Source organism: Mesorhizobium sp. M0140 (genome assembly GCF_040322475.1).
Lineage (GTDB): Bacteria > Pseudomonadota > Alphaproteobacteria > Rhizobiales > Rhizobiaceae > Mesorhizobium.
Window position 1 is genome coordinate 1 of sequence record NZ_JAMYTM010000008.1, and the last position, 54,680, is coordinate 54,680.

The window sequence follows — 54,680 nt, forward strand, 5'->3', positions numbered from 1 at the left end:
CTCGTCGAAACCATCGAGGCAGCCGAATGCAAGAACTACTTCGAAAACGCAGGCTACGCTTCCGTCAAAATATGAAACGCTCTAGTGGCACGGCCGGAGGGCAAGGATACACCGGCGCCAATGGAAGCGACAGTACAGGTACGGGCGGCGGTGGCGGCGGCGCCGCCGGCGGGGGTGACGGCGGAAAAGGTGGGGACGGTGCCCAAGGCGGAGCCGGAGGCGCCGGTGACCTCGGCAGCGGCACCATCACCGGCGATGGTGGCGCCGGCAGCAGCGTCGCAAGGGGCGGCTTTGGCAGTGGAGGGGGGGCGGAGCCGCGGGTGCCAATGGTGGAGGAGGTGGTGCAAGCGGCGTTGCCGGGAGCTTTTTCGACACATTTAACGGCAGCGACGGACAAGGTGTTGCGGGCGGAAATCCGGGAGGCTCGGGGGGGACGGCGGGAGGTGGCGGGGGTGGCGGAGGCAACGGCAATGGGGCTGGCACTTCAACGATCTCGATCGGTTCAACCGAACTGCTCCTGGGTGGGGGCGGGGGTGGCGGCGCTCTCGGCTATGGGGGGGGCAATGGCGGTGCGGTGACGTTTGGCGGCGGCGGCGGCGGTGGCTATGGGGCCATCGTGACGGGCGGCGGCTTGCAAAACACCAACAGCGGGACGATCAGCGGCGGCGGCGGCGGTGGCGGCCCTGGCAGCAAGGCCGGCGCAGGAAATGGTGGTGATGGAGGCGTTGGCATCATCTTCGCCAATGGCGGAGAAACCTTCACCAACAGCGGCACCGTTGCGGCCGGCGGCGGCGGTGGCGGCGGCGCCAGCTACAGCTTCAGCGACAGTATTCGAACCGCGGGGCCCGGAGGCAATGGCGGCGTTGGCGTGATCTTTACCGGCGACGGCGCCACCTTGATCAACAACGGCCTGATTCAAGGTGGCAATGGCGGCGGCGGTGGCGCTTCCTCGGCAGGAAATGGCAGCGGCGGCGCCGGTGGCGCTGGAATCGTCGGCTCCGGCCTCGCCATCACCAATACCGGCACGATCAGTGGCGGGGTCGCCGATGGCGGAGCCGGCGCCAGGGCAAACGCGGTCACCTTCACCGGCGGCGTGAACAGCTTCACCATCACCCAGTCCTCTGTCGTCAACGGTGTCGTGAAGGCGTTCAGCACGGCCGACACGTTCGGTCTTGGCGGTTCGGCCGGCGGTTCCTTCGACCTTTCACAATTGGGCGCGGCGGGCTCTTCCGCCCAGTACCAGGGCTTCGGCATCCTGGAAAAGTCCGGCACCGGCACCTGGACGGTTTCCGGCGCACCGGGTACGGTCATGGCCTGGTCCGTCACGCAAGGCATCCTCGATCTCGGCGCCACGACGCAGACCGCCAGCGGCTTCACGCTGACGGGCGGGGAATTGCGCAACGGCACTCTGAGCACCGCCGGCAGCTTCACCTTGAGCAACGGCATCGTGTCGGCGGTCGTCGGCGGGACCGGCTCCCTGGTCAAATCCGGCACCGGCACGGTCATCCTCACCGGCCTCAACACCTATTCGGGCGGCACCGTCGTCAACGGCGGCACGCTGAGGATCGGCGGCGACTGGGCGCTGGGCGATGTCTCGGGCGCCTGACCTTGAACGGCGGCGCGCTGCAGGTGACGGGCAGTCCCCTCAATTTCACGCTGGAGCGCCAGGTAATCCTCGGCGCCAATGGCGGTACCTTCGATGTCGGCGCCGGCAAGAACCTGATCCTCGACGGCGTGGTTTCGGGCGACGGGCAACTCGCCAAGACCAGTTCCGGCACGCTGACGCTGAACAGCGCCAACAGCTATTCGGGCGGCACGGCGGTGCGCGGCGGCGGCCTTGTCGTGGCGGCGACAGGTGCGCTCGGCGACGGGCCGGTCACGATAAACTCGAACGGAAGCGGGGGATGGGCCAAGCTCTATTTCTCGGGCAACGACGCCGCCAATCCGGTCAGCGCCCAGGATCTCTCGATCACCGTCGGGTCAGGCGACCTCAACTTCCAGCGCAATGCGACGGCGGGCGCGGCCACCATCGTCCTGGCGAAGGACGGCTACGGCGGGCTCAATTTCAGCACTGGAACCGATGCCGGCACGGCCAGCATCACCAATCAGGGCGGCGGCTTCGTCGCCTTCACGGGGGCAAGCGCCGCCAACGCGACCATCGTCAATGACGGCTTGGGCATACCGTATTATTTCAGCCGGACAACCTTCGACGGCGATTATTCGAGCAATGTGTCTTCCTCCGCCGGAGAGGCCACGATAACCAACCGGAATGGCGGCTCGACCGTTTTTTACGGACATTCGGACGGCGGAACCGCGACGCTGGTCAACGAGGCCGGCGGCACGCTCGATTTCCAGGGATCGTCGCAGGCGCAGGACGCTACCGTCGTCAACGGCGCCGGCGGCAGCGTGCTGGTGCGCTTCCGGGACCAGGACTCGGTGCTCGATGTCGGCTCGCTGTCGGGCGAGGGAGCCATACAAATCGACGATTCACAGCTTTCGCTCGGCGCGCTCGGTCATGACGACGTCATCGGCGGCGTGATTTCCGGAAACGGCTCCCTGACCAAGACCGGCACGGGCAAGCTGACGCTCAACGGACAGAACAGCTATGCGGGCCCGACCACCGTCGGCACGGGAACGCTGGTGGTGGGCGACGCCAGCCATGGCGACGCGAGCCTCGCCGGCGATGTCACGGTGGATTCCGGCGCGCGCCTTGGCGGCATCGGCACCATAGGCGGCAATGTCACCATCCTCGGCACGCATGGCGTCGGCAATTCCATCGGCGTCCAGACGGTCGGCGGCAACTATGTCAATCACGGCATATTCGAAGTCGAGGCGACCCCATCCGGCGCCGACAAGCTGATCGTCGGCGGCACGGTCGACATATCAGGCGCGACGCTCAACCTGGTCCTGACGCCGGCGACAGCCGAGAGCTGGAACCTGCGCAACGGGCCGTACACGATCATCCAGAACAATGGCGCGGCCGATGTCGCCGGCACCTTCGCCTCCGTCGGCAACCTCAACGACCTTCTCTTCCTCGACCATCTCATCAACTACAAGGGCGGCGACGGCAACGACATCACCCTCACCTTGGCGCAACGACGTTGCGGTCGCCAACGTCGCCACCACCGGCAACCAAATCGCGACCGCCGGAGCCCTCGACCGGCTGGGCGAAGGCAGTGCGCTTGCATGGGCCATGCTGCTGATGACCGACAAGGATGCCGCGCGCCTGGCGCTCGATGCCGCGTCGGGCGAGGTTCATGCCTCGGCCAAGGGGATGCTTATCGAGGACAGCCGCTTCGTCGCCGATGCCGCAACCGCCCGCGTCCGGGCGGCCATGGGCGACGTCACCGCTCCCGCCATGCCAGTGATGGCTTATGGCGAGGGCGGCCCGGAGCTGGTCGAGGCCGACACCAGCCGTTTCGTCGTGTGGGGGCAGGCTTTCGGCTCCTGGGGCACGGCGAGCGGCGACGGCAATGCCGCCGGCCTCGACCGCTCCACCGGCGGCTTCCTCGCCGGCGGCGACACCGCGATCGGCGAAGCCTGGCGGGTCGGCCTGCTGACCGGCTACAGCCACGCCAGTTTCGACGTCGACGATCGTGCCTCTTCCGGCTCCAGCGACACCTATCACATCGGCCTTTATGGCGGTGGACAGTGGGATGGCCTGGGCCTGCGCGGCGGCGTCGCCTACAGCTGGAATCGGATCGACACCAGCCGCAACGTCGTCGTTCCAGGCTTCGCCGATGCGCTGACGGCGAAGTACGATGCCGGCACCGCGCAGGTCTTCGGCGAGGCCGGCTATCGCGTCGAGACGCGCATGGCTGCCTTCGAGCCCTTCGCCAGTCTCGCCTATATCAACCTGCACACCGACGGCTTCACGGAAAAGGGTGGCGCCGCGGCGCTCACATCCGCGGCCTCGACCACCGAGACCACCTTCACCACGCTCGGCTTGCGTGCCTCGGCGGGCTTCGACCTCGGCGGGGTGCAGGCAACCGCGCAGGGTACGCTAGGCTGGCGTCATGCCTTCGGCGACACCACGCCGACTACGGACATGGCCTTCGCCGGTGGCGACCTCTTCACCATTGCCGGCGTGCCGATCGCCAAGGATACAGCCATTGTCGGGGCCGGGCTCGATTTCCGGATCGCCGACAGAACCACGCTGGGGATCAGCTACTCCGGCCAGTTCGGGACGAAAGCGGCCGATCAGGGCGTTCGCGCCACGATGGAAGTGCGGTTCTGATTTTACGGCTTGCGCGTCAGCCTTCGGCAGGAACCGCTTTCGGCTTGCCCTCGCCATCCAGCGCCACCATGACGAAATCGGCATGGGTGACCTTTTCCATCAGGTCGGAGAGGTAGCGCTGCGCCCAGGCCTCGACCTTGAGCGTCATCGAGGTGCGGCCGACGCGTTCGACATGGGTGTAGATGCACAGCGTGTCGCCGATCTTCATCGGCTTGGCGAAGGACATCTCTTTCACCGCAGCCGTCACCACGCGGCCCTTGGCGCGCTCGGCGGCACGGATGCCGCAGGCGAGGTCCATCTGCGCCATCACCCAGCCGCCGAAAATGTCGCCGGCCGCATTGGCATCCGAAGGCATGGCCAGGGTGCGCAGCGTCAGATCGCCAAGCGGCCGTCCTTCAGCGTAGTGCACCATAGGAGAATTCCTTCGAGACCGGCCGCCCTCGATCCCGTATCGTCACGGCGCCCGAAGGTCAACGCGCCACGACATGGCCACAGGCTCCGAACTGACAAAAGACCTGCGACTGCCGGGTCGCGGTGTCGGCAGCTTTTTTGCCGGCAGCTTTTCACGATAGGAATTTTTTCTTGACTCAGTGACCGCAGCTATGGTACATTTTTGCCTATGGTGCTGATTTGCGCCAGTGACCCGCCGTACAGGCGGGTTTTTCGTTTGATGCACCGTCAGCCAACACCCGGCAAGGCTCCGTTAACCCGAGTTGGTGGGCTCTGGCATGGCGATGGGTGGAAGACGGCAGTTCGCATCACCCGGCGAAGGTCGATCAGAAATAGCGCCTGAGGTTCGTGCGAATACGATCGAGCACGCTGTCCCCGGAAAGGTCTGGAGAAAATTCCTTGCCGGTGATCGCCTCATAGGCCTGCGCATAGACCCGCGAAGCCTGTTCGACGATCTCGTCGGGTATCTCAGGGATAGGGTCGCTGTAAGGATCGCACCGCGCCGAGACCCACGAGCGGATGAAATCCTTGTCGAAGCTCTCCGGCCGGCTGCCGCTGGCGAGCGCCTGTTCGTAGCTCGCCGCAATCCAGTACCGGCTGCTGTCCGGCGTGTGGATTTCGTCGGCGAGAATGATGGTCCCGTTCTTGTCGGTGCCGAATTCGTATTTGGTATCGGCGAGGATGAGGCCGCGCTCGGCGGCGCGCTGCTGGCCGCGGGCGAACAGCCGCAAGGCGTAGTCCGATACGGTATCCCACTGCGCCTGCGTGAGAAGACCCTGCTCGAGGATCTCCGCTTTGGACAGCGGTTCGTCATGGCCGCCATGCGCGGCCTTGCTGGTCGGCGTGATGATCGGCTCCGCCAGCTTTTCATTGTCGCGCAGGCCGTCCGGCAGGTGGATGCCATACATGTCGCGGTCACCGCGCTTGTAGCGCGTCAGGATCGAGGTGCTGGTGGTGCCCGCCAGATAGCCGCGCACGACGATCTCGACCGGCAGGATGTCGAGCCTCGTGCCGACGACGACGTTCGGGTCGGGGTATTCGAGAACATGGTTCGGGCAGATGTCGGCGGTTTCCTCGAACCAGTAGCGCGCCGTCTGCGTCAGGATCTCTCCTTTGTACGGGATCGAAGTCAGGATGGTGTCGAAGGCACTGAGGCGGTCGGTGGCGATGATGATGCGCCGGCCATCCGCAAGGTCGTAGTTCTCGCGGACCTTGCCGCTGTAGTGGCCCGGCAGTTCGGGGATGAACGCGTCAGGGAGGGTTCGCATATGATTTCCTGCCTTCCGCAGAGTGGCCAGAGCATGATTCCGAAAAGTTGCAGACTTTCGGAGAAAATCATGCGCCAAAATAATGCCATCGCATAGGCTGTCGAGAAGGTAGATATCAAGCGCGATTGTCGGGCATCCCCGCAAACCCGGCCAGTTCGACGGTCGCTTTTTTCACAACTGATGCCGGATGGCGCGGCGACTTCGGAATGCCGTCGCGTCTAGGCTGCAGCCAATCTTTCGGAGCCTCCCATTTCCATCATGCAGACCTATGATTTCATCATCGTCGGCTCCGGCTCGGCCGGCTCGGTCCTGGCCGAAAAACTCTCGGCCTCGGGGCGCTTCTCGGTGTTAATGCTGGAAGCCGGCGGCAGCGACCGCCGCTTCTACGTGCAGATGCCGCTCGGCTACGGCAAGACCTTCTTCGATCCTGCCGTCAACTGGAACTACAAGGCCGAGCCGGATCCGGGCCTCGCCGGCAATACCGACCACTGGCCGCGCGGCATGCTGCTCGGCGGTTCAAGCTCGATCAACGCCATGGTCTGGATCAGGGGCGCCCGCGAGGATTTCGATGCCTGGGCCGCCGCCGGCAATCCCGGCTGGGGCTATGACGATCTGCTTCCCGCCTTCAAGGCGCTCGAGGACAACCAGGCCGGTGCCGACCGATGGCGCGGCACGGGCGGCCCGCTGCATGTCACCGACTGTTCGGACGCAGTCCATCCGCTGACCAAACGCTATCTCGCCGCCGGCCAGCAGGCCGGCCTGCCGCTCAACCCGGATTTCAACGGCGCCGCCCAGGAAGGCGTCGGCATCTACCAGATCTCGACCCGCAACGGCCGCCGCATGTCGGCGGCGCGCGCTTTCCTGCGCCCGGCGATGAAGCGCGGGAATGTCCGCGTCGAGATGAAGGCGCTGGCGACAAAAATCCTGTTCGAGGGCAAGCGTGCCGTCGGCGTCGAATACCAGCAGAACGGCGGGATGAAGACGGCGCGTGCCGGCCGCGAAATCATCCTGTCGGGCGGTTCGATCAACTCGCCGCAATTGCTGCAACTGTCCGGCGTCGGCCCTTCCGCCCTGCTTGGGAGCCTGGGCATTCCCGTCGTCCATGCCAACGAAAATGTCGGTGCGCATCTGCAGGACCATGTCGGCATCAACTACACCTTCAAGGGCCGGCTGCCGACGCTCAACCAGACGCTGCGTCCCTGGTGGGGCAAGCTGCTGGTCGGTATGCAATACATCCTGACCCGCTCCGGCCCACTGTCGCTGTCGATGAACAATGCCGGTGGCTTCTTCCGCACCGACCCGGCGGCGACGCGGCCAAACATGCAGCTCTATTTCCAGGCCTTCTCGACCGTCATTCCCAAGAGCGGCGAGCGCCCCATCCTGACGCCCGACCCATGGCCGGGCTTTTCCATCGGCCTATCCAACTGCCGCCCGTCGAGCCGTGGAGAGATCATGATCCGCTCGGCCAACCCACGCGACTACCCCAGGATAACGGCCAATGCCTACTCCACCAATGCCGATGTCGAGGAGATGCTGTCAGCGGTGAAATTCGTGCGCAAGATCGCCTCGATGCCCGCCATGGCCGAGATCATCGAGGAAGAGGTGTTGCCCGGCCCGTCGATCACCTCGGACGCCGATCTGGTCCAGGATTTCAGGAAGCGCTCGGGCACCGTCTATCACCCGGTCTCGACCTGCCGCATGGGGCCGGATCCCGCGCGCGCCGTCGTCGACCCCCGCCTCAAGGTGCATGGTCTGGAAGGTTTGCGCGTCATCGATGCCTCGATCTTTCCCGACAACATCACTGGCAACACCAACGCCGCCTCGATCATGACCGGTTGGAAAGGCGCCGAATTGGTTCTGGAGGACCAAGAATGAGGATCACCGACGTCAAGACCTGGGTTGTCGGCAATCCGCCGCCCGGCATCGGCGGCAAGTATTTCATCTTCGTCAAGCTGACCACCGATGGTGGCGTGGTCGGCTATGGCGAGGCCTACAACGCCACCTTCTCGGCCCATGTTACCGCCCGGATGGTCGAGGACATGGCCGAGCGCTATCTCGTCGGCCGCGATCCGCACGACATCGAGAACTTCTTCCGCCGCGCCTATTCCTCCGGCTTCACCCAGCGCCCCGATGTGTCCGGCATGGGCTGCTTCTCGGCGCTGGAAATAGCCTGCTGGGACATTATCGGCAAGGAAGCCGACAAGCCGGTCTACAAACTGCTCGGCGGACAGGTGCACGAGACGCTGCGCTCCTACACCTATCTCTATCCGCACAGCGGCAGCGTCCACTCCGAGGACGCGCACGGCAAGAACGTCTACAACGATCCAGATCTCGCCGCTGCCTGTGCGCTCGAATATGTCGAGCAGGGTTTCAATGCCGTCAAGCTCGACCCGGCCGGCCCCTACACCGCCTTCGACGGCCACCAGCCGCGCCTCGTCGATATCGACCTGTCCACCCGCATGATCAAGGCGATCCGCGAGGCGGTAGGCACCCGCGCCGACATCCTGTTCGGCACGCACGGCCAGTTCACGGCGTCCGGCGCGCTGCGCATGGCGCGCGCCATCGAGCCCTACGATCCCTTGTGGTTCGAGGAGCCGGTGCCGCCTGATATGCCTGAGGTCATGGCCCAAGTGGCCCGCGCGACCTCGATCCCGATCGCCACCGGCGAGCGGCTGACGACCAAATTCGAGTTCGCCCGCGTCATCGAGAACCGCGCCGCGACCATCCTTCAGCCGGACCTCGGCCGCTCCGGCGGCATTCTCGAAACCAAGAAGATCGCCGCCATGGCCGAGGCCTACCACATCCAGATCGCGCCGCATTGCTATTGCGGACCGATCGTCGGTGCCGCCAACATCCAGCTGGCGGTAACGCTGCCCAACTTCCTCATCCTCGAATCGCTGAAGCAGTGGGACGGTTTCCACGCCACGCTGCTGAAGAAGAAGATCGAGTGGCAGGACGGCAAAATCATCCCGTCGAAGGAGCCCGGCCTCGGCGTCGAGCTCAACGAAGCGGTCTGCGACGCACATCCCTATACGGGCAAGGAATTGCATCTGCAGATGATGCAGACGCCGTTGATGCCGTGAGCGAAAGCTACGCCTTCATCGGTCTTGGCCATCTCGGCGGCAACCTTGCCGCCAGCCTGATCCGCAACGGCTTTGCCGTCACCGTCTTCGACCGTGACCCCCCCGCCGTCGCGCGCCGGGGGGCGCGCGGGGCCACAGCGGCAAGCAGCCCCGCCGAGGCCGCCGCACGGGCCGGCAACGCCATCTCCTGCCTGCCCTCTCCGAAGGTCAGCGAAGCCGTGCTGGCGGGCGCCGATGGTCTGCTGGAGGGCCTGCCCACAGGCGGCACCTGGATCGAGATGTCGACCAACGGCCGCGACGAGATTCTCCGCCTCGCGGCCCTCGCCTCGGCCAAAGGCATCGAGACGCTGGAATGCCCGGTCACCGGCGGCGTGCATCTGGCGGCGGCCGGAAAGATCACCGCGCTGGTCGGCGGCGATCCAGCGCTCTATGCGCGCCATCGCCCGGCAATCGAAGCGATGTGCGCGAAATCGTTCTTGATGGGGCCGGTCGGCTCGGCGGCGGTGATCAAGGTGATCACCAACATGCTCGCCTTCGTTCACCTCGTCGCCGCCGGCGAGGCGCTGATGCTGGCCAAGCGAGGCGGGCTCGACCTCGCCCAAGCTTATCACGCCATCGTCGCCTCCTCCGGCAACAGCTTCGTCCACGATACCGAAAGCCAGCTCATTCTCAACGGCTCCTACGATATCGGCTTCACCATGGATCTGGCGCTGAAGGACCTCAGCTTCGCGCTCGCCATGGGCGAACAGTCAGGCGTGCCGCTTGAGCTGGCGTCGCGCGTCAACGCGATTTTTCAGCAAGGCAAGGCCGCCTATGGCGGCGGCGCCTGGTCGACCCAGATCGTCAAACTGTTGGAAGATGCCGTCGGCACCGACCTGCGCGCACCTGGTTTCCCGGCCAAGCTCGAACTCTAACGCCGGCTGGATATTAAGCGATTTCAGCGAGTTGGCTGGATCGGCGGATTCATCTGAATCAATCCGTCAACGGCTTGATTCAGTATCTGAGCGTCAACGCACCCGGCAGGATCTCGAAGGTCGCGGGTATGCGTCCCGGCGACTCGCCGTCTATGTCGACCAGCGCGCCGTTCTTCTCGACATCGCCGAGCGGTTCGACCACCACTTTCCTGCCGCGCAAGATGGTGATCGCTGGATGGTTGCGGTGCCGGCCGCCATAGAGCAGCCGGATGTCCCAGATCAGCTTCAGCTTGCCGGCGGCGCGCAGGATGACGATGTCGAACTGCCCGTCGGTCAGTTCCGCATCCGGCGCGATCATCATGCCGCCGCCGAAGAATTTTCCGTTGGCGACCGCCACCAGCGCCATGCGCGCTTCGACGGGCGCGCCGTCGTCGACCGTGATCCTGACGTCCTGGAAGCGGTAGCGGATGAACTCGACCACGGTGCGCCACAGGAAAAGCGCCTTGGCCGACATCCTGCCCTTGCGCTTGTCGGCATTGACGGCGCGGTCAGTGGCGCCGGAAAGCCCCAGGCTGGCGATGTTGATGAAATGCCGGCTGGCCAGCGCGCCATGATCATCGATGTAGCAGATGCGCCCGGCATCGACCTTGCGACCCTTGGCTTCGGCCAACCGCTTCAGCACGGCATCCACCTCTTTCGGCAGGCCGAGCCCGCGCGCGAAGTCAATGCCGGTGCCGCACGGCAAGAGGCCGAGCTCGGTGGTCCGGCCGCTTTCCTGGAACGCCTGCAGCAGTCCATCGGCCACTTCGCTGGCGGTGCCGTCGCCACCGGCCGCGATCACCAGGTCGAAGCCAATCATCGCGAGATCGATTGCCAGCCTTTCGGCGTCACCTTCCGCCTGCGTTTCGCGCAGCTCGAATTCGCCGAAGTGCTTTTTCAGCGACGCGGCGACCTCAGGCCAGTGCCGTTTCAGCCGGCCCCCACCGGCAATCGGGTTGAGAACCACTCCGACTTTCAAGCAACCCTCCCGCAAGGACATCGAGCCGCTCGGCACCTCGAATCCTTTGCCGGCATTGAAGCCCGCACCGGCCGGCAGGGCAAGGGCCGAATGTCCACCGCTGCCGCCCATCATGGCGGATCGGAAAATCGCATTCCCTGGTTGATCCCCGATAATCCCGCTATCCACAGGCCTCAGGCCATTCCCCAGGCCCCTTACCCGGCGTAGGTTAAACCCATCTCAGGCGGCTACCGATCATCCAGCCGAAAGGCGAAGTGAAAGGCGGATTTCCTGAGGCCCGGACGGCCCGAAGCGAGAGCAGGCTTGCCTGTTTCGAGGGACGGAGCCGAGACCTACGGGGCCGCGGAAAGCGTGCCAACGCCGACGGCGGACCGATGCTGCCATGAAGGACGGCAAAAACCTTCGATGGTGCGCAGGGCAAAGCCCGCAAGGGTGGAAACCAGCGTGGTCCCGAACGGACGCTGCTCTCGGGCGGCGGACTGGCAGGACCGTCAAAATCAAGGCCGGCAAGGCGCGACGACTTTACGGAAGTTGCTGCCGCGACCGTGTCCTGATCTGACAGGGAGGCGCTGGGAGAAATCCCGGCGCCGACTGTCTTTTTGCCCCTCGATATCCTTCGCCGGCGATCTCGCGGGCGCCGCTTCACCGCGCGCTAAAATCGGTTAGTATCGCTGCGTCGTCAGAGTCTGTTTGCAAAGCGGACTCGTAGAGGGGGGATACTTCATGACGCTGATCCAGAAGCTTGCCGTCGCCTATGCTTTCCTGTTTTTCGGCGTCGTCGCCATTGGCTACATACCCGCGTTCAATGACGCTGGCGGCAATCTGTTCGGTCTGTTTTCGCTGCAATGGTATGACGACCTGCTGCACGCCTTCTCCGGCGTCTGGGCGCTGGCCGCCGCCTTCATCTCGCACCGCCAGGCGGTGTTCTATTTCAAGTTGTTCGGTTCGGTCTACCTGTTCGACGGCGTGCTCGGTCTGGTCACCGGTTCCGGCTGCCTCGATGCCGGCATCTTCATCAACGGCTTCCGCTCCCTCAACGATATCGAATTCCCGGCCCGCTTCTTCGCCAACCTGCCGCACCTGGTCATCGGTGGCTTCGCCGTCTATGTCGGTTTCCGGCTGGCCAGGCGCATACACGAACACTTCGCCACGGCCTGATCTGGCATGTTCCTGTTCCGCTGGCTGAAGCGCATCATCAAGACGATCCTGTGGGTGATCGTCCTCGTCATCCTCATCCCGATCGCCGGGCTGAGCTACGGCTTTCTGACGACGTCGTCGCTCGACAAGACGCCGCTGCCCGGAATTGCCGATGGCGCGCCGCCCAAGGCGCTGGCCGACAAGGTCCGCGCCGAGATCCCCTTCTACCAGCGGCCGGAGGAATCGACCTTCCTCACCTATCCGGAATGGGCGATCGTCTACGCCGCGCGCGAATATGCCGGCTTCGTCGACAAGGACCAGCCGAGCGGCTTTCCCTACTGGTCCTATGTCGGCCGCTTCTGGCAGGACTACGCCATGGTCATCCGCGCCAGTTCTGCCTACAAGTTCAACTACGCCAACCACCAGATGCTGGTCATCATCGGCACCAGCCACTCGATCGAGCATATATTGCAGTGGGCCTATGAGAACACGGTCGGCCGCATCACCGAGGCGACGACGGCCAAGCGCACCGCCGCCGACATCTATCAGGCCAAGCTGGCGGCGGACTATGCAGGGTTTCTCGACCAGGTGCCCTGGTATCAGTTCCCCTATGCCGAGAAGCGCGCCGGCCTGTTTGCCGTGCAGCCGGCGCCGGGAGACAGCTCGATCCGGACCAGCGAACGCAAGCTGGCGTTCGGCCTCGCCGACACCATCAAGCAGGGCTATGCCGACCTGATCACCAAGGCGCTCGCCGCGACGATGGACCCTGCCTTGCTCGACGTCCATGTCTGGGCCAAGGGACCCGTCGGCGAAGCCACCCGCAACGAGCCCGACACCTTGCTCGAACGCGACATGGGCGCTGACGGCACCATCTTCGTCACCAGGCGCTATCAGGTCTTCACCGAAATGATCCCGCGCCTGATCGACAAGGGCGTCTCCTTCGTCGAGATCGGCGGCAATGACGAGATCATGGTCACGGTGCTCTCCACCGATACGATCGCCATCCCTGAAGGCATGCGCATCCTGTTCAGCTATCCGCTCCCGGCCGATCAATCCACGCGCCGCACCGGGCTGACCGTCGCCGTGCGCAAGCTGCATCTCGTGCTGCCGGCGCTGATCAAGGCTGGCGCCAGGCTTGAACACGTCTACGACTACTGAGGCCTTTCGGCCACGCCCGGCCAGGATTATGCATTTCCTGGGCTCCGCCACGCCCATTCCACAATCGCGGCCAAATCCCGCCTTGTTCGCGCGCGAAGGAATGGGAAGAAATGGATGGGTTGCCGGGGGCATCTCGAAGGGACAAGACCGTGATCAAGACCGCCCTTGTCGCTATGACCATTGTCGGCTGCGACTGCGACGCCAAGCTTTGCGAATATATCGGCGAGACGCCGGCCAAGTGGTCGACCGTCGCCGAGTGCGAAGCGGCGATGAAGAGCCAGATGCTGCACGAGCGCAATTTCAACTATCCGCTCGTCTCCGGCATTTGCCGCACGAAGGGTTCGTCGTCCTCCTCGCAACTGGCCGCGACCGCGTCGCGCCCGGAGCTGAAGCCGGCCAGCCGCGTTGTCAGAACCGAAAGCCCGCTACCGCCTGAATTGAGCCACCGGCCGAGCGTCTCGGTCGGTTCGCCGACGACGGCCATGGAAGCCGACGCCGCCCGGCCCGTCGCCTATGAACAGGTGGTCGATGGCGGAACCGGCGTGCTCTATCGCACCAAGAACGGCTACGCCGTGGTCAAGACCGATCTCGGCCGCGCCGCCTCGGCGACCGCCGATGCCGCGAAACGCTCCGTGAACTGGCTGGCCGGCTTAGTGCCAAAGGGGCTGTAGTCCTGCTAGCGTCTCGGTTTGACGACCGCTTAATCAGGCAGGCACATAGGTCAACCTGATTACGTCATCGCCGATCAAATCGCTGGCCACAAAGCGAAGCGGCGGCCGGGGGCCGGCGAAGAATGGCTTGCCATGACCGAGCACGAACGGGTGGAGGTAGAGTTGATATTCATCGATAAGACCAAGGTCGGTCAGGCTTCGTGCCAGGTTTGGTCCGGAAACTGAAATCTCCCCGACGAGCTCAGCCTTAAGCCCACCTATCACCGCCTCGACGTCGTCCCCGACAAGTGTGGCGTTGGGGCCGAGCGACTTCAGAGAGCGCGACACAACCCACTTCGGTTGGCTCCGCCACGCCGCCGCGAATTCGTGCGCCTCCGCGCTCCATTCAGGACTGTCTTCGTCCCAATAACGCATGACCTCGTACATGCCGCGACCGTAAACACTGCCGCTCAAATTGCGCACTTGCTCTATCCAGTGACGAAAGATTGTCGGGCCTGACGGCATTTTCTGGTGGTCGACATAGCCGTCGAGGGACTGGTTCATTCTGAAAATGAGCTTCGCCATGCTGCAGGATCTCCAACATCCGGATCGTCAGAATAACTTGAGCCGCCGTTATGCAAAAGTATGGATTCCCCCCCGAAACCCAAACTGAGAGACGAGCCTAGTCCCGCTGCAGCTTGACTTTCAGGCTCTGCCAGAACTTGTCGATAAGCGGCTTTTCGGTCGCTGCATCCTCGCCGGCAACGCGGGTGATGAACAGCAGCCCCCGATCGGCCAGGCCGAAGCCGACGATCTCGAAATCGGCGGTGTCGGTGCGTGTCTTCACCTCGGCGCGAATCCCGGTCAATTCCTTGCCGTCGGCGAGTTTGCGCGTCGTCGGCTCCTGCGTCAGCTTGGCGCCGGCCTGCACCGATTCCTTGGTCATCTCCTGCAGCATCAGCTGGTTGAGCGACACCGGGTTCATCGTGCCATATTCCTGCACGACGACGATCGTGCCGAGAGCCGACGCCATCAGATACTGCGTGATATCATCGCCGAGATCGGTCTTGGTCACCGAAATGCTGCTGGGGTGAACGAAGGAGAAAACGCTGCCGGAAAAGGTGGCGAAGTCGTTGCGCTCGAGCGTCACCTTGCTGTGCTTACCGCCGGGTAGCGTCACATCAGTGCTCTCGCCGGGATCGATATCGATCGTTACCCCGTCGATGGTCAGCTTGAAGGCTTTGAGATCCTCGCCCCCGGCCGGTCCAGCGCACAGCGCGATGAGGGTGAATGCCGCCGCCGATACCATGCGCATGGCTGTTCTCCTGCTTCTTATGCCACCCCGCTCAGCGCCTTGATGGCACGGTAGAAGGTCGAGGAAAACAGTTCCGTAGGGTCATACTGCCGCTTCGCCGCCAGGAAGGCCGGCAGTTCGGGATAGGAGGCCAGCAATTCCCTGGCCGTATAATGCAGCTGGTAAGGCAGGAAGAAGCGCCCGCCATGCTTGATCGTCACGTCGATCAGCGCCCGCGTCAGCGCGCGCATCCTGGCATTGCCGTCGGCATCGGTCGGCTGGTTGATGTAGAGCACTAGCGAATAGGCTGGCTCCGGCGCGTAGGTCAGCGCCACATCCTCCTTGTGGACGATGCGCACCGAAGCATTGAGCACCGGCAGCGTCTGGTTGCGCAGGATCTCGCGCGCTTCCGCGATGAATTCGACATAGGCGGCACGTGGAATAAAATATTCGTGCAGGATGTCGGTCTCTTCTATTTGATCGTTGAAGAGATAGGGCACCGAATCATGCATCGGGTTGTTGCGGGTGACGAGACAGGCCTCGCCCTCGGCCATGGCCGAAGTACGCGCCACCGTGCAGCTTTCGAATTTCGGCTCCAGCGTCTTTTCGGTGAACCACTTCAACTCCTGGAACAGGCTGCCCCATTTCGCCAGGTTGATGATCACCCGCTTCAACCCGACTGAACCCGGCTCGCCGATCTCAGGCTGATCCGCCGGCGGCTGCTCCGCCACCTTGTCGTAACGGTAGACGATCATATCCTCGAGGAAATTGCCGGGCGCCGTCGACAGATGGCCGTAGAACAGGCCGATATTCTTGTTCGGCTCCAGCACCTCGGCGAAGAATTTCGGAAAATCGTCCGATCTGATGATTTCGCGCGAGGTCCGGTAGACGGCGTTTTCGACGATATCGAGCGTCGCCTCCAGCACCACGCCGAACAGGCCATAGCCGCCGACGACGTGGCGGAACAGATCGGTGTTCTCGGTGGGCGAGCAGGTCGTCACCGAGCCGTCGGCCAGCATCACTCGCATCGAGCGGATCGAGCCCGCCACCGACCCTGCCTGGTGGTCCATACCGTGCGCATTGACCGACAGCGAGCCGCCGACCGAGAAGATGTCGGTCGACTGCATCGCCTTCACCGCAAAGCGCGGATGCAGAAGGTTCTGGATGTCGTGCCAGCGCGCGCCCGGCTGCAAGGTCATGGTCTTCGCCGCCGCATCCACGGTCACATTGTTGAACTTTCTGAGGTCGAGTACCAGCGCGTTGTCGTCGAAGGCATGCCCGCCCATCGAATGGCGGATGGCGGCCAGTGAGACTTTCAGGCCATTGGCACGCGCGAAGGCCAGCGCATTGGCGATGTGCTCGTCCTCGCTGACCTCGACGACGCCGTAGACCGGCGTCATCGACAGGCCGCTGGCATCGTTGATGTCGCCGCCTTTTGCCGACCAGGGCAGCGACGCATCGAAGGCCGGCGCATTGTCCAGCGGCTTCAAAGGCAACGCGAAGCCGTCGATATCGGCTATCCGTCCGGCGTTCTTCGGCCCCGAAGGCGCGCGCGCCAGCCGCGCCACGGTGTTGCCGCCCCACAGCACCGCGCCACCTAGGACAGCCGCACCCAGCAGCAATCGCCGCGACAGGCGAAACCCTTTTTGTTCGTCGGCCATGAATATCCCCCGTTGGCCAAGGGATAGCGCGGCTTTTTGGCAAAAACCATAGCGATGCCGCCGGACAGCGTTCCGCCGGCCGGCCCTGGGGTCCAGCCGGAAGACCTCATCCAGGTCGCCCGGCATCGAGGGGCGAGGCATGAAAATGGCCGATCCCCGGAGGGACCGGCCATGAGTGGAACAGGGTTTGAAAAATCCGGTCAGCAGGTCTGCCGACGCACGATGCTCTCGCGTTACGAGGCCTTCTTGATCGACGTCACGATGCCGGTCTTGTCATCGACAGTCACCGCCACCTTGGCGCCGACCTTCAATTTCCCGATCGTCGCTTCCGGTGACAGCTGGTAGATCTTGCCGTCGTCGAGGGTGATCGACTTGGTCGTCGGGTCGACGGCCTGGATCGTGCCCTGAACGGTCGCGGCATAGGCCGTGCCGAGGAAGGCGAGCAGAGCGGCGGTGGTTGCGAGGGTCTTCTTCATGGGGTGCACTCCGTGCTGTTTCACTTTTCCGGGCCGCCTTGGGAAACGACAGCACCGGACGGCCTTAAACTGGAACGGAAGCGCTCGCTCCGCAAATCACGTTGGGTGAATTTTTGCAAACAATATCATAGGCTTAATTCCGACACATTGTCTGCGACCGAGATCATTTCAGGCCGCTTCGGCTCCCCCAATGAGCGGACTTCTGTCCGCGAAAAGAGTCGTTTAGCCGGATTGTGGCGGGCGGTTTCGATCACGGCGCGGCCGCCGCAATCCGTCTCAAGCGGCATCACGAAACAGACTGCCGACCGGTCATCGATACACATTTTGTTTCATGGATCAGCTCAACTCGCCGCTCCGAAGTGGATGAAACTCGCGCTCCGGTTGCAAATCGGGAACGGATGCAGGATGGTGCGCCGTTACGATGAAAGGGGGCCTTCCATGAAACTTGCAGTCCGGACCGCGATGTCCCTGATGCTGGCGCTTGCGCCGGGGTCCGCCTGTGCGCAAGGCGCGGATCCGGGCGATGACAAGACGATTATGTTTACCGAGGACGATCCCGAGATGGCGGCAGCGACAGCGCAGGCGCTCGCCAGCCTGGATGAATTCCTGGCACTGTCCGAGGCTCCTTCCTCCGACACCGACAGGTTCAAATTGAAGGTCAAGGTGCGCGACGGCAACGTCAGCGAGCACTTCTGGGTCATCCCGTTCCGCCGCACTGAAACAGGCTTTGTCGGCATATTGGCGAACCAGCCGGAGCAAGTGCGTAATGTGGTCCTCGGGCAGAATATAGAATTCACCCGAAACGATATTTCCGACTGGGGCTATATGCGCGCCGGCCATCAGGTCGGCAGCTTCACCGTCTGCGTTATGTTCAACAAAATGTCGAAAGAGGAGGCGGACACCATGCGCGACCAATACGGCTTTGACTGCTGACAGCGAGGCCCAACTAATCGATCTCGTCCTTCGCGCCGATCTTGCGCACAAGTGCCGCCGTCGCCAGCATCGCGCCCATGTCCGATATCATCGGCGCGACATGCGTGGTGTAATCGAGCGGCACCGAAATATCCGGCAGCTCGAAGAAGTTCTTCGTCTGCGGCAGCAGCAGGAACCCATCGCTGCCATTGAGCGCGACACGGGCCGGATCGTCCGGCCAGGTTTCGCCAAGCCATTTCAGCGCCTGCGCCAGCCGGCCGCTCACCAGTGGCTGTGCCGCCCCGAGATTGTCGGTGCGGAACTCGTACGCGGCGTCGAGCGCCACGTCGCCACTGGACAGCTCCTGCAGCTTGCTGGCGAATATGCCGCGAAAGAAACTGATGACCGCGTTGGTCCGGCGCGTCGCCACCAATATGCCGGGGAACGGCGCGATGGTCTCGAAGGCGACGATGACGCCCTGAAAGGCCGTCGACGAGCCCTTGCCCGACCCTTCCCGCAGATGCGCCTCGTAGAGCTCGAACGGAAACCCTTCGTAGCGGCCCGCGACGATGTCGTCGAACGCCTGCCGGTTGAACGGACCAACCGCCGTGCGCGGCAACCGGTCGAATGAATTCGGCGTCACGCCATGCTGGTAGCGCATGTCGGCGATGAAGCCGAAGATGATCGGCAACAGCGTCTCGCGGAACGATTGCTGCAGCCGCGTCGCCGGTTTCCTGGCCTGGAAATAGAGCAGGATCGAAGCCGCGAAGCCGATGACATACAGGAACACATGCGGCGTCGAGACCCATTGCTCGTTGGGGTCGGCGACCTTGTTGAACAGCCAGGCGACCAGCACCACGGCCACCAGCACCAGGCCGACGAACACCGGCACCCGCCAGCGCACCTGCCTGACCGCCGACGCCCTCGCCGCTTCATAGGCCGCGATGTCTTTCCGGATGCCGGCGATGACCGTTTCGCTCGGCATGAAATCCGCTGTTTCCACCGCTATCCCCCGCAATCCTGCCTCTGCGGGAGCATGATAGTCGGTTTTGCAGGGGCCGCCAGACGTTTAAGCGGGTACGCCTTGATCGGTTGGTGGAGAAGGGAAGATCGCTTTCAGTCGCCCCTCGACCTTGTCACGCACTCGGCCCTCCAAAGCCTCCACCAACACCAGCCGCTCATGGTCGCCGGCGCGCAGGCGCATGAAGGGATGCAGCCGGTAAGACGCGATCGTCCCGCGCGTACCGGCATCGGCACTGACATCGACAGTGAGGATAGAACCGATGCGACCCGGCCATGGCTGGCGGGCGAAGGCGGTGCCGAGGAAATCGCCAAGTCCATAAGCGACCACCGTCTTGTCGATCCTTTCCACCGGCTGCACGACATGGGCGTGATGGCCGGCGATCAGTCCGACGCCCTGCCCGGCCAGCCGCCTGGCCAGCGCCCGCGTCTCGGCACGCGGAAAATGCCGGAACTCCCAGTCCCAATGCGGCACGGCGCAGAGAAGATCCAAGCCAGCGCGCGGCCAGCCCGTCGGATCGCTGTCCATCGAAACGCGCCCCGCAAACAGTTTTTCATCGGCGTTGCGCCACAGCGTGAATGCGGCGAAGCCGATATCAAGCGGTCCGACCTGGACAGGCACCACCGGGCCATTGGCGGCCAGGCCGACCGTGCGGATGCCGAGCCGCTGCAACGCCGCCACCGTCTCGTCGAAACCGGCGACGCCCTGATCCAGCACATGGTTGTTGGCCAGCGACAGCACGAGCCTTTCTCGCGCAATACCAACCGCCGCCAGCGCCTCGGCCAGAAACAACTCGCTCATCGCATGATGCGTGCCGAGCCTTGTGCCCAGCGCCGCGCTTGGTCTGTCCACCACGGGGCTTTCGCAATTGCCGATCACCAGATCGGCAGCGCCGAGCAGCGCCTTGATCGCCGGATCGCAATCCGGCGCGCTGCGGTTGGCCACCGCCGAGATGTCCCCGACAAAGGCAAGCCGCATTGTCTGCCTCGGCGGCGGATCCATAAGCGTCCCAGCCATCAGCGCAAAGTCTTGCACGTCGCCGGCCAGAGACGGCTTCAAGAAACGCGGCAGCCAGGACAGTTTGTAGGAAAACGGATAATTCGACACGCGATGCCCAATTGTTTGCCCTGTGTAGACCGTCCGGCGGGCGGGTTGAAGCGCAGCGCTGCAAATGGTGTATATCTGCGCTGCGCGACAAATATTGGGGGAAAAGATGACACGACTGGCAGGCCTGCTGACCGCTTTCATTTTGCTCCTGCCGCTGTCTTCCGCGTCGGCGGCAATGCCCGAAGCGGCTACCCGACTGTTCGAGGCGAAGAGCGTGGCCGCGCGCGACGCTGCCCTGTCGATGCTGGAGGCCGCCGCGCCAAACGACCCGGCATCCGCCTATGCGGCCGGGGCGGGCGAGTTCTTCACCGCATTGGAGATCCTGGCCACCGGCCTGCACCGCCATGGTTTCGAAAGCCCGCAGTCCTTCATGCTGCCACTGATGCGGTTGCCGGTGCCCGACAATCCCAATCCCGAGCCGCTGACTTACGAGCAGTTCCGCGCCATCCTGGTCGGCTTCCGCGACCGGCTGGAAAAATCCGCGGCGACGTTTGCGTCGGTGCCGGCGAACGCCGATATCGGCATGGCGATCGATCTCACCCGTGCGGGCATAGACCTCAACGAGGACGGCACCATCGCTCCGGACGAGAGCATGGCGGCGATCATCGCCGCGTTGTCCCGTGGCGGCATTACATCGGACGACGCCGTCCCCACGCTCACCTTCCGTTTCGACCGCGCCGACGGGTACTGGCTGCAGGGCTATGCCGAGTTCCTGATGGCCCAGGCCGATTTCTGGCTGGCGCATGATTTCAGGAGCACCTTCGACGGCTCGTTCCACATGCTGTTCCCGCGCGCCAAGCTGCCGTTGCAGGATATTCTGGTGCCGCCGGCCGGCGACATGGGCTCGAGCATCTTCTCGTCGGAATGGCGCATCGCCGATTTCATCTCGATGGTGCATCTCATCAACTGGCCGGTGGTCGAACCGGAGCGCCGGCAAGCGGCGCGCCGCCACCTGCTGGAAATGATCCGGCTGTCGCGCGAGGACTGGAAGGCGATCCGCGCCGAGACCGACAATGACCGCGAATGGCTGCCTGGACCGCAGCAGAAGGGCGAGAACCCGCTCACCGGCCTCGAAGTCGGCGAGGAGCAGGTTCAGGCCTGGCTCGCCGCCCTGACCATGGCCGAAGATCTCCTGGAGGGCCGCAAGTTGCTGCCGCATTTCCGCGTCACCGCCGGCACGGGCCTTGGCATCAACATGAAGCGCTTCTTCGATGACCCGAAAAACTTCGATCTGGTGCTGTCGATCACCGGCCCGGCCATCGCGCCCTACCTCGAAAGCGGCGAGCTCGTCACCAGCAGCGATTTCGACCAGATCCAGCGCCAGTTCGGCGGCGGCGGGTTTCTGACCTTTGCGCTCTGGTTCAACTGAGGGCGGGATGTTGAGGCTCTTCCGCAGGGGAAATCTTGGCAAGACCGGCAACATTTTTACTGGAAACAGGCGCCTTTCCCAAGCGATGTCTGCTGGCAGTCACCTCACTGCAGATGCCGCGCGAAGGCGCTTCGCAAAAATTAGCAGCGGCTGTTTTGCTTGACTCGGCCGCCAAAAACAGGCAGCAAAACCAGGTCGGAAGGGCGACAACACCACTTTCCTGGCCGTGGACGAAGGCTGATTTGGCCAAAATCCACATCTCGTCGTTGGTTTTGAGAGGAATTGATTAACCAACTTTGTCCATATTTTGAAGCAATTGGCAACCAACTACAGACGCGGCAAACGCGTCGGGGACCACCTGGGATCACTCACAGAATGGTCGTCGCGGCTCTCAAGGCCACGTACGGGGAAACCGATTGAAGCGAGATTGGTTGCATGGCGTTGTTGAGTACACATAAAAAAAACCGGGGACAGCGTGAGGGCGGCGAGTTCGTCGATGCTCCGCGTTCCTCTTCCTTCAACGCTGGCCGGGTGGCCCGCTGGGTCGCACTGCCCTGCGTCAGCACTGCCATCGGCCTTTGGCTGATCGGCACCATGGCCGGCCTCAGTTCCGTCGGCGCCTCGCTGTCGGCGACTTCGGTTGGCCTGCCCCAGACGCTGTCCATGCCGGGATCGCTCGCATTTACCGATCCGCTGAAACAGCACTTCTTGAAAGCACCCTTCGTGCTGGCCAATGCCAATGGCGGCACTCAGGCCCTGCATGATCATTCGGTGCAGTGCGGTGCCAGCTGTTTCAAGCTGGCCAGGGTAAGCTCACGGGCGGAAAAGTCCGAACGCCTTGTAGCGCAGGCAAAGCCGATGCCAGCCGCCGTGAAGTCGAAGGCGCAGGAGCGCTTCGAACGCATGGAAGCGTCGCTTTCGCCGATGAAGCTGGCCGCTGCCTTTGCCGACGCCGGAAAGCCTGCCGCCACTGCCAACACGCGCCCGGTGATCTCCACCGTCGCACCGCGAATTGCCGAGGCGTCGCTGGTGCCGTCCGTCCAGGTCACGGCCAGCCTGTCCGATAACATGCCAGTTCCGGCGGCCGAACGTTTCGCCCGGCTGGATACCGGCTCGGTGGTCGTGCAGACCGCACCGCAGCCGATGGGCTTTGCCCAATCTGATACGCCAGACAATTCGCAGTTGGCACTTGCCCTCGTGCAGTCGCTGCCGGTCGACGCCGGGGCGTTTGCCTCACCGCTGCCGATCGAGGAATCGTCAGCCGATGTCGCGGTTTCCCCCGTCGAAACCCAGCAGGATCAACCCGGTGATGCCGCCTCGCTGCCGGACGCGCTGACCAACGACGTGCCGTTGCCGACCCGCCGCCCGCAATTCGACCCGCCGCAGCCCAAAATCGTCCAGCAGCAGCCTAAGCCCGTTCAGCAGCCCAAATCTGTTCAGCAGCTCAAGCCCGCCCAGCAATCGAAGCCGGCACGCGAGACGGTCCAGCAGGCCCAGCCGGCGAAACCGACGCGGCAAGGCCGGCCAGCCGATGGCGGCGATGTGCTGGCCTATGCTAAGCCCGACACGCCTTCGGGCGGCCTTGGCAAGGCGTTCAGAAATCTGTTCAACTCGCCGGGATCCAGAAGCGGAGCCGGAAATGGCGTCGCCGTCTACGATATCAGCGCCGGCACCGTCTACATGCCTGACGGCTCAAGGCTCGAGGCTCATTCTGGCATCGGCGCCATGACGGACCAGCCGCGTTATGCCGACCAGAAGAACCGCGGACCGACACCGCCCAACACCTACAATCTGTCGCTGCGCGAGACGCGCTTCCACGGAGTGGAGGCCTTGCGCCTGACACCGGCCGATGGCCGCAACAAATACAATCGCGACGGCTTTCTGGCCCATACCTACCTGCTTCGAGGCCGCTACGGCCAGTCGAGCGGTTGCGTCGCCTTCAAGGACTATGCGCGCTTCCTCGCCGCCTACAAGAAGGGCAAGATCAAACGCCTTGTCGTGGTGCCGCGCCTGAACGGGTCGGCGACGCAGGTCGCATCAGCCGCCAGGGGCGTGTAGCGACAAGAGGCTTTCGGCCGCACCTTCCCGCCTGCTCCTGACAGCCTGCTGTCAGGAGCAGCGCTGTTCGGCACGCCTCTCCCCACCGCGCTCTTTCCATTTTGGCCAGGAAATCCCATATTCGGGACATGGCCAAATCCCCCGATAAGAAAACGCCGCCGACGGCGAACGACGACCGCGCCGCGCCGAAGCGGCGCAGCCCGCTGACCGATTTCCTCGACGCCTCCGAGCCGCTGCACAAAGGCGGTTTCGCCGAGATGCCGCAGCCGGAGCTCTCTGGCACGCCGCTGACCGGTTCGATCGCGGATTGGGCCGAGCAGATCGAGCAGGAAGCCGAAAACGAAGGACGTCTTGTCGGCAAGGGCGACGGCGGCAAATCGCCGAAGCCGTCGAAGAAGATACCCGAGCGCTCAAGCTCGCCGGGACGCAGTTCGCGCGGCACCTCGATGGGTGGCGCGGCGTCAGCCAGGGAGCGCACGGCAGCCGGCCTCAACCCGGTCGCCGGTCTCGACATCTCGCTGGAAGACGCCGAGACGATGGCCTCGGGCAGCGTCACCGCTACCGTCGCCGCGCTGTCGGCGCTGATCGAATCCGGCAATCCGCTGCACAAGGACGGCGTGCTGTGGACGCCGCACCGCCCTGCCCGCCCCGAAAAATCCGAAGGCGGCATTGCCATCAAGATGGTTTCGGATTTCGAGCCGGCCGGCGATCAGCCGACCGCGATCAAGGATCTGGTCGAAGGCGTCGACAACAACGACCGGACCCAAGTGCTGCTCGGCGTCACCGGCTCCGGAAAAACCTTCACCATGGCCAAGGTGATCGAGGAGACGCAGCGCCCTGCCTTGATCCTGGCGCCGAACAAGACGCTGGCGGCGCAGCTCTATTCCGAGTTCAAGAAATTCTTCCCGGAAAACGCCGTCGAGTATTTCGTCTCCTACTACGACTACTACCAGCCGGAAGCCTACGTCCCGCGCACCGACACCTTCATCGAGAAGGAATCCTCGATCAACGAGCAGATCGACCGCATGCGCCATTCGGCGACGCGTTCGCTGCTCGAGCGTGACGACGTCATCATCGTCGCCTCGGTGTCCTGCATCTACGGTATCGGCTCGGTCGAGACCTATACGGCGATGACCTTCCAGATGCAGATCGGCGATCGGCTCGACCAGCGCGCGCTGCTCGCCGATCTCGTCGCCCAGCAGTACAAACGGCAGGACATCAATTTCGTTCGCGGCTCGTTCCGCGTGCGCGGCGACACGATCGAGATCTTCCCGGCCCACTTGGAGGATCGCGCCTGGCGCATTTCAATGTTCGGCGACGAGATCGAGCAGATCACCGAATTCGACCCGCTGACCGGCCAGAAGACCGGCGAGCTGAAAAGCGTCAAGATCTACGCCAATTCGCACTATGTGACGCCGCGCCCGACGCTGAACCAGGCGATCAAGTCGATCAAGGAAGAGCTCAAGCACCGGCTGGTCGAACTCGAGCGCGCAGGCCGCCTGCTCGAGGCGCAGCGGCTGGAACAGCGCTGCCGCTTCGACCTCGAGATGCTGGAAGCCACCGGTTCCTGCGCCGGCATCGAGAACTATTCGCGCTATCTCACCGGCCGCCAGCCGGGTGATCCGCCGCCGACGCTGTTCGAGTACATTCCCGACAACGCGCTGGTCTTCATCGATGAAAGCCATGTCACCGTGCCGCAGATCGGCGGCATGTATCGCGGCGACTTTCGCCGCAAGGCGACACTGGCCGAATACGGCTTCCGTCTGCCGTCCTGCATGGACAACCGGCCGCTGCGCTTCGAGGAATGGGATGCCATGCGTCCGCTTTCGGTCGCCGTCTCGGCGACCCCTGGCGGCTGGGAAATGGAGCAGGCCGGCGGCGTCTTCGCCGAACAGGTCATCCGCCCGACCGGCCTGATCGATCCGCCGGTCGAGGTTCGCCCGGCCAAGACCCAGGTCGACGATGTCGTTGGCGAAATCCGCGACACCACCAAGGCCGGCTACCGCACGCTGGTCACGGTGCTGACCAAGCGCATGGCCGAGGATTTGACCGAATATCTGCATGAGCAAGGCATCCGCGTCCGCTACATGCACTCCGACATCGACACGCTGGAGCGCATCGAGATCCTGCGCGATCTGCGCCTCGGCGCCTTCGACGTGCTGGTCGGCATCAACCTGCTGCGCGAAGGCCTCGACATTCCCGAATGCGGCTTCGTCGCCATTCTCGACGCCGACAAGGAAGGGTTTCTGCGCTCGGAAACCTCGCTGATCCAGACCATCGGCCGCGCCGCCAGAAACGTCGACGGCAAGGTCATCCTCTATGCCGACCAGGTGACCGGCTCGATGGAACGGGCGATGGCCGAAACCAACCGCCGCCGCGAAAAGCAGGTGGAATGGAACGAGGCCAACGGCATCACGCCGGAATCGGTCAAGTCGCGCATCTCCGACATTCTGGATTCGGTCTACGAGAAGGACCACGTCCGCGCCGACATTTCGCAGTTCACCGACAATGCCGGCGCCATGATGGGCAACAACCTCAAGGCCCATCTCGACGCGATGGAAAAGCAGATGCGCGATGCCGCGGCCAATCTCGACTTCGAGAAGGCGGCTCGTATCCGCGACGAGATCAAGCGTCTGCGAGAGATGGAACTGTCCATCTCCGAAGACCCACTGGCCAAATACGCCGATATGGAAAGCCCGGCCTCGGGTCGCGAAAAAGGCAAGCACAACAAGGGTGTGGCCAAACACCGTACAGCTGAGGAACAGGAGCGTTTCCGCAAGCTCGACGCGGCACAGGCCGCAGAGGAAGCCGCCAGGGCCGCCCGGCCCAACCTCTTCCGCAAACCAGCGCTCGACGAAATGGGCGCCGATGGCGCCGTACCGGTAAAGAAGCCGCTGTTTGCCAAGCCTTCGATCGACGATATGGGCCCTGGCACCGACATGACGACACCGTCAGGCGCCGTATCGCGCTCGCTGTTCAAGAAACAGTCGGCGCAGGAAGCGCACGGCTCCGACTTCGGCATTCCGGGCGACGCCACCAAGCCGCTGTTCAAGAAGAACTCGCTGGATGAGATGACGGTCAGGCGCACGGAAAAGCCGGTCGAAGGAAAAGTGCCGGCCAAGCCACAGCCGATCTCCCCCCAAGTGGGGGAGATGTCCGGCAGGACAGAGGGGGGCGCGAAGGAACACGACGGCAAACCAATCGTCCGCCAACGCGCCGGCATCGGCTCCTACGAGGATCCAAGCGACGCTCGCCGCGAAAAGCGCAGGCCCGGCAAGACCGGACGGCCGGGGAAGTAGTTCATTCAAATGCCGGCAGGACAGCGCCCCCCTCTGTCCTGCCGGACATCTCCCCCACGAGGGGGGAGATTGGCAGCTTCAGCGCTTCGCTCCCTCCTGGACCGCCCACTTGCCACCAGCCTCGCCTTTGGTGTAATCGCTCCGCACACTCGAACGTCTTGAAAGGAGGGCTCACGTGTTTACGTTTCATCGTCACCATCGTCAGCGTGGCCCGATTTCTGCCCTGCGAGCTTGCTTGCAGGGCTGACCAGGGACGGTCCGGGTTTTTCCCGCTTCGATTTTTTGGTCTGCCCTTCGTGGTGTTGCAACGCCGAGCCTGATGGCCAGCCTGCGCACCGTCAAAGTGCATTGAACCGGACTTTTCCTCCGGCAAGACCAGAGAAATCAAAATGGCCCTGATCAGCCTCAAATCCCTCGGCGTCACCATGAGTGCGCCGCTGTTTGCCAATCTCGACCTCACCATCGGCTCCGGCGACCGGCTCGGCATTGTCGCCGCCAATGGCCGCGGCAAGTCGACCTTGCTGAAATGCCTGACCGGCGAGATGGAGCCGACCTCCGGTGACATCACCCGCACGCGCGGCCTGCGCGTCGGTCATGTCGAGCAATCCGTTGCCCCGGCCCTTCTCACCCGCAGCTTCCATCAGGTAGTGGCCGACGTCTTGCCGCCCGAGCAGGCTGAAAGCGAGCTGTGGCGCGTCGACGTGGTTCTCGATTCACTCGATGTGCCGGAGCCCATGCGCGAGCGGCCAATGCAGGCGCTGAGCGGCGGCTGGCAGAGACTGGCGCTGATCGCCCGCGTCTGGGTGACCGATCCGGACGTGCTGCTGCTCGACGAGCCGACCAACCATCTCGACCTTGCTCGCATCAGCCAGTTGGAAACCTGGCTCAACGCATTGCCGCGTGAGGTGCCGGTCGTCATTGCCAGCCACGACCGCGCCTTTCTCGACGCCACCACCAACCGGACGCTGTTCCTGCGCCCGGAACAGTCGCCGGTGTTTGCCCTGCCCTACTCCCGCGCCAGGCTGGCGCTCGACGAGGTCGATGCTTCGACGGAGCGCAAGTTCCAGCGCGACATGAAGGTGGCGCAGCAATTGCGCCGACAGGCGGCCAAGCTCAACAACATCGGCATCAATTCGGGCAGCGATCTGCTGACGGTCAAGACCAAGCAACTCAACCAGCGGGCCGAAAAACTAGAGGAAGCGGCGAACCCGGCGCATCGCGAGAAGTCGGCGGGTGCCATCAAACTGGCCAATCGCGGTACCCACGCCAAAGTGTTGATCACGCTCGACGACGCGGCTGTCGAAACACCCGATGGCACGCTGCTGTTTCGGACCGGCAAGCGCCACATCTGCCAGGGCGACCGCATCGTGCTGCTAGGCCGCAACGGCGTCGGCAAGTCGCGCTTCGTCACCTTGATCCGCAATGCCATTGTCGAACCGGACACGGTGCGGAATGTGAAGGTGACGCCGTCAACGGTGCTCGGCTACAGCGATCAGGCGTTGTCGGGCATCAGCGGCGACGACACGCCGCTGGCGATGGTCTCGCGCCGCTACGATGTCGGCGAGCAGCGCGCACGGTCCTTGCTGGCCGGCGCCGGCGTGGTCATCGAGATGCAGGAGAAAAAGATCGGCGTGCTGTCCGGCGGCCAGAAGGCGCGGCTGATGATGCTGGCGCTGAGGCTCGCCGATCCCAACTTCTATCTGCTCGACGAGCCGACCAACCATCTCGACATTGACGGCCAGGAAGCACTGGAAGCGGAACTGCTGGCACATCAGGCCAGCTGCGTGCTCGCCTCGCACGACCGCTCCTTCATCCGCGCCATCGGCAACCGCTTCTGGCTGATCGAGAAGCGGCGGCTGACCGAAGTCGAGGATCCCGAGGATTTCTTCCGCGAGGTGGCCGAAACGGCAGGATGAGGCCAAGGGAGGTCGACTGGAATGTAAATTATTTGCTTACAGACCTTGCGTCTTGTAAGCAAACTGTTTACATTTATCCATGATCAAGTCCTTCAAGAACAAGGCGCTGTCGGACCTCTTTCAAACCGGAAGGACCGGCAAGATCGACGCCAAGATGCACAAGCGCATTCTTGTCCGGCTTGACCGCCTGGAAGCTTCGGAGAAGCCGGAGGAAATGAACCTTCCCGGCTTCGATTTCGACCCGCTGAAAGGCTTCGATCCAATCCGCTACACGGTCCACGTCAACGGTCCGTGGTGCATCACATTCGAGTTCGACGGCAAGGACGCCGCCCGCGTCGATTTCGAGCAATATCACTGAGGCGGCCAGACTGGAGAAGTTCGACTTATGACCGTGCACGAGCCGACGCGTCCTATTGAGCGTTGTCCCTCCCACCCGGGAGCGCTGCTTGAGGACATTATCCCGGCAACTGGAAAGACCAAGGTGGAAATTGCAAATCTGCTCGGGATCTCCCGGCAGCAGCTCTATGACATCATCCGCGAAAAGAAGCCGGTTTCGCCGGCTGTGGCCGCTCGCCTCGGGAAGCTGTTCGGCGACGGCGCCGCGATTTGGCTTCGAATGCAAGCGGCTTTCGATGCTTGGCACGCAGAGCGTGAAGTTGATGTTTCAGCGATCCCTACGCTCAGGGTTGCGTAGGTCCGCACGGCAGCATTCGGACAGACCATCAGACGCCGCGATAAAAAATCTCGACGGTCTGTCGGATAGCCTCAGCCCGTCGCGTCCTTGGGATGCCGACACGATGATGCCGGCGCCAACCCAGGGAGAATTATCATGTCGGTTCTTTCATCCATCGGTCGCGTCGCAACCCGATATGCGGCAGCGCGCGCTCGTCACCGCAGCGAGCGCATCCTGCTTTCACTGCCAGCCTCGCTGCGCAAGGATATCGGCTTTCCGGACGTCTTCGACGCGCAGAACGGCCGCCGCCCCTGACCTCGCGAGGCGCCAGTCAGTCATGCGTATCACCTGAAAGCGGTGTCGCCTGCATCGATACGCGTTTTTCGAAAGCCTCGAACCAGTGCGTCAGCCGCGCCCGCGAGCGAAAAGGCGGCAGGTGGCGGAACGCCATCCAGGACAGCGTGGTGGCCAAGGCGATGTGGCCGACATGGAGCGGCTCGTCGTCCAGCGTGCTTTCGATCCAGTCGTAGCTCGCCTCGATCTTTTCCCGGTATCCGTCGGCGAGAGCGCTATAACGCAGCAGTTCGGGTCTTCTTTCCGTCTCCCAGCGCAAAGCGATGCCTGTCTGCGCGAGGCCCTGGGCAACCGACTGCAGCCGCAACGCCTGCCAGCGCGCTTCGCCGTCCTGCGGCAGCAGCTTGCGGCCGTCATGCAGTGTGTCGAGATAGGCGCAGATGACATCGGAATCGAAGATCGGCGACGCATTTGGCCGCAACAGCACCGGCACCTTGCCAAGCGGATTTTCGGCGTAGACATCGGCGTTGCGCAGGGTCGGACTGGTCTCATGATGGATGACCTCCAGCCGATCGGCAATGCCGGCCTCATGGGCAAAGACGAGCGCCTTGCGCGCGAAGGGTGAGTGGGTCTGATAGTAGAGGATCATTGTCGTCCCGGGGTTGAAGAGGCGTTCGCGTGATCCATCTGTTCTAGCCTGCGAGCCGAGAGAATTGCGCTCTGATTGGGCGCCGCCGACGCAAGTTCGTTTCACGCCTCTCGCTCGAGCCCGCGGCTGTCCGGGATTATCAAGGGCCGACCGCCAAAAAAATTTCGCCGCCATGTAGGATCGCCGCCGTCCGATCCGTCCTATGGCTCGCAAGGCCAAACGCAAAGAGGAACAACAAATGACTGATCAGACCCCCGTTCAGCCCGCGGCCAAAGTGCTCGGCGGATTGACCCCCTATCTGCAGCTGGATGGCGCCTTCAAGGCTGCCGAATTCTACAAGAAGGCCTTCGGCGCGGAGCAGGTCTTTGCCTACCCGGCGGACGAAAAAGGCCGCACCATGCACATTCACCTCCACATCAATGGCTCGACCCTCATGCTCTCCGATTTCTATCCGGAAAACGGAATGCCCGCCGTCAAGCCGCAGGGTTACACCATGCAGCTTCACCTCGGCAGCGACGACATCGAAGCCTGGTGGAAGCGCGCCGTCGATGCCGGCTGCGAAGTCGCCGTGCCGCTCCAGGTCATGTTCTGGGGCGATCAGTGGGGCAATATGCGCGACCCGTTCGGCGTCGAATGGGCGATGAACGCGCCGGTGAAGAAAGCCTGATCTGCCGCCGATGGCCCGAGCCCCTCACCGGCCGGCGCCGGTGAGGCCCTGTGAACTTCCAGGAGGAGATCCAAAATGTCCTATGTCGATGGTTTCGTACTTGCCGTATCCAGGGCAAAACTCGATGACTACAAGAAGCTGGCCAACCTCGCAGGGCCTATCTGGAGGGAACATGGCGCGCTCGCCTATGTCGAATGCATCGGCGACGACGTGCCCTATGGCGAGGTCACGTCCTTCCCGCGTGCCGTGCAGGCCAAGGACGACGAGATCGTCGTCTTCGCCTGGGCCGTCTATGAGTCGCGGGAGAGCCGCGATGCCGTCATGGCCAAGGTGATGGTAGATCCGCGCTTGAAGGCCGATTGGGCGGACATGCCGTTCGACGGCAAGCGCATGATCTTCGGTGGCTTCAAGCCATTCATTGAGCTTTGAGCAGCCGGTAACAGATTAGAAGAAGCCTCTCAGCTTCGTCATCCTAGGGCGAAGCTCCGTCGCGAAGACCCTAGGATGACGAAGCGGCTGCTTAGGCCAATCTCTAAGGCCACGATCTGCTAGATAGCGTTGCGCTAATCCAGCTTGTCGAGCAGCGGCTTGAGCCGGTCTCCATAGCGCTTCCACAGATCGACCGACCCTTGATACATCGGCTGGCGCACCTGTGCGGCTGAAGCCGTGCGAACCGGTCGGTCGGTCTCGTGGAACGATAGAGCCGCGTCGTCCCAGGGCAGACCGAGATGAGCGATCAATGCCCGCGTCTGTCCTTCCTGGTCGGCGACAAAATCCTCGTAGCGTACATCATGCACGACGCCCGGCAGCACCGTGTGCCAATGCTTCATGATGTCGGTGTAGAGATTGTGGAAGTCGGCGAGCTCACCGAGATCGTAGCCATAGCGATGGCTGTCGCCGCGGAAATGCACCTTGTAGATCGACAGGCAGGTGGCCGCCGCATCGCGCGCGCAGTGGATGATCCTGGCCTTCGGCATCATCATGTGGATGAAGCCGACCAGCAGGAAGTTGCCTGGCATTTTGTCGGTGACGTGACGCATGTTCGGATAGCGGGCATGCAGCATGTCGAGATAGGCTTGCCCTGCCTCGGCAAAATCCGCATCGCCCATATCCGATACGCCCCATGGGAAGCCACCCGGCATGGTCGCCGGGAACTGCCTGCCGACCGCCTTCTTCAAGATGCTGAGCTCGCCTGCGCCGTAGACCTGCGGATGGCTGGCAATGATCTGCTCGACCAGCGTCGTGCCCGAACGCGGCAAGCCGACAATGAAGATCGGCGTGTCGTCGCTGATTGAGCTGGGCCTGTGCTTCTCGAAGAAGCCGGCATCGAAGGTGGCCTTCATCGCCTCGAACTCGGCCCGCGTCCTGGCCTGGTCGTAGTTGATGCTTTTGCGGCGGATCGCATTGCCTTCGGCGAAATAGTCGAAGGCCCGGCCATAATCCCTGAGATCGTCATTCGCCTTGCCGAGTCCAAAGGACAGCTGCATGCGTGCCAGGCTGTCCTGCGGCGCCTTGGCATGCTGGGCTTCCATGCCCCCAAGCTCGCTGTCGCGCTCCTTCTGGCGCTTGACCTGCGTCAGCATCAGCCAGGCTGTGGCCATGACGGGGTTGATCGCCAACGCCTGCCGGAACAGGTCGGCCGCCTCGTCGAGCTTGCCCTTTTCCATCAGCCCGACGCCGAGCCCGTGCAGCAGGTCGGCATCCTTGGGGCGTATCGCCAGCGCTTCGCGGAAGACGGCGAGCGCCTCATCCAGCCGCCCGGCTTCCTGCAGGGTTTCGGCAAGCCCGATGCGGGCGCGCACGTGAAATGGATTGCGTGCAACCGTGCCGCGATAAATCTCTTCGGCCTCTTCGAACTGGCCGACCTGCTTCAGCGATGAGCCGAGATTGTCGCGCGCCGCGAGCTGGTCCGGCCGCAGATCCACCGCACCGCGGAAGAAATCGATGGCCGCAGCAGGGCGGCCGAGGTCGCGCATCACCGTACCGAAATTGTTGAGGAAATCGGGATTCGTCGGCTGCAGGCTCACCGACCGTTCGATGAGATCCAGCCCTTCTTCGCTGCGCCCGGTCTGGTGCAGCAGCAGTCCCAGGAAATGCGCCGCGGCCGCATGCTTGGGCTGACGCGCCAGCACCTGCCGGTAGATCGTCTCAGCCTCTTGCCGGCGCCCCGCCTGATGCAGTTGCAACGCCTGCTGCACATACTGGTCGAGGCCCAGCGGCGGCTGTCCGCCTGCGCCAGACCTGGCTCCCGCACCCGCCGCTCGTCTTTGATCTCTGTTGATGGGAAACCTGCCGTGTTTTATCCGCCTGTGGCGATCTAGGCCATTGGCGCGCCAGGTTCAAGGCTTCGCTTGCTGTCTCGTCCTTTCGTCGGTGCGGAAAGATCAAATCAGGCGATTGGTCTCGGCAACCTGCCTGGCACGCCGAACCGTTCCATCGGTGTCGGCGATCCTTCGCTTTGCCGCCTCGTCACTTCTGACAGTCAGCCGCGGCGACAGGACAACCATCGGCTTTGCCATTACCGGCTTTGCGACCGGCGTGATCGTTACGGGGGTGCCTGTTGGCGTCTTTACGGACATCTTGAGGTCTCCTTCTTCAACTCACAAGAAAAATGAAAATACCGTGAGAATTATTCCCGCTAAGCTTCAAACAGTTTTTGAATTGTATGAATTTGTATCATCATTTTTCTGATAGTTACAGCGCGCAATTTTTTGAATGAAGCCCAATTTTATTTTAAAACGCCTTGATTAAATTACAACAAAGACCTATCTGTGCAGGATCGCTTTGGGCCAGAATTGGCATCTCGCGGCGTCAGAGGTTCTCGGCCCGCCAATCTCATTCCAAATCATCGATACCGGGCGCGCGGCATATTCGCTCCGCGCGACCATTCTCTTTCTTCGAAAGACCGACATGAACACCGGAACCGTGAAGTTCTACAATGGTCAGACCGGCTTCATTCAGCCGACCGATGGCGGCAAGGACGTCTTTGTCCATGTCAGCGCACTGGAGCGCGCCGGCTTCCCCGGCCTCGCCGAAGGCCAGAAGCTGCAGTTCGAGTTGGAGCGTGACACCAAGGGCCGCGAGTCGGCCGCCAATTTGCAATTGATCTGATCCGGCCGAATTCGATGAACGCTGACCACGGATGTACTGGCAGCTCTCGAAAGCGGCTTATTTCCAGCGACTGCCGGAAATAGGAAAGCGGGGCTCGTCCCCGCTTTTTTGTTTTCAGGACCGCTGCTTTGCATAGGTAAGACAATGCCGGACCGCACCACCCACACCATCGCGCACTTCACCGCACCTTTCGTGCTCGGCGGACTGGAAGGGCAGCTGCCGGCCGGCGACTACGACATCGACCACGACGAAGAGCTGATCGAGGGCATGTCGCGGCTTGCCTGGCGCCGCGTCGCCACTTTCATCCATCTGCCGGCAAGGGCAGCGAAAAACCCGCCCACCAGCCAGCTTGTCGCCATCGATTACCTCGAACTCGAAACAGCGCTGAAGCGCGACAGGGAGAATGCAGCATGATCCGTTTCCAGCAGAATGCGCGCCCGCGCACCGACACACCCGCGCACCAGTTTTCGATCGGTCAGACCGTGCGCATGAAGAGCCGCACCGGCCTCGTTCAGAAGACCGCCGAACTGTTCCAGATCAAGAGCAGGCTGCCGGTCAAGGATGGTTCGCCGCAATACCGCATCCGCAGCGAGCAGGAGACCTATGAGCGGGTCACCACCGAAGACAATCTCGAACCGGCAGATCCGGTTGTTGCCGACAACCCCGTTGTTGCCAGCAACCCGCTCGTCTGAGACCCCACCGCCAAGCCAACACTGAAGCAGGAGCACGACATGTCCAAAGGTCAACAGCGTAGCAACCGCGAGACACGCAAGCCGAAGAAGGACAAGGTCGTGGCAAAGCCCGCCTCCCCGTTCGGTTCGTCGGTCAAGCAGGCGGAGAGCAGCTTGAAGCCGAAGTCGAAAGGCTGACAAACTGGAGGGCGCGCCTCGTGCGCCCTTTCCGTCGTCCTCTGTGAGGTGGCGAATTGACTGGACAGGCCTGCGCAATGCTCTGCCACGGAGGCGCGCTTGAATTTCGTTATCGAGTTCTACCGGTCGCGCGACGCCGACGAAGCCACTCTCGACAAGGTATCGCTGGAGGCGCCGAACCTGCGCGCCGCGCTGCAGGGCGCCACCGCGCTGTTCCACACGCTGGCGATGCCGCAAATCCCCGATCGCCTGCGCATCTGCGACGACAGTGGCAGCGAGCTCTATGCCGGCCCGGCCGACGGCGCCTATCCGGTTTAGAGCAGCGGTGCTGCCCCACGACTCCATTAAAGTTCACGTAAGATCGAGGCCCTAAGATCCGCCTGAACCGGGCCGCTGCCGCGATTGGTGGCCGAGACGTTGCGGGCGACCACCCACGATCGCCGCTCATACCCGAAGGCAGGAGGCGCATGGACAGATCGCGCATCATCGTGACGGCGGTGATGTTGGCCATGCTGGGCGCCATCTTGCCAATCGCGGCTATGTTTCATCTCGCTTGGACTCAGGCCGTCCAAAAGGAACATGAGCGGCTGCAGCTGTTCGCCAGCCGCGCCATCGCCAGGGCCGACATCTCGCTCAACGATGCCACCGCCGCTTTGCGGCAGATCGACCAGTTCACCGGCATCCGCTGTTCGGCGGACCATATAGCCCGTATGCGGCAACTCACCATCAGCACGCGCCCGATCGAAGAAATGGGCTATTTCGAAAACGGCCTGCTCAAATGCTCTTCCTGGGGACCGACCGAAGGGCGCGTTGCGCAATCCACCCCTGACTTCACCACCAGGGACGGCATTGCCGTCACCGCCCGCATGCAGCCGGTGATGAGCGAGGGCCATTTTCTGATGGCGCTGCGATACAGGGATCACAACGTCCTTGTCGATCCGGTACGCTTTGTCGACGTCATCGTCGATCCCGGTGTCCAGATCGCCTTGACGACGCAAACGGGCATCCTGCTTGGCGCGTTGAATAGCCCGAATCCTGCCCGTATCGAGAAGATCATCGCCGGCCCCGGCGAAGGCATCGATGACGATCTCCTGTTTGCCACGGCGCGCGGGACGGACTGGATTGCTGTCGCCACCGAACCGACAAGCCAGATCCTGGGCAGCGTTCGCAAGCAGCAATTCATGCTGCTCCCGCTCGGCGCCTTCATGGCTGCCTTCATCATCGGCGTGGTTGTGTGGCTGTCACGAAGGCGGCTTTCGCCCTTGGGAGAATTGCAGATCGCCGTGCGCAAGCACGAATTCATCGTCCACTATCAGCCGATCGTCGAGCTCAGGACCGGCAATTGCATCGGCGCGGAAGCGCTGGTGCGCTGGAAGCGGCCGAATGGCTCCCTGGTCCGGCCCGATCTTTTCATTCCGCTGGCGGAAGAGAGCGGCCTGATCACGGCGATTACCGATCAGGTCATTGCGATGGTTGTGTTCGACCTGAACAGGCTCCTGGTCGCCGATCGCTCGCTTCACATCGCCATCAATCTCAGCGCAACCGATGTCGGCACCGCGCGGGTCCTGCCTATTATCGAAAAGGCGTTGCAGCACACCGGAATCCGGCCCCAGCAAATCTGGCTCGAGGCCACGGAGCGAGGTTTCGTCGATATCAACTCGGCGCGTTCGACGCTCATTCGTGCCCGCGAACTGGGGCACGCAGTGGCAATCGACGACTTCGGCACCGGCTATTCCAGCCTGTCCTATCTCGAGGGGCTGCCGCTCGATGCGCTCAAGATCGACAAATCGTTCATCGACACGATCAGCACGAATTCCGCCACCAGTTCCGTCACCCCGCATATCATCGGCATGGCCAAGACACTGAAGCTGAAGATCGTTGCCGAGGGCGTGGAAACGCAGGCGCAGGCTGACTATCTCGCCGAGCGCGACGTCGACTACGGCCAGGGCTGGCTGTTCGCCAAACCCATGCCCGCGTCCGAGTTCATCGCCTACTGTCGCCAGGTGAAGCCAACGGCTTGACGCCTGTCGTCCTCAACAACGCGCAGCGTTCTCAGCACGGCCCGTCGCCAACGACGCGATAGTCCGCGGCGCGGGCTTCGCAGGAATTGGGGAAGGTGCGCATCGCGCCATGCCGGCGGCCGCAGACCGGAGCATATTCGCGGGTGCAGAACGTCTGCTCTTCACCGCCACCGCCACCGCCACCGCCACCGCCGCTGTCGCGGCACGGACCGTCGCGCACGATGCGGTAGCCAGCCCGGTCGGCAAGACAGGAATTGGCGAAGGTCTGGCGATCGCCGCCGCGCCGGGCACAGACCGGCTCGTACTGCTTGCTGCAATATTGCGGCTCGGGCCGTGGCGGACGCGGGCGTGGCCCTGGTCCCTCATCGACGACAACGGTGCAGGCGGCAAGAATTGCCGACAGCAACAAGATGACAAAACCCTGCCGCGAAAAGATTGCCGCCAGAAATTTCATGATGATCTCCCACGATCGGTCCCCGGTTACCGATCCTCGCCATTCCCTTGCCAAATGCAACCCCCGTTTGAGCTCGGCAAACGATAACGGCGCCTGGACCGCAAGGGAGGTCAGCGCGCCGCGATGTCTGGCCCATTCGTGGCCCGGCTCTGGCCGATGACCCGGCCGGCAAGCAAGCCTATGCCGAGCCCATCGATGCTCAGGTCAGTCGATTGATGCGTCGGGATGCGCCAGTACGGCGGCCCGCGGCGGTATCTTGCAACCATCACGTTTCCGTGCGATAAATTCCGTGTTCGGGCATTTGCGACCCGGAGAGCGGAACGTTTTGGACGACCTTTCCCCGATACTGTGAATCTCTGACGGCCCCGTTTTCGGCGGGGGGTTTGACCATGCGCCAATGCATGACTGCCGAAGCAACCACCGGGAACTGCCCTTTGCGCCAGGCGGCGGGCGGGACCACCAAAGACTGAACGGGTGAAGGAGTTTCCCCAATGGCCCAGACCGGCACCGTTAAATTCTTCAACGCGACCAAAGGCTTCGGTTTCATCACGCCCGATGGTGGCGCCAAGGATGTGTTCGTCCATATCTCCGCGATCGAAGCCTCCGGCTTGCGCACGCTCGTCGACGGCCAGAAGGTCACCTTCGACGTCGAGCCGGACCGCATGGGCAAGGGCCCCAAGGCCGTCAACCTCCGCGCAGCCTGAGCCATCGGCGCGCCGCATGTCACTCGGACGTGCGACGGAGGCTCCATGCCTGCACCTGGCCTGGAGAGGGATCTGAATTTTGAAAGGCGCGGCGATCTTCGTCGCGCCTTTTCCTTATCGAAGGCGCGGGCCGGTGATGTCGCCCAAGCCGCCAGGTTCTGGGCAACGACTTGCATAAAAACAAAGACCCAAAGCGTGCCGCAACGTGCTTTAGACGCCTGCAAAACTTTCTCTTGCCGATGACGCTAAAATAAAGGACAAATTTCCATTCGGGCATTTGCCGGCCCGAGACTGGAGTTTATGGGACAAAGGAGCTTCCCATGCCGCAGACCGGCACCGTCAAATTCTTCAACCATGCCAAGGGCTTCGGCTTCATCACGCCCGATGATGGCGCGAAGGATGTTTTCGTCCATATTTCAGCCGTGCAGGCGTCCGGCCTTCCCGGCCTGGAGGATGGCCAGAAAGTGTCGTTCGACACCGAGCCGGACAAGCGCGGCAAGGGACCCAAGGCCGTCAACCTGTCGGTCGGCTGAGCCGGCTTGGACCGGCGATGGTTTTCGCTCCCTGGAGGGCGTGTGACCTTTGACGCCTGTTGTGAATAAATTCGTCGAAATCCGTTCAGCCCCCGTTCAGCCACGGTTGCATATTAGTCTTTGGTAAAGCCGGACCGCATCCCCGAAACTACACGGGCCGGCACGAAGGAGACCGAGATGAACCGAATTTTCAAGACCGCCGTCCTGGCCGCTGCCGTGGTCGCCACCACGCTTTCGGCCTTGCCCGCCGCCAACGCACGTGATTGGCGCCGCCATCATGGCCATCATGGCAACGGCGATGCCATTGCCGCCGGCGTGCTCGGCCTCGCGGCCGGTGCGCTGATCGGTGGCGCATTGGCCAATGACCGCCCGCCGCCCGACGCTGACCGCTACTACGATGACGGTTACTACGATCGTGACGTGGTGGTGCGCCCGGCCCCGGTCCGCCGCTACTATGCGGAGCCGCGGGTGGTCTACGCTGATCGTTATGCCGAGCCGTGGACGCGTGATTGGTACGAATACTGCTCGGACCGCTACCGCACCTTCAATTCCCGCACCGGCACGTTCACCGGCAATGACGGCGAACAGCATTTCTGCACGGCGAACTAAACCAGGGCTTCCCGCCCCAACAGAAAAGCGCTGACCGCAAGGTCAGCGCTTTTTTGTTTGGAGCATCACAGGATTGGGGCAGGCGAATATCGGCACGCCCTACAGCAATTCCAGGAAAAGTGTGAAACGGTTTCCCGGGAAAGCGCAAAGCGCTTTCCCTTGGAAATTGAGTCAGAACAAAGGGTCAGAGCGGCCCCGCCGTTTCCGTGAAATGGTGAATTGCTCTAAACGAGAAAAGGATTGGTCCGCCTCTCCTCGCCAAAACGTCCGCCGGGACCGTGGCCGCAGATGAAGCCGATGTCGTCGCCGAGCGGCAGGAGTTTGTCCTTGATCGAAGCGATCAGTGCCGCATGGTCGCCACCCGGCAGGTCGGTGCGGCCGACCGAGCCGCGGAACAGCACGTCGCCGACATGGGCGAACTTGGCCGCGCGGTTGTAATAGACGACGTGACCTGGTGCATGGCCGGGGCAGTGCAGCACCTCGAACACATGGCCGCCGAACGACACGGTCTCGCCTTCGGACAGGAACCGGTCGGGCACGCAGTTGCGCGCTCCGGCGATGCCGTAGCGCTTGCCTTGGTTTTCCAGATTGTCGAGCAGCGACTTGTCGGCCTCATGCGGACCGATGATCTCGACGCCGAGCGCCTCCTTCAACTCCATTGCGCCGCCGGCATGGTCGATGTGGCCATGCGTTATCCAGATCGCCCCGGCTGAGATCGCATTGTCCTTCAGCACCGCCAGCACCTTGTCGATATCGCCGCCAGGATCGACGACGACGCCATGCTTGTCATCCATGTCGAACAGGATGGTACAATTCTGCTGGAACGGTGTGACCGGCACGATGCCGGCATTGAGCTGACCCATGATCGTCCTTTCGATGTTCACGGGTGATGTAGAGGCGCGGACAAAGGGCGTCCACCCTCGAAAGACGAACAATCGGTAGCTCCGAAAACGGAAATGGGCGGCCGAAGCCGCCCATTTGAAAAGACCGAAACGGCCCGCCTACTTCTTCATGGCGCCCATGACCGCGCCGAGAATGGCGGTCAGGATCGCGCCGCCGCCGGCGCCGCCGACGATGTTCTGCAGGTTCAGCGCGCTGCCGAGACCGCTCGTTGCTGCTGCCGCAGCCGCCGGATCGACCGCACCGCCACCCAGCAGGCTGCCGAGGATCGCCGCACCGCCGACGCCGCCAATGGCTCCGCCCAGGATTTTGGGAAGCTGACCCATCGCCGCCGTCTTGAGCGCCGCACCGACCGCCTGACCACCGATGACGCCAGTAATCACCTGTATGATGATCGGAAGAAGCGTGTTCATGTCCATATGATTAGTCCCTCCATAGCTGTCAGCCTCCCGGGCCGACACCATCATGAGACGCCGAATTGGACGAAAGTCAAATGCAGAAACGCTGAAATAAAAGGGGCGGCCCGAAAACCGCCCCTACTTCCTAAAAAAGCTGTGACTTTCGTTATTCTGCGGCGATCGCGTGCTTGGGCTGAACGGCCGCAGAATAGTCATTCATAAGATTCTTGGCTATTTCGCCGACCTCGAATCGGCAAGGCCCGATCTCGGAAACCGGCGTCACTTCCGCCGCCGTCCCGGTCAGGAAGCACTGCTCGAAGCTTTCCAGCTCTTCCGGCAGGATGGCGCGTTCAATCACCTCCAGGCCGCGATCCTTGGCCAGCCCAATGACCGTGCGGCGGGTGATACCGTCGAGGAAGCAGTCAGGCTTGGGTGTGTGGATCTTGCCCTCCTTGACGAAGAAGATGTTGGCTCCGGTCGCTTCGGCGACCTGGCCACGCCAGTCGAGCATCATGGCGTCGGCATAGCCCTTGGCCTCGGCGGCGTGCTTGGACATGGTGCAGATCATGTAGAGGCCGGCTGCCTTCGACCTGGAAGGCGCGGTGCGCGGGTCGGGCCGGCGCCATTCCGCCACATCGAGACGGATGCCTTTCAGCTTCTGCGCAGGATCGAAATAGCTCGGCCATTGCCAGATGGCGATGGCACAGTTGATGCGGTTGTTCTGCGCCGAGACGCCCATCTGCTCACTGCCGCGCCAGGCAATCGGCCGGACATAGGCGTCCTGGAAACCCTGCTTCTTGAGAAGCGTGGATGAGGCGTCGTTGAGCTCGGCCACCGTATAGGGGATATTGAAACCGAGCAGGCGTGCCGATTCATGCAGGCGCTCGGTGTGTTCGTTGAGCTTGAAGATCTCGCCGCCATAGGCGCGTTCTCCCTCGAAAACGGCGCTGGCGTAATGCAGCCCGTGCGTCAGCACATGGATCTTGGCGTCACCCCATTGGACGAATTCGCCGTTCATCCAGATGAAGCCATCGAGTTGATCGAAGGGAACGGATGCCATGGTAACCTCCCACGGGCGGCAGCCCGGATAGTTGTATCGTTGTGTGTTCGTGTCGGCCGCCCAAAGCGGCTTTTATGGTGGAGCGTAAGCGGATAATTGCGCTCTGGCAAACTTAGGAAATTCCGGAAAAACCGGCTTCCCTTGCCTTTTCGTTCGCAATCCGCCCAAAAGCTTGTCAAAAATTACCATTGCAGGGAAATTACGTCAATAGTACTGACATAATCTCTCTTTCCCACGGAGAAATAATGACGGATCGAAGCCCAGCCGCCGGAAAACCGATCAGGACCGCGATGTCGGTCGAGGACGGCATCGACTTCGCCATTATCGAGCTGCTCTTCTTTGCCTATCGTGACTTCACCTCCGATCCGGACCAGATCCTGGCCGACTACGGCTTTGGCCGGGCCCACCACCGGGTGCTGCATTTCGTCAACCGCAGGCCGGGCCTGACGGTAGCCGAACTGCTCGACGTGCTGAAGATCACCAAACAGAGCTTGGCCCGTGTGCTCAAGCAGTTGATCGACACCGACCATGTCGTGCAGTTGCAAGGTCCGCGCGACCGCCGACAGCGCGAACTTTATCCGACCGCCAAAGGCCGTGCGCTGGCGCTGGCGCTGGCGCGGCCACAGTCGCGCCGCATCCATGCTGCATTGGGGGATTCCGGAGTAACCGAACGGACCTTGGTGGAACGGTTCCTCGAAGCGATGGTCAATCCGGAACTGAGGGCGCAGATCGACGTTGGGTCCGCAAAAATGTCAGGGAAAAGCCATGGAGAGCACTGAACGGGTCGATCACGCGGCCGCGCCGGACGACGACGCGCCGCATCTGCTTGTCGTCGACGACGACACCCGCATCCGCAATCTTCTCAAGCAGTATCTGACCGAAAACGGCTTTCGCGTCACCGTCGCCGGCAATGCCGGCGAAGCCAGGCGCAAGCTTGCCGGCCTCGACTTCGACCTTCTGGTGCTGGACGTCATGATGCCCGGTGAAACGGGCGTCGACCTGACCAAGTCGCTGCGAGCCGAAAAGAACGTACCGATCCTGATGCTGACGGCCCTGTCGGAGACCGACAGCCGCATCTCAGGGCTTGAGGCCGGCGCCGACGACTACCTGCCGAAGCCGTTCGATCCGCGCGAGCTGATCCTGCGCATCAACAACATCCTTCGCCGTGGTGGCCCGGCGACCACGCCCAAGGTCGAGCAGTTGGTCTTCGGCCCCTACACCTTCCAGATCGCCCGGCGCGAGTTGAAGCGTGGCGGCGAGGCGCTGAAGCTGACCGACCGCGAGCAGGAGATCCTGGCGATCTTCGCGGCAAGGGCCGGCGAGACGATACCCCGCCACGAGCTTGTCGGTGACGATTCGGAGGTCGGCGAGCGCACCATCGACGTCCAGATCAACCGGCTGCGCCGCAAGATCGAGCGCGATCCGTCCAACCCGGTCTGGCTGCAGACCGTGCGCGGTATTGGGTATCGGCTCAGCGTGGAATAGAATGCCGCCTGCGGCCTGCTGAGCGGCTGCGGGCAAGCGAAATGAGCGAATGGCAACCACGGAACTGGAACAGCCGGGCAATGGCGGCTTGAGCGTACGCGCCGCGCGGACGCTGAAGGCGGTGCCGCGCGCCTGGAACCGCTTCTGGCGCCTCGTCTCGCTGTATATGCCCAAGCGGCTCTATGCCCGCTCGCTGATCATCGTCATCGCGCCGATGATCCTGCTGCAATCGGTCGTCGCCTTCGTCTTCATGGAACGTCATTGGGCAACCGTGACGCAGCGCCTGTCGCAGGCCACCGTGCGCGACATCGCCGCCATCATCGACCTGATCGAAACCTATCCGCGCGATGCCGACTACACCAACATCATACGCATCGCCCAGGACCGCATGCAGTTGAAGGTCGACCTCCTGCCGCCCGACCCGCTGCCCGCGCCTGGCCCAAAACCGTTTTTCTCGATTTTGGATGATGTTCTCTCGTCGGAGATCACCCGCCAGATTAACCGCCCGTTCTGGATCGACACGGTCGGCAACTCCAACATCGTCGAGGTGCGCGTGCAGCTCGAGGGCAAGGTGCTGCGCGTCTTCGTGCGCCGCAGCCAGGCCTATGCCTCCAACACCCACATCTTCCTTATCTGGATGGTCGGCACCTCGCTGGTGCTCCTGATGATCGCCATTCCCTTCCTGCGCAACCAGATCCGGCCGATCCTGATGCTTGCCGAAGCCGCCGAAAGTTTCGGCAAGGGCCGGCCGATGCCGCGTGACTTCCGGCCGCGCGGCGCCGAGGAGGTTCGCCGCGCCGGCTTTGCCTTCATGCAGATGCGCGAACGCATCGAGCGCCAGATCGAGCAGCGCACCGCCATGCTGACCGGCGTCAGTCATGACCTGCGAACCATCCTCACCCGCTTCAAGCTGCAGTTGGCGCTTTCCGGCGGCAAGGCCGAGACCAAGGCCGCGCTCGACCAGGACATCGACGACATGCAGTCGATGCTCGAAGGCTATCTCGCCTTTGCCCGTGGCGAGGCTTCGGAAGACGCCGGACGGTTCGATCTCGAGGCCTATTTCGAAAAGCTTGGCGAGGAAGCCAGGCTGCGCAAGCGCAAGCTGTCGACGACGCTTGCCGGAGACCCCGATGTGCATGTGCGGCCGAACGCCTTTGCCCGATTGATGTCCAACGTCATCGGCAACGCCTTCCGCTATGCCAAGACGGTGGAAGTCAACGCCACCCATGGCCGCGGCTCGCTGCTGGTCACCATCGACGACGATGGTCCGGGCATTCCCGCCGACCGGCGCGAAGACGTCTTCAAACCCTTCGTGCGGCTCGACGAAGCCCGCAACCTCGATGCCAGCGGCACCGGGCTCGGCCTGTCGATCGCCCGCGACATCGCCCGTTCCCATGGCGGCGACATCACCCTTGAAGACAGCCCGCTCGGCGGACTGCGCGCTATCATCAAGGTTCCTGCATAACCGGCACGATACCGAAAGTGGAAACAGGCTTCATCCGCCCGTCATGAAACCATGATCAAGAACGCGCATGAAGCGCGCGACCTCAATTGATTCGACCTTGCCGCCTCACTTCGACCCCGTGCCCGTCCGGGTGCGCTGGAGCGAAGCGAGAGCAGCGGTCTGGTCGCCGTTCCGGCATCGTCTCAAGGCAACCGTCGACCTTTCCTGCAAAGGGCCGCCATGCGCATATTGATGGTCACCGATGCCTGGCGGCCGCAGGTTAACGGCGTTGTCCACACGCTGGAGCGACTCACCGAGACGCTGAAATCTTTCGATGTCGCCGTGGATTTCCTGACGCCGAACATCTTTCGCACCCTGCCCTTGCCGACATATCCCGACATCAGGCTGGCGCTGACCACGCCCGGCCATGTCGCGCGCCTGATCGACGCAGGCAAGGCCGACCACATCCACATCGTCACCGAAGGACCGCTCGGCATCATGGCGCGGCGCTATTGCCGCAATGCCGGCCGGCCGTTCACCACCAGCTATCACACGCGCTTCCCCGAATATCTCAGCGCACGGCTCCCGGTGCCGGAAAGCTGGGCCTATCGCTGGCTGCGCGATTTCCACAATTCCGGCCAAGGCACGCTGGTCGCCACCCAGTCGCTCGCCGACGACCTCTCGGCGCGCGGCTTCACCAAGCTGCGGCCGTGGACGCGCGGCGTCGACACCGACCATTTCCGGCCCGACAAGAAGAAGGATCTCGGCTTTCCCGGCCCTGTCTTCCTCTGCGTCGGCCGGGTCGCCATCGAAAAGAACCTCTCCGCCTTCCTCGACCTCGACCTGCCGGGCAGCAAGGTGATCGTCGGCGAAGGCCCCGAGCTTGCCAGGCTGAAGGCAAAATATCCGCAAGCGCATTTCCTCGGCCATCGCCCCAACGACGAACTGGCCGAGATCTATGCCTCGGCCGATGTCTTCGTCTTCCCGAGCCGCACCGACACGTTCGGCAACGTCATCATCGAGGCATTGGCCAGCGGCACGCCGGTTGCCGCCTATCCGGTGACCGGGCCGATCGACATTGTCGGCGACGGCTTTGGCGGCGCGGTCTCCAACGATCTGCGCGAGGCCTCGCTTGCCGCCCTCAATGTAGACCGTGCCGAAGCACGCGAACGCGCCATGCGCTACAGCTGGAAGGCTTGTGCAGAGATGTTCCTCGACACGGTCGAGGAAGCGCTGGGAACGACGCGCAAGCTGGCGGCCTAAAACAACCTGCCGCCATCCGGCACCTTGCGCTCGACCGCGCCGAGCACCACGGCGCCCTCTTCGTCGGGAAAGCCGAGCGTCAGCACTTCCGACATGAATGGACCGATCTGGCGCGGCGGGAAATTGACCACCGCGAACACCTGCCGGCCGATCAGCGTCTCCGGTGTATAATATTTGGTGATCTGCGCCGACGATTTCTTGATGCCGATGCCGGCGCCGAAATCGATCTTCAGCTTGAATGCGGGCTTGCGCGCCTCGGGAAACGGCTCGGCCTCGACGATCGTGCCGGCGCGGATGTCGACACGATCGAAATCGGCAAAACTGATCTCGGGCTTGCGCTCGCTGTTCGAACTCATCTTGGTTCTTGTCTGCCTTGCGGGGACTCAGGCGTTGCCGTAGGTCTCGAACAGCACGCCGGCCAGGGCGTCCTTGGCCGAGGTTCCCGACCAGACGACGAACTGGAACGCCTGGAAATAGCATTCGCAGGCTTCCAGCGCCGACGACAGCAACACTTCGACCTGCTGGCTCGACGGCTCGACCCCGCCGGCCAGCAGCAGCGACTGGCGGAACATGATCGCGCCCTCCTGCTCCCAGAGGTCGAAATGGCCAAACAGCATCTGCTCGTTGATCAGCGACAAGAGCCGCATCACTTCCAGCGCGCGGGTCTCCGGCACCTTGATGTCGAAGGCGCAGGCCAGGTGCAGCGCCTCGAAATCCTCCATCCACGAGAAGGAGACGTGATAGTCGGTCCAGCTTCCGGCAACCGAGATCGAAATCTCGTCGTCGCCGGCGCGCTCAAAGGACCAGTCGTTGTTGTGGGCCACCTGCTCGATAACATCCACCGGATGGATTTCGCGGGAGAATTCGAGTTCGAGAAGTTCCATGGAATGCTTCCTGTCGTTCTGTACGAGCGCCGCCACACGCTCCGCGGGAGGGCACACACAACGAACAATCTTGTCTAGAACTCGGACGGCCAGGACTTTCTTCGCGCAAAAGACTACCTTCTCGACGCAAAGACCCCAGACCGGACCCCACCGCCCGGTCGCATGACCCTGCTCCGAATCATGCAACAAATTCAGTCTATTGATCGGGAGTCGCGTGAACAGCCCAATTTTTCGCACTGCGTCATTCGCATGTGGAAAGCCGCTGTCACAAAGATTCATGCAATGCCGTTAAGCGATTCACGGCAAAGCGCTTTTCAGGATCGGGCTATGTGGAAAAGTTTAACGATTATTTTTTTTTGCGCGGGGCTTGGCCGCCGCCGCCGGTGCGGCGTCACCGGCCAGTTCCGCAAGCTTCGCCTCGAGCACCTCGATACGGGCGGCAAGGCGGGTGTTTTCTTCTCGGGCCTTGGCGGCCATCTCGCGCGCGGCCTCGAACTCTTCGCGCTGCACCACGTCCATGGTGTTGAGGATGCGTTCGGCCTGGCCTTTGAAGGCGGTCTCCACCTCCCGGCGCACGCCCTGGGCAGCGCCGGCGGCATCGGTCATCAGCTTGGCGAATTCATCGAGAATGCGGTTCGGTCCGGTCGACATGGCAAATCCTCGCTTGCTCGAAATGAGGTAATGGCGCCGCGCGTCGAATGCAAGCATGTTGCGCCGCGCTGCGGCATCAAGTCGAGGGCGCCCACCTTGCCTTGACCCTGCCAAAACCCTGCCGCATGGTCCGCGCGCAAACGCGTTTCGCAATGAGAGTTCCCCGTTGAACGAATATTTCCTGCTGCCGCTGGCCTCCCTACCCTTCCCCAACATCAACCCGATCCTCATCCAGATCGGGCCGCTGGCGGTGCATTGGTATGGCGTCGGCTATATCGTCGGCATCCTGTTCGCCTGGTGGTATGCCAAGCGGCTCGCCTCTAATGCCAAGCTATGGCCGAACGGCGTCCTGCCGATGAAGCCGGAGGATCTCGACGACTTCATCGTCTGGGCGGCCATCGGCGTCGTGCTGGGCGGCCGCACCGGCTATGTGCTGTTCTATGATCTGCCACGCTACATCGCCCACCCGCTCGACATCTTGGCGGTCTGGCAAGGCGGTATGTCGTTCCATGGCGGCCTGCTTGGCGTCATCCTCGCCATGACGCTGTTTTCCATCAAGCGCGGCATCCGCATCTGGTCGCTGTTTGACGTCGTGGCGGCCGGCGTGCCGGTCGGCCTTGGCCTGGTGCGCGTCGCCAACTTCATCAACTCCGAGCTATGGGGGCGCCCGACCGACGTGCCCTGGGCTTTCGAATTCCCCAATGGCGGGCCGTTTGCCCGTCACCCGAGCCAGCTCTACGAGGCGCTTCTCGAAGGCGTGGTGCTGTTCCTCGTGCTGCGCATCCTCACCCATTCGCGCCTCAAGCTGAAGACGCCGCGCTTCGTCGGCGGCGCCTTCATCTGCGGCTACGGCCTGTCGCGCATTTTCGTCGAGTTCTTCCGCGAGCCCGACCAGCAGCTCGGCTACCTCCTCGGCACCAACTGGCTGACCATGGGCATGATCCTGTCGACGCCGATGGTGCTGGCCGGTATCTGGGCGATGCTGACCGCCAGGCCGGTGGCGCAGCCGCAGCCGGCATGACACGGCTGAAAACCCGCATCGTCGACCTGATCGAGGCATTGGGGCCACTTCCGATCAACGAATACATGGCGCTGTGCCTGTTCGACCCGGCGGACGGCTACTACACGACGCGCGAGCCTTTTGGTGCGGGCGGCGACTTCATCACCGCGCCGGAAATCAGCCAGATGTTCGGCGAACTGGTCGCCGTGTGGATGTACCAGGCGTGGCAGGCGAGCGGCCGGCCGCTGCCGGCCACCATCGCCGAGATCGGCCCCGGCCGCGGCACGCTGATGAAGGACATGTTGCGTACGCTGTCGCGGCTCGATCCTGATCTGGCCAGCGGCGCCACCTTCGCCATGATCGAGACCAGCCCGCGCCTGACCGAGGTGCAGAAGCAGACGCTTGGCGCCACACCCTTCGCGGTTGGCTGGCATGAAACCATCGAGACCTTGCCGCAGCAACCGCTGTTCATCGTCGGCAACGAACTGTTCGACGCCGTGCCCATCCGCCAGTTCGTCCGAGCCGGCACCGGCTGGCGCGAGCGCATGGTCGGCCTCGACGAGACCAACGACCTTTGCTTCTTCGCCGGCGCCGGTTCGGTCGACCCGACGCTGCTGCCCGCCGATGCCACTCAAGCGCCGCAAGGTGCGATTGCCGAAGTGGCGCCTGCCCGCACCGCGCTCATGGCAACGATCGCCGAGCGCATATCCAGGCATGGCGGCGTTGGCCTGTTTCTCGACTACGGCCATTTCCAGCCGGGTGTCGGGGACACGCTTCAGGCCTTGCGCAGCCACGATCACGAAGATGTGCTGGCCAATCCCGGTGAGGCCGACCTCACCTCCCATGTCGATTTCGCCGCCCTTGCCGCGATCGTGCGTGCACATGGCCTCGAAGCCCATCTGACGACACAGGGCGACTTCCTCCTCGGCATGGGTATCCTCGAGCGCGCCGGCCGGCTTGGCGCCGATGCCGGCCAGGCGGCGCGCGAAAGGATCGCCGGGGACGTCGAGCGCCTCGCAGGGCCGCAAGCCATGGGCGAGCTGTTCAAGGTGCTTGCGGTGCTACCCCGCGGCGTGGAGGTTCGGCCTTTCGCCGGGGCGGATTGACTTTTTACCGCCACCCCTCCCAATCTCCCGTCCGCGCTTTGCAGCGCCTGTTCTCGACCAAGCACCTTCTTCTTGACGAAACCGCCCACACGGACAACAACGCCCGCATGCTGAATCAGACCAAACCGGATCCCGTTCGGTCGCCGCTGCTGGACAAGGCGCGGGCACAAGGCATCCGCCACGGCTATTTCACCCGCGTCGGCGGTGTCTCCGGCGGCATCTACCAGGGCCTCAACATCGGCACCGGATCGAATGACGACCCGATGCTTGTGGCGCAGAACCGCGGCCGCGTCGCGGCATGGATGGGCGTGCCGGCGAGCCATCTGTTGACCGCCTGGCAGGTCCATTCGCCCGACGTCATCATCGCCAGGGAGCCCTTTGCCGGCGAGCGGCCCAAGGCAGACGCCATCGTCACCGACCGGCCGGGCATCGCCATCGGCGCTTCTACCGCCGATTGCGGTCCCGTGCTGTTCGCCGATGCGCAGGCGCGCATCATCGGCGCCGCGCACGCCGGCTGGAAAGGCGCGTTCACCGGCGTGCTCGAAAACACCATCCTGGCGATGGAAAGCCTCGGCGCCCGGCGCCAAAACATCGTCGCCGTGCTAGGCCCCTCCATCGGCCCGAAAAACTACGAGGTCGGCCCGGAATTCGTCGCCCGCTTTGTCGAAGTCGCCGCCGAAAACATCCTCTATTTCGCGCCGTCCGCCAATGCCGGCCATGCGATGTTCGATCTCAACCGCTACACGGTTGACCGGTTGGCCAAGGCCGGCGTGACGGCTGAGGGCCTTGACCGCTGCAGTTACGCCGAGGAAGGCCTGTTCTACTCCTACCGGCGCACCACGCATCGCAAGGAGCCCGATTACGGCCGGCAGGTTTCGGCAATTGTCTTGGAGAGGGAATAATGGCGCTGCATTTTGAACGATCTGAATTTGACGCGCGGCGCGACCGGCTGGTCATCGAGATGGCCGAAAAGAAGCTCGACGCCATCCTGCTGTTCGCGCAGGAAAGCATGTACTGGCTGACCGGCTACGACACGTTCGGCTTCTGCTTCTTCCAGTGCCTGGTAGTGAAGGCCGACGGTTCGATGGTGCTTCTGACCCGCTCGGCCGACCTGCGCCAGGCGCGTCAGACCTCGATTATCGACAACATCGTCTTGTGGACGGACCGCAACGGCGCCAATCCGGCGGTCGACCTGCGCAATCTGCTCAACGAACTCGACCTGCTCGGCGCCCGCATCGGTGTCGAATACGACACCCATGGCCTGACCGCGTTCAATGGCCGACGGCTCGACGAACAGTTGCAGACCTTCGGCCAGATCGCCGATGCGTCCGGCATTGTCGGCCGTCTGCGCCTGTTCAAGAGCCCGGCCGAGGTCGCAAAGGCCGAGAAGGCCGCCAATCTTTCCGATGATGCGCTCGACGCGGCGCTGCCGCTGATCAAGCAAGGCGGCGACGAAGCCCTGATCCTGGCCGCCATGCAGGGTGCGATCTTTGCCGGCGGCGGCGACTATCCGGCCAACGAATTCATCATCGGCTCCGGCATCGATGCGCTGCTGTGCCGCTACAAGGCCGGCCGCCGCAAGCTCACCAAAAATGACCAGCTGACGCTCGAATGGGCCGGCGTCTTCAACCACTACCACGCACCGATGATGCGCACGGTGCTGACCGGCAAGGTGTCGAAGCGCCATCAGGAACTGTTCGACGCCGCCCGCGCGGCACTCCTGGCTGTCGAAAAGGCGATGACGCCGGGCAACAGCTTCGGCGACGTCTTCGATGCGCATGCCCGCACCATGGAGGCGCACGGCCTGACCAAGCACCGGCTGAACGCCTGCGGCTATTCAGTCGGCGCCCGCTTCACCCCGTCCTGGATGGACATGCCGATGTTCTACCAGGGCAATCCCGAACCGATCGCGCCCAACATGACGCTGTTCGCCCATATGATCATCATGGACTCCGATACCGAGACGGCGATGACGCTTGGCCGGACCTACCTGACCACCGAATCCCAGCCCAAGCCGCTGTCCCGCCATGATCTCGACTTGATCGTACAGTGAATCCACAGTGGGAGGCGTTCTTCGCCAAGGAGTTAGAAGGCAAATGAGACGATCGCATGTGACGACCGTGTCATTGCTTGTGGCATTGGCTCTTGCCGCCTGCACCAACGCAAAGGACGTGCTCGAACCGTCGGCGATCACGCCGCCGGCGACGTCGACCCAGACGCTGCCCGCCACCAGCACGGCGGGCGCTCCCGCAACCACCGCCGCACCGGTCACATCAGCCCAAAGCGCTGCCATCCTGTCGAAGACCCGCCTGCAGATCGCGCCGATCGTCGGCGCTTCGGTGGAAGCCGCGACACCTCTGACGGCGGAGTTGCAGACCCGCGCCAGGCAGCGCGGTATCACGCTCGCCGGCAGCGCCGACCAGACCGTGACACATGTGCTGAAGGGCTATTTCTCGACGATGTCGGAAGGCGCCGACATCACCGTCATCTACGTCTGGGATGTCTATGACCCCGCCGGCAACCGGCTGCACCGCATCAATGGTCAGCAGAAGGCCCCGTCGGTCAATTCCGGCGCCAGCGCGGGCGGCGACAGCTGGAAGGGGGTCTCGCCGGCCACCATGCAGACGATCGCCGACCAGACCATCGACCAATTCGCGGCCTGGCTCGGCGGCAAGGCGGGCTAGAGGCATCGGACCCAAAAGTGGAGACGGTTTTGGGAAAATCCGATGCCCGACGAGAAGAAGGGGCAGCGCAAGTCCGCTGCTCCCTGTTGCAGCCCGGCGATGGCGCGGAGCTTTCTTGAGTTTAGCCGGCGGATTCCCGATCTCGGCGCTTGCAATACCGGCGCGGGCCGCTAAAAGCCCGGTTAAAGGGCGCAAGCGAGTCCGTCAGGTCTCATCATCCTCCACCAGGAACCGTGCATGAAACTCTTCGCGGGCAATTCCAACAGGGTGCTGGCCGAAGCGGTCGCCCGGTACCTCAACGTCCCGCTGGGCAAAGCCACGGTCAGGCGCTTCGCCGACCAGGAAATCTTCGTCGAAATCCAGGAAAACGTGCGCGGCGAGGATGTCTTCATCCTGCAATCGACCTCGTTCCCAACCAACGATCATTTGATGGAATTGCTCATCATGATCGATGCCTTCATGCGTTCCTCGGCCAAGCGCATCACGGCGGTCATCCCCTATTTCGGCTACGCCAGGCAGGACCGCCGCGCCTCCGGCCGCACGCCGATCTCGGCCAAGCTGGTCGCCAACATGATCACCCGCGCCGGTGTCGACCGCGTTCTGACGCTTGACCTGCATGCCGGCCAGATCCAGGGCTTCTTCGACATTCCGACCGACAATCTGTTTTCCGTGCCGGTGATGGCCCGCGACGTGAAGGCCAAATACAAGCAGCTCGGCAACGTCGTGGTGGTCTCGCCCGACATTGGCGGCGTGGTCCGCGCCCGTGCGCTGGCCAAGCGCTTCGATGCGCAACTGGCCATCGTCGACAAGCGCCGCGAGCGTCCCGGCGAATCGGAAGTCATGAACATCATCGGCGCGGTCGCCGGCAAGGATTGCCTGCTTATCGACGACATCGTCGATTCCGGCGGCACGCTGTGCAACGCCGCCGATGCGCTGCTGGCCAACGGCGCCACCAGCGTCACCGCCTATATCACGCACGGCGTGCTGTCGGGCGGCGCGGTTGCCCGCATCAGCGGTTCGAAGCTCCAGGAACTGGTGATCACCGATTCCATCCAGCCGACGCAGGGCGTGCTCGATGCTCCCAACATCCGCGTCATCTCGATCGCCGACCTGATGGGCGAAGCCATTTCGCGCACCGCGACCGAAGAATCGGTGTCGAGCCTGTTCGACTAGAGCAATTCCAGGAAAAGTGTGAAGCGGTTTTCCGTCTAGAACCGCGTCAAAACAAAGAGTTAGAGCAGATCGCCGTTTCCGTGAAACGGTGAGATGCTTCTAGAACAGCACCTGCCGTTACGGCGCAGAGCTTTCCAACCGAACCGGCCCGATCAGGCGACGAGCGACCTCGACGCTCTCTCGTGCGCCGCGCATATAGCCGCGCGGCGAGGTCCCCAGCATGCGCTTGAACATGGTGATGAAGGCCGGCACGCTGTCATAACCGAGATCGAGCGCCACCCTGGTGATCGGCTCGCCGTCCGCCAGCCTGGGCAGCGCCGCGAACAGGCAGGCCTGCTGGCGCCATGTCGACAGCGACAGGCCGGTCTGGCGCTGGAAGGCGCGCGTGAACGAACGCCGGCTCATGCCGGCGGCATCCGCCCATTCATCGATCGTCGCGTGCGGCGACGGTGCGGCGACGAAGCGCCGGCACAGCGCCGACAGCCTCGGATCGGACGGGAATGGCAGCCCGAGAGGCCGTTCCGGCAAGGTCGGGATTTCGTGCAGCAAAAGGTTCATGATCAGCCCACCGCGTCCTTCCAGAACGCCGCCTTGCGGCAGCTTTTCCGATTCCACGATCAGGCTGTGCATCAGGTCGGTGACGCCGACGACGCGCAAGCCTTCGGGCAGCCCGGGGATCGCCTGTGGCATGACATAGACCGAACGCATCGAGACATCGCCCAGCATCTCGACGGAATGCTCGGTGCCGGCTGGAATCCACATCGCGTGGTCCGGCGGCACCATCCAGCGCCCGTAGCGCGTCGTCACCAACACCACGCCGACAAGCGCATGCAAGAGCTGGCTGCGGCTGTGGCGGTGCTGCGGCACACGGTAGCCATCGGGATATTCGGTCGGCAATGCCACCGCCGGCCCGGCCACTTGCTCAAGCCACTGCCAGCGGCTCTCGTGCAACTGGCCGAGATTGGCGTTGCCAGCGTGAAAGACTTCTTTGCCGTGCGGCATCCGATATGGCCCACTTGC

61 protein-coding genes and 2 pseudogenes are annotated in these 54,680 nt (G+C 63.1%); 42 read left to right on the forward strand and 21 right to left on the reverse strand.

The window, feature by feature from the left end; translation table 11 throughout:
* The first annotated feature begins 574 nt into the window (after positions 1-574).
* A complete protein-coding gene (locus NKJ37_RS10150; RefSeq protein WP_352440395.1) occupies positions 575-1,606 on the forward strand; it encodes an autotransporter-associated beta strand repeat-containing protein in 1,032 nt (343 codons plus the stop codon).
* Positions 1,607-1,734: 128 nt separating this feature from the next.
* Positions 1,735-1,833 (forward strand): annotated as a pseudogene (locus NKJ37_RS10155) (autotransporter-associated beta strand repeat-containing protein); the annotation flags it as partial.
* 147 nt (positions 1,834-1,980) lie between these two features.
* On the opposite strand, the gene NKJ37_RS10160 reads toward NKJ37_RS10155, so the two are convergent.
* A complete protein-coding gene (locus tag NKJ37_RS10160) occupies positions 1,981-2,478 on the reverse strand; it encodes a hypothetical protein (protein ID WP_352773780.1) in 498 nt (165 codons plus the stop codon).
* 57 nt (positions 2,479-2,535) lie between these two features.
* Between NKJ37_RS10160 and NKJ37_RS10165 the strand changes: the two are divergent.
* Both NKJ37_RS10165 and NKJ37_RS10170 read left to right on the forward strand, forming a co-directional pair.
* Positions 2,536-2,604 (forward strand): annotated as a pseudogene (locus tag NKJ37_RS10165) (hypothetical protein); the annotation flags it as partial.
* 379 nt (positions 2,605-2,983) lie between these two features.
* Positions 2,984-4,237: an autotransporter outer membrane beta-barrel domain-containing protein gene (locus tag NKJ37_RS10170; protein ID WP_352773781.1), complete on the forward strand. Its 1,254-nt coding sequence runs from the start codon at positions 2,984-2,986 to the stop codon at positions 4,235-4,237.
* Positions 4,238-4,253: 16 nt separating this feature from the next.
* On the opposite strand, the gene NKJ37_RS10175 is transcribed toward NKJ37_RS10170, so the two are convergent.
* Together NKJ37_RS10175 and NKJ37_RS10180 are read right to left on the reverse strand one after the other, a co-directional pair.
* On the reverse strand, positions 4,254-4,649 hold the full coding sequence (locus NKJ37_RS10175; RefSeq protein ID WP_013530049.1) for an acyl-CoA thioesterase: 396 nt from the start codon (positions 4,647-4,649) through the stop codon (positions 4,254-4,256).
* 364 nt (positions 4,650-5,013) lie between these two features.
* The gene (locus NKJ37_RS10180) at positions 5,014-5,955 is read right to left on the reverse strand and encodes a phosphoribosylaminoimidazolesuccinocarboxamide synthase (RefSeq protein WP_352440394.1); all 942 of its coding nucleotides are present in this window, start codon (positions 5,953-5,955) and stop codon (positions 5,014-5,016) included.
* Positions 5,956-6,213: 258 nt separating this feature from the next.
* On the opposite strand from NKJ37_RS10180, the gene NKJ37_RS10185 reads away from it, so the two are divergent.
* From NKJ37_RS10185 to NKJ37_RS10195, 3 genes are read left to right on the forward strand one after another with little or no spacing between them, the layout of a single operon-like run.
* Positions 6,214-7,830, forward strand: coding sequence for a GMC family oxidoreductase (locus tag NKJ37_RS10185; protein ID WP_352440393.1), 1,617 nt, complete (start codon positions 6,214-6,216; stop codon positions 7,828-7,830).
* On the forward strand, positions 7,827-9,038 hold the full coding sequence (locus NKJ37_RS10190) for a mandelate racemase/muconate lactonizing enzyme family protein (RefSeq protein ID WP_352440392.1): 1,212 nt from the start codon (positions 7,827-7,829) through the stop codon (positions 9,036-9,038). Before NKJ37_RS10185 ends, NKJ37_RS10190 begins: the two co-directional genes overlap by 4 nt.
* Positions 9,035-9,952, forward strand: a complete 918-nt coding sequence (locus tag NKJ37_RS10195; protein ID WP_352773782.1) for an NAD(P)-dependent oxidoreductase — start codon at positions 9,035-9,037, stop codon at positions 9,950-9,952. The genes NKJ37_RS10190 and NKJ37_RS10195 overlap by 4 nt, the downstream gene beginning before the upstream one ends.
* Before the next feature lie 79 nt (positions 9,953-10,031).
* Here NKJ37_RS10195 and NKJ37_RS10200 read toward each other — a convergent pair whose 3' ends face one another.
* On the reverse strand, positions 10,032-10,970 hold the full coding sequence (locus NKJ37_RS10200) for a diacylglycerol/lipid kinase family protein (protein WP_352630010.1): 939 nt from the start codon (positions 10,968-10,970) through the stop codon (positions 10,032-10,034).
* 723 nt (positions 10,971-11,693) lie between these two features.
* On the opposite strand from NKJ37_RS10200, the gene NKJ37_RS10205 reads away from it, so the two are divergent.
* The 3 genes from NKJ37_RS10205 to NKJ37_RS10215 all read left to right on the forward strand — a co-directional run bounded on the left by NKJ37_RS10205 (position 11,694) and on the right by NKJ37_RS10215 (position 13,936).
* On the forward strand, positions 11,694-12,128 hold the full coding sequence (locus NKJ37_RS10205) for a hypothetical protein (protein WP_127294990.1): 435 nt from the start codon (positions 11,694-11,696) through the stop codon (positions 12,126-12,128).
* A 6-nt stretch (positions 12,129-12,134) separates the two neighbouring features.
* Positions 12,135-13,265 carry a hypothetical protein gene (locus NKJ37_RS10210; protein WP_352440389.1) on the forward strand — a complete coding sequence of 377 codons (1,131 nt, stop codon included), beginning with the start codon at positions 12,135-12,137 and terminating at the stop codon, positions 13,263-13,265.
* A 149-nt stretch (positions 13,266-13,414) separates the two neighbouring features.
* Positions 13,415-13,936 carry a hypothetical protein gene (locus NKJ37_RS10215; RefSeq protein ID WP_023809774.1) on the forward strand — a complete coding sequence of 174 codons (522 nt, stop codon included), beginning with the start codon at positions 13,415-13,417 and terminating at the stop codon, positions 13,934-13,936.
* Between the two features lie 33 nt (positions 13,937-13,969).
* Here the strand turns inward: NKJ37_RS10215 and NKJ37_RS10220 are convergent, their stop codons facing one another.
* The 4 genes from NKJ37_RS10220 to NKJ37_RS10235 form a co-directional block, all read right to left on the reverse strand.
* Complete coding sequence (locus NKJ37_RS10220; RefSeq protein WP_352610452.1) at positions 13,970-14,500, reverse strand: dihydrofolate reductase family protein; 531 nt, start codon at positions 14,498-14,500, stop codon at positions 13,970-13,972.
* Between the two features lie 97 nt (positions 14,501-14,597).
* Positions 14,598-15,230 (reverse strand): hypothetical protein, encoded by a 633-nt coding sequence (locus tag NKJ37_RS10225; protein ID WP_352610454.1) that lies wholly within the window; start codon positions 15,228-15,230, stop codon positions 14,598-14,600.
* Positions 15,231-15,247: 17 nt separating this feature from the next.
* The gene (locus NKJ37_RS10230; protein ID WP_352752058.1) at positions 15,248-16,870 is read right to left on the reverse strand and encodes an FAD-binding oxidoreductase; all 1,623 of its coding nucleotides are present in this window, start codon (positions 16,868-16,870) and stop codon (positions 15,248-15,250) included.
* Positions 16,871-17,103: 233 nt separating this feature from the next.
* Positions 17,104-17,346, reverse strand: coding sequence for a DUF1344 domain-containing protein (locus NKJ37_RS10235; RefSeq protein ID WP_013530037.1), 243 nt, complete (start codon positions 17,344-17,346; stop codon positions 17,104-17,106).
* 12 nt (positions 17,347-17,358) lie between these two features.
* On the opposite strand from NKJ37_RS10235, the gene NKJ37_RS10240 reads away from it, so the two are divergent.
* The gene (locus NKJ37_RS10240; protein ID WP_352440385.1) at positions 17,359-18,279 is read left to right on the forward strand and encodes a YegJ family protein; all 921 of its coding nucleotides are present in this window, start codon (positions 17,359-17,361) and stop codon (positions 18,277-18,279) included.
* A gap of 13 nt (positions 18,280-18,292) precedes the next feature.
* On the opposite strand, the gene NKJ37_RS10245 is transcribed toward NKJ37_RS10240, so the two are convergent.
* Both NKJ37_RS10245 and NKJ37_RS10250 read right to left on the reverse strand, forming a co-directional pair.
* On the reverse strand, positions 18,293-19,243 hold the full coding sequence (locus tag NKJ37_RS10245; protein ID WP_352630018.1) for a hypothetical protein: 951 nt from the start codon (positions 19,241-19,243) through the stop codon (positions 18,293-18,295).
* An 84-nt stretch (positions 19,244-19,327) separates the two neighbouring features.
* Positions 19,328-20,386 (reverse strand): CapA family protein, encoded by a 1,059-nt coding sequence (locus NKJ37_RS10250; RefSeq protein WP_023809780.1) that lies wholly within the window; start codon positions 20,384-20,386, stop codon positions 19,328-19,330.
* Positions 20,387-20,492: 106 nt separating this feature from the next.
* Here NKJ37_RS10250 and NKJ37_RS10255 point away from each other — a divergent pair, with 106 nt between their 5' ends.
* From NKJ37_RS10255 to NKJ37_RS10290, 8 genes are all read left to right on the forward strand, one after another.
* Positions 20,493-21,755, forward strand: a complete 1,263-nt coding sequence (locus NKJ37_RS10255; protein WP_023809781.1) for a hypothetical protein — start codon at positions 20,493-20,495, stop codon at positions 21,753-21,755.
* Positions 21,756-21,790: 35 nt separating this feature from the next.
* Positions 21,791-22,045, forward strand: coding sequence for a hypothetical protein (locus NKJ37_RS10260; protein ID WP_155930561.1), 255 nt, complete (start codon positions 21,791-21,793; stop codon positions 22,043-22,045).
* A gap of 145 nt (positions 22,046-22,190) precedes the next feature.
* Positions 22,191-23,813, forward strand: coding sequence for a DUF2778 domain-containing protein (locus NKJ37_RS10265; RefSeq protein ID WP_023809782.1), 1,623 nt, complete (start codon positions 22,191-22,193; stop codon positions 23,811-23,813).
* 128 nt (positions 23,814-23,941) lie between these two features.
* Positions 23,942-27,112, forward strand: a complete 3,171-nt coding sequence (gene uvrB, locus NKJ37_RS10270; RefSeq protein ID WP_352440381.1) for an excinuclease ABC subunit UvrB — start codon at positions 23,942-23,944, stop codon at positions 27,110-27,112.
* A 389-nt stretch (positions 27,113-27,501) separates the two neighbouring features.
* A complete protein-coding gene (locus NKJ37_RS10275; RefSeq protein ID WP_352773783.1) occupies positions 27,502-29,028 on the forward strand; it encodes an ABC-F family ATP-binding cassette domain-containing protein in 1,527 nt (508 codons plus the stop codon).
* Between the two features lie 79 nt (positions 29,029-29,107).
* Positions 29,108-29,386: a type II toxin-antitoxin system RelE/ParE family toxin gene (locus NKJ37_RS10280; RefSeq protein WP_352773784.1), complete on the forward strand. Its 279-nt coding sequence runs from the start codon at positions 29,108-29,110 to the stop codon at positions 29,384-29,386.
* Between the two features lie 27 nt (positions 29,387-29,413).
* On the forward strand, positions 29,414-29,722 hold the full coding sequence (locus NKJ37_RS10285; protein WP_127268663.1) for a HigA family addiction module antitoxin: 309 nt from the start codon (positions 29,414-29,416) through the stop codon (positions 29,720-29,722).
* Between the two features lie 135 nt (positions 29,723-29,857).
* Positions 29,858-30,016 carry a hypothetical protein gene (locus NKJ37_RS10290; RefSeq protein WP_127268662.1) on the forward strand — a complete coding sequence of 53 codons (159 nt, stop codon included), beginning with the start codon at positions 29,858-29,860 and terminating at the stop codon, positions 30,014-30,016.
* Positions 30,017-30,032: 16 nt separating this feature from the next.
* On the opposite strand, the gene NKJ37_RS10295 is transcribed toward NKJ37_RS10290, so the two are convergent.
* The gene (locus tag NKJ37_RS10295) at positions 30,033-30,644 is read right to left on the reverse strand and encodes a glutathione S-transferase family protein (RefSeq protein ID WP_352773785.1); all 612 of its coding nucleotides are present in this window, start codon (positions 30,642-30,644) and stop codon (positions 30,033-30,035) included.
* Positions 30,645-30,882: 238 nt separating this feature from the next.
* Here NKJ37_RS10295 and NKJ37_RS10300 point away from each other — a divergent pair, with 238 nt between their 5' ends.
* Positions 30,883-31,311, forward strand: coding sequence for a VOC family protein (locus tag NKJ37_RS10300; RefSeq protein WP_127268665.1), 429 nt, complete (start codon positions 30,883-30,885; stop codon positions 31,309-31,311).
* 75 nt (positions 31,312-31,386) lie between these two features.
* Positions 31,387-31,740: a DUF1428 domain-containing protein gene (locus tag NKJ37_RS10305; protein ID WP_352773786.1), complete on the forward strand. Its 354-nt coding sequence runs from the start codon at positions 31,387-31,389 to the stop codon at positions 31,738-31,740.
* A 134-nt stretch (positions 31,741-31,874) separates the two neighbouring features.
* Here NKJ37_RS10305 and NKJ37_RS10310 read toward each other — a convergent pair whose 3' ends face one another.
* Entirely contained in the window at positions 31,875-33,497 is a 1,623-nt protein-coding gene (locus tag NKJ37_RS10310) for a tetratricopeptide repeat-containing sulfotransferase family protein (protein ID WP_352773787.1), read from the reverse strand.
* Between the two features lie 139 nt (positions 33,498-33,636).
* Between NKJ37_RS10310 and NKJ37_RS10315 the strand changes: the two genes are divergently transcribed.
* The 7 genes from NKJ37_RS10315 to NKJ37_RS10345 all read left to right on the forward strand — a co-directional run bounded on the left by NKJ37_RS10315 (position 33,637) and on the right by NKJ37_RS10345 (position 37,312).
* On the forward strand, positions 33,637-34,002 hold the full coding sequence (locus NKJ37_RS10315) for a hypothetical protein (protein ID WP_352773788.1): 366 nt from the start codon (positions 33,637-33,639) through the stop codon (positions 34,000-34,002).
* A gap of 219 nt (positions 34,003-34,221) precedes the next feature.
* Positions 34,222-34,422: a cold-shock protein gene (locus NKJ37_RS10320; protein WP_127326808.1), complete on the forward strand. Its 201-nt coding sequence runs from the start codon at positions 34,222-34,224 to the stop codon at positions 34,420-34,422.
* A 144-nt stretch (positions 34,423-34,566) separates the two neighbouring features.
* Positions 34,567-34,836: a hypothetical protein gene (locus NKJ37_RS10325; protein ID WP_352773789.1), complete on the forward strand. Its 270-nt coding sequence runs from the start codon at positions 34,567-34,569 to the stop codon at positions 34,834-34,836.
* Positions 34,833-35,114, forward strand: a complete 282-nt coding sequence (locus tag NKJ37_RS10330) for a hypothetical protein (protein ID WP_127270520.1) — start codon at positions 34,833-34,835, stop codon at positions 35,112-35,114. The genes NKJ37_RS10325 and NKJ37_RS10330 overlap by 4 nt, the downstream gene beginning before the upstream one ends.
* Positions 35,115-35,153: 39 nt before the next feature.
* Complete coding sequence (locus NKJ37_RS10335; RefSeq protein WP_164482279.1) at positions 35,154-35,291, forward strand: hypothetical protein; 138 nt, start codon at positions 35,154-35,156, stop codon at positions 35,289-35,291.
* 99 nt (positions 35,292-35,390) lie between these two features.
* The gene (locus NKJ37_RS10340; protein WP_352773790.1) at positions 35,391-35,609 is read left to right on the forward strand and encodes a hypothetical protein; all 219 of its coding nucleotides are present in this window, start codon (positions 35,391-35,393) and stop codon (positions 35,607-35,609) included.
* 149 nt (positions 35,610-35,758) lie between these two features.
* On the forward strand, positions 35,759-37,312 hold the full coding sequence (locus tag NKJ37_RS10345; RefSeq protein WP_352773791.1) for an EAL domain-containing protein: 1,554 nt from the start codon (positions 35,759-35,761) through the stop codon (positions 37,310-37,312).
* A 31-nt stretch (positions 37,313-37,343) separates the two neighbouring features.
* Here the strand turns inward: NKJ37_RS10345 and NKJ37_RS10350 are convergent, their stop codons facing one another.
* A complete protein-coding gene (locus tag NKJ37_RS10350) occupies positions 37,344-37,766 on the reverse strand; it encodes a Kazal-type serine protease inhibitor domain-containing protein (RefSeq protein WP_352773792.1) in 423 nt (140 codons plus the stop codon).
* A gap of 110 nt (positions 37,767-37,876) precedes the next feature.
* A complete protein-coding gene (locus tag NKJ37_RS10355) occupies positions 37,877-38,032 on the reverse strand; it encodes a hypothetical protein (RefSeq protein ID WP_164748816.1) in 156 nt (51 codons plus the stop codon).
* Between the two features lie 225 nt (positions 38,033-38,257).
* On the opposite strand from NKJ37_RS10355, the gene NKJ37_RS10360 reads away from it, so the two are divergent.
* The 3 genes from NKJ37_RS10360 to NKJ37_RS10370 all read left to right on the forward strand — a co-directional run bounded on the left by NKJ37_RS10360 (position 38,258) and on the right by NKJ37_RS10370 (position 39,612).
* Complete coding sequence (locus NKJ37_RS10360) at positions 38,258-38,470, forward strand: cold-shock protein (protein ID WP_006202520.1); 213 nt, start codon at positions 38,258-38,260, stop codon at positions 38,468-38,470.
* A gap of 320 nt (positions 38,471-38,790) precedes the next feature.
* Positions 38,791-39,003, forward strand: a complete 213-nt coding sequence (locus NKJ37_RS10365) for a cold-shock protein (RefSeq protein WP_013530020.1) — start codon at positions 38,791-38,793, stop codon at positions 39,001-39,003.
* Between the two features lie 177 nt (positions 39,004-39,180).
* Positions 39,181-39,612, forward strand: a complete 432-nt coding sequence (locus NKJ37_RS10370) for a BA14K family protein (protein WP_127268420.1) — start codon at positions 39,181-39,183, stop codon at positions 39,610-39,612.
* A 224-nt stretch (positions 39,613-39,836) separates the two neighbouring features.
* Here the strand turns inward: NKJ37_RS10370 and NKJ37_RS10375 are convergent, their stop codons facing one another.
* The 3 genes from NKJ37_RS10375 to NKJ37_RS10385 form a co-directional block, all read right to left on the reverse strand.
* Positions 39,837-40,475, reverse strand: coding sequence for an MBL fold metallo-hydrolase (locus NKJ37_RS10375; protein WP_127268419.1), 639 nt, complete (start codon positions 40,473-40,475; stop codon positions 39,837-39,839).
* Between the two features lie 138 nt (positions 40,476-40,613).
* Positions 40,614-40,931, reverse strand: a complete 318-nt coding sequence (locus NKJ37_RS10380) for a hypothetical protein (protein WP_023809804.1) — start codon at positions 40,929-40,931, stop codon at positions 40,614-40,616.
* A gap of 145 nt (positions 40,932-41,076) precedes the next feature.
* Positions 41,077-41,970, reverse strand: a complete 894-nt coding sequence (locus tag NKJ37_RS10385; RefSeq protein ID WP_352773793.1) for a branched-chain amino acid aminotransferase — start codon at positions 41,968-41,970, stop codon at positions 41,077-41,079.
* A gap of 245 nt (positions 41,971-42,215) precedes the next feature.
* Between NKJ37_RS10385 and NKJ37_RS10390 the strand changes: the two genes are divergently transcribed.
* The 4 genes from NKJ37_RS10390 to NKJ37_RS10405 all read left to right on the forward strand — a co-directional run bounded on the left by NKJ37_RS10390 (position 42,216) and on the right by NKJ37_RS10405 (position 46,162).
* Positions 42,216-42,749: a MarR family winged helix-turn-helix transcriptional regulator gene (locus NKJ37_RS10390; protein ID WP_027039379.1), complete on the forward strand. Its 534-nt coding sequence runs from the start codon at positions 42,216-42,218 to the stop codon at positions 42,747-42,749.
* Positions 42,736-43,455: a response regulator gene (locus NKJ37_RS10395; protein WP_013530014.1), complete on the forward strand. Its 720-nt coding sequence runs from the start codon at positions 42,736-42,738 to the stop codon at positions 43,453-43,455. The genes NKJ37_RS10390 and NKJ37_RS10395 overlap by 14 nt, the downstream gene beginning before the upstream one ends.
* A 49-nt stretch (positions 43,456-43,504) precedes the next feature.
* Positions 43,505-44,920, forward strand: a complete 1,416-nt coding sequence (locus tag NKJ37_RS10400; protein ID WP_127268417.1) for an ATP-binding protein — start codon at positions 43,505-43,507, stop codon at positions 44,918-44,920.
* Positions 44,921-45,139: 219 nt separating this feature from the next.
* On the forward strand, positions 45,140-46,162 hold the full coding sequence (locus NKJ37_RS10405; RefSeq protein WP_127326801.1) for a glycosyltransferase family 4 protein: 1,023 nt from the start codon (positions 45,140-45,142) through the stop codon (positions 46,160-46,162).
* Here the strand turns inward: NKJ37_RS10405 and NKJ37_RS10410 are convergent.
* From NKJ37_RS10410 to NKJ37_RS10420, 3 genes are all read right to left on the reverse strand, one after another.
* A complete protein-coding gene (locus NKJ37_RS10410; protein ID WP_352773794.1) occupies positions 46,159-46,518 on the reverse strand; it encodes a tRNA-binding protein in 360 nt (119 codons plus the stop codon). The two genes, NKJ37_RS10405 and NKJ37_RS10410, sit on opposite strands and share 4 nt — an antisense overlap.
* A 27-nt stretch (positions 46,519-46,545) precedes the next feature.
* On the reverse strand, positions 46,546-47,046 hold the full coding sequence (locus NKJ37_RS10415; protein ID WP_013893499.1) for a type III secretion system chaperone family protein: 501 nt from the start codon (positions 47,044-47,046) through the stop codon (positions 46,546-46,548).
* 339 nt (positions 47,047-47,385) lie between these two features.
* The gene (locus NKJ37_RS10420) at positions 47,386-47,697 is read right to left on the reverse strand and encodes an accessory factor UbiK family protein (RefSeq protein ID WP_128303770.1); all 312 of its coding nucleotides are present in this window, start codon (positions 47,695-47,697) and stop codon (positions 47,386-47,388) included.
* A 166-nt stretch (positions 47,698-47,863) separates the two neighbouring features.
* Here NKJ37_RS10420 and lgt point away from each other — a divergent pair, with 166 nt between their 5' ends.
* From lgt to NKJ37_RS10455, 7 genes are all read left to right on the forward strand, one after another.
* Positions 47,864-48,718, forward strand: coding sequence for a prolipoprotein diacylglyceryl transferase (lgt, locus tag NKJ37_RS10425; protein WP_128303769.1), 855 nt, complete (start codon positions 47,864-47,866; stop codon positions 48,716-48,718).
* On the forward strand, positions 48,715-49,803 hold the full coding sequence (locus NKJ37_RS10430; protein WP_128303768.1) for a class I SAM-dependent methyltransferase: 1,089 nt from the start codon (positions 48,715-48,717) through the stop codon (positions 49,801-49,803). Before lgt ends, NKJ37_RS10430 begins: the two co-directional genes overlap by 4 nt.
* 107 nt (positions 49,804-49,910) lie before the next feature.
* A complete protein-coding gene (gene pgeF, locus NKJ37_RS10435) occupies positions 49,911-50,705 on the forward strand; it encodes a peptidoglycan editing factor PgeF (RefSeq protein ID WP_352773795.1) in 795 nt (264 codons plus the stop codon).
* Positions 50,705-51,856 (forward strand): M24 family metallopeptidase, encoded by a 1,152-nt coding sequence (locus tag NKJ37_RS10440; RefSeq protein WP_352440378.1) that lies wholly within the window; start codon positions 50,705-50,707, stop codon positions 51,854-51,856. The genes pgeF and NKJ37_RS10440 overlap by 1 nt, the downstream gene beginning before the upstream one ends.
* Before the next feature lie 43 nt (positions 51,857-51,899).
* Positions 51,900-52,487, forward strand: a complete 588-nt coding sequence (locus tag NKJ37_RS10445; protein ID WP_352440377.1) for a hypothetical protein — start codon at positions 51,900-51,902, stop codon at positions 52,485-52,487.
* Between the two features lie 42 nt (positions 52,488-52,529).
* Positions 52,530-52,661 carry a hypothetical protein gene (locus NKJ37_RS10450; protein WP_280940280.1) on the forward strand — a complete coding sequence of 44 codons (132 nt, stop codon included), beginning with the start codon at positions 52,530-52,532 and terminating at the stop codon, positions 52,659-52,661.
* A gap of 63 nt (positions 52,662-52,724) precedes the next feature.
* On the forward strand, positions 52,725-53,660 hold the full coding sequence (locus tag NKJ37_RS10455; protein WP_013530002.1) for a ribose-phosphate pyrophosphokinase: 936 nt from the start codon (positions 52,725-52,727) through the stop codon (positions 53,658-53,660).
* 117 nt (positions 53,661-53,777) lie between these two features.
* On the opposite strand, the gene NKJ37_RS10460 is transcribed toward NKJ37_RS10455, so the two are convergent.
* The gene (locus NKJ37_RS10460) at positions 53,778-54,662 is read right to left on the reverse strand and encodes an AraC family transcriptional regulator (RefSeq protein WP_023809816.1); all 885 of its coding nucleotides are present in this window, start codon (positions 54,660-54,662) and stop codon (positions 53,778-53,780) included.
* Positions 54,663-54,680 lie beyond the last annotated feature (18 nt).

Coding starts and splice junctions, on each gene's coding strand:
- NKJ37_RS10170 (WP_352773781.1), top strand. CDS start 2,984: ATGTCGCCGGCACCTTCGCCTCCGTCGGCAACCTCAACGACCTTCTCT.
- NKJ37_RS10175 (WP_013530049.1), bottom strand. CDS start 4,649: ATGGTGCACTACGCTGAAGGACGGCCGCTTGGCGATCTGACGCTGCGC.
- NKJ37_RS10180 (WP_352440394.1), bottom strand. CDS start 5,955: ATGCGAACCCTCCCTGACGCGTTCATCCCCGAACTGCCGGGCCACTAC.
- NKJ37_RS10185 (WP_352440393.1), top strand. CDS start 6,214: ATGCAGACCTATGATTTCATCATCGTCGGCTCCGGCTCGGCCGGCTCG.
- NKJ37_RS10190 (WP_352440392.1), top strand. CDS start 7,827: ATGAGGATCACCGACGTCAAGACCTGGGTTGTCGGCAATCCGCCGCCC.
- NKJ37_RS10205 (WP_127294990.1), top strand. CDS start 11,694: ATGACGCTGATCCAGAAGCTTGCCGTCGCCTATGCTTTCCTGTTTTTC.
- NKJ37_RS10210 (WP_352440389.1), top strand. CDS start 12,135: ATGTTCCTGTTCCGCTGGCTGAAGCGCATCATCAAGACGATCCTGTGG.
- NKJ37_RS10220 (WP_352610452.1), bottom strand. CDS start 14,500: ATGGCGAAGCTCATTTTCAGAATGAACCAGTCCCTCGACGGCTATGTC.
- NKJ37_RS10225 (WP_352610454.1), bottom strand. CDS start 15,230: ATGCGCATGGTATCGGCGGCGGCATTCACCCTCATCGCGCTGTGCGCT.
- NKJ37_RS10230 (WP_352752058.1), bottom strand. CDS start 16,870: ATGGCCGACGAACAAAAAGGGTTTCGCCTGTCGCGGCGATTGCTGCTG.
- NKJ37_RS10235 (WP_013530037.1), bottom strand. CDS start 17,346: ATGAAGAAGACCCTCGCAACCACCGCCGCTCTGCTCGCCTTCCTCGGC.
- NKJ37_RS10245 (WP_352630018.1), bottom strand. CDS start 19,243: ATGCCGAGCGAAACGGTCATCGCCGGCATCCGGAAAGACATCGCGGCC.
- NKJ37_RS10255 (WP_023809781.1), top strand. CDS start 20,493: ATGACACGACTGGCAGGCCTGCTGACCGCTTTCATTTTGCTCCTGCCG.
- NKJ37_RS10265 (WP_023809782.1), top strand. CDS start 22,191: ATGGCGTTGTTGAGTACACATAAAAAAAACCGGGGACAGCGTGAGGGC.
- uvrB (WP_352440381.1), top strand. CDS start 23,942: ATGGCCAAATCCCCCGATAAGAAAACGCCGCCGACGGCGAACGACGAC.
- NKJ37_RS10275 (WP_352773783.1), top strand. CDS start 27,502: ATGGCCCTGATCAGCCTCAAATCCCTCGGCGTCACCATGAGTGCGCCG.
- NKJ37_RS10280 (WP_352773784.1), top strand. CDS start 29,108: ATGATCAAGTCCTTCAAGAACAAGGCGCTGTCGGACCTCTTTCAAACC.
- NKJ37_RS10285 (WP_127268663.1), top strand. CDS start 29,414: ATGACCGTGCACGAGCCGACGCGTCCTATTGAGCGTTGTCCCTCCCAC.
- NKJ37_RS10290 (WP_127268662.1), top strand. CDS start 29,858: ATGTCGGTTCTTTCATCCATCGGTCGCGTCGCAACCCGATATGCGGCA.
- NKJ37_RS10295 (WP_352773785.1), bottom strand. CDS start 30,644: ATGATCCTCTACTATCAGACCCACTCACCCTTCGCGCGCAAGGCGCTC.
- NKJ37_RS10300 (WP_127268665.1), top strand. CDS start 30,883: ATGACTGATCAGACCCCCGTTCAGCCCGCGGCCAAAGTGCTCGGCGGA.
- NKJ37_RS10305 (WP_352773786.1), top strand. CDS start 31,387: ATGTCCTATGTCGATGGTTTCGTACTTGCCGTATCCAGGGCAAAACTC.
- NKJ37_RS10320 (WP_127326808.1), top strand. CDS start 34,222: ATGAACACCGGAACCGTGAAGTTCTACAATGGTCAGACCGGCTTCATT.
- NKJ37_RS10325 (WP_352773789.1), top strand. CDS start 34,567: ATGCCGGACCGCACCACCCACACCATCGCGCACTTCACCGCACCTTTC.
- NKJ37_RS10330 (WP_127270520.1), top strand. CDS start 34,833: ATGATCCGTTTCCAGCAGAATGCGCGCCCGCGCACCGACACACCCGCG.
- NKJ37_RS10335 (WP_164482279.1), top strand. CDS start 35,154: ATGTCCAAAGGTCAACAGCGTAGCAACCGCGAGACACGCAAGCCGAAG.
- NKJ37_RS10345 (WP_352773791.1), top strand. CDS start 35,759: ATGGACAGATCGCGCATCATCGTGACGGCGGTGATGTTGGCCATGCTG.
- NKJ37_RS10350 (WP_352773792.1), bottom strand. CDS start 37,766: ATGAAATTTCTGGCGGCAATCTTTTCGCGGCAGGGTTTTGTCATCTTG.
- NKJ37_RS10355 (WP_164748816.1), bottom strand. CDS start 38,032: ATGGTTGCAAGATACCGCCGCGGGCCGCCGTACTGGCGCATCCCGACG.
- NKJ37_RS10360 (WP_006202520.1), top strand. CDS start 38,258: ATGGCCCAGACCGGCACCGTTAAATTCTTCAACGCGACCAAAGGCTTC.
- NKJ37_RS10365 (WP_013530020.1), top strand. CDS start 38,791: ATGCCGCAGACCGGCACCGTCAAATTCTTCAACCATGCCAAGGGCTTC.
- NKJ37_RS10370 (WP_127268420.1), top strand. CDS start 39,181: ATGAACCGAATTTTCAAGACCGCCGTCCTGGCCGCTGCCGTGGTCGCC.
- NKJ37_RS10375 (WP_127268419.1), bottom strand. CDS start 40,475: ATGGGTCAGCTCAATGCCGGCATCGTGCCGGTCACACCGTTCCAGCAG.
- NKJ37_RS10380 (WP_023809804.1), bottom strand. CDS start 40,931: ATGGACATGAACACGCTTCTTCCGATCATCATACAGGTGATTACTGGC.
- NKJ37_RS10385 (WP_352773793.1), bottom strand. CDS start 41,970: ATGGCATCCGTTCCCTTCGATCAACTCGATGGCTTCATCTGGATGAAC.
- NKJ37_RS10390 (WP_027039379.1), top strand. CDS start 42,216: ATGACGGATCGAAGCCCAGCCGCCGGAAAACCGATCAGGACCGCGATG.
- NKJ37_RS10395 (WP_013530014.1), top strand. CDS start 42,736: ATGGAGAGCACTGAACGGGTCGATCACGCGGCCGCGCCGGACGACGAC.
- NKJ37_RS10400 (WP_127268417.1), top strand. CDS start 43,505: ATGGCAACCACGGAACTGGAACAGCCGGGCAATGGCGGCTTGAGCGTA.
- NKJ37_RS10405 (WP_127326801.1), top strand. CDS start 45,140: ATGCGCATATTGATGGTCACCGATGCCTGGCGGCCGCAGGTTAACGGC.
- NKJ37_RS10410 (WP_352773794.1), bottom strand. CDS start 46,518: ATGAGTTCGAACAGCGAGCGCAAGCCCGAGATCAGTTTTGCCGATTTC.
- NKJ37_RS10415 (WP_013893499.1), bottom strand. CDS start 47,046: ATGGAACTTCTCGAACTCGAATTCTCCCGCGAAATCCATCCGGTGGAT.
- NKJ37_RS10420 (WP_128303770.1), bottom strand. CDS start 47,697: ATGTCGACCGGACCGAACCGCATTCTCGATGAATTCGCCAAGCTGATG.
- NKJ37_RS10430 (WP_128303768.1), top strand. CDS start 48,715: ATGACACGGCTGAAAACCCGCATCGTCGACCTGATCGAGGCATTGGGG.
- pgeF (WP_352773795.1), top strand. CDS start 49,911: ATGCTGAATCAGACCAAACCGGATCCCGTTCGGTCGCCGCTGCTGGAC.
- NKJ37_RS10440 (WP_352440378.1), top strand. CDS start 50,705: ATGGCGCTGCATTTTGAACGATCTGAATTTGACGCGCGGCGCGACCGG.
- NKJ37_RS10445 (WP_352440377.1), top strand. CDS start 51,900: ATGAGACGATCGCATGTGACGACCGTGTCATTGCTTGTGGCATTGGCT.
- NKJ37_RS10450 (WP_280940280.1), top strand. CDS start 52,530: ATGCCCGACGAGAAGAAGGGGCAGCGCAAGTCCGCTGCTCCCTGTTGC.
- NKJ37_RS10455 (WP_013530002.1), top strand. CDS start 52,725: ATGAAACTCTTCGCGGGCAATTCCAACAGGGTGCTGGCCGAAGCGGTC.
- NKJ37_RS10460 (WP_023809816.1), bottom strand. CDS start 54,662: ATGCCGCACGGCAAAGAAGTCTTTCACGCTGGCAACGCCAATCTCGGC.